The sequence below is a fragment of the Deinococcus planocerae genome (assembly GCF_002869765.1).
In the GTDB taxonomy this organism is placed as follows: Bacteria; Deinococcota; Deinococci; order Deinococcales; family Deinococcaceae; genus Deinococcus; species Deinococcus planocerae.
Map to the genome: position 1 here is coordinate 1 of NZ_PNOR01000019.1, position 57,671 is coordinate 57,671.

The window sequence follows — 57,671 nt, forward strand, 5'->3', positions numbered from 1 at the left end:
GCTCTGGCACTGATGACGGTCATGCCAGACGTTCATTTGAACCGCCTGCTCCTGACGTTCAGCAGAAACTCGGAATTTCTCCGCCAGCACGGCTATTCACTGCGCTATGCGAGGTGCAACTCCTGAGATCAGGGGAGCTATACGTCGTTATCAACGATGTTGATGAGGCGCGTTGGGATAACGCAGGACTCTTCTTTCTCAGACTGACTCGCCATCAATGGCTTTGATCAGGAAGCAACACGTCTCGCCGATACTCATGGAATGCAATCTCACCGTGCGGCGGGTCGCTGCGTTCCGGGAGGAGCGACACGACCAGCGCGAAATCGTACGCTTGGCCCTTCGCTCTGCGTGAAGTCGTGGCCGTCTTCCTCGGCGAGGCTCCCGTACAGCTCCTGGGAGGGCCGGATGGGCCGCCCGCCGGGCAGACGCGTGGAAACGTCCGGGTGGCCCGGATGCCCGGGAACCTTGTAAGAATCCTGTGAGGAAGCGCCGCTATTCTAAAAAAATGAAGGGCTTTCCCGGCACCTTCCGCTCTCCCAGGGAGCACTCCCGAAGGGTCGCACGGTTTTCGCTGCGGCTCAAGGTGCTGCTGGCGCTGGCGCTGGCGGGACTGTGCCTGATGGGGACGCTGGGGGCGCTGCTGCCCACGCTGGTGGTCACGCGTTTCAACCGTCAGGAGGAGCGGCGCATGCACGCCGACACCCTGCGGGTCGCTGAGGCGCTGGGCACCGAGCTGGAGACCCTGAGCACCTACGTCCTGAACTGGTCGGCGTGGGACGACACCTACGCGTACGTGGGGCGCCCGACCCGCGCCTTCGAGGCCTCCAACCTCATTCCGGGGAGCTTCGAGGCCGGGCGGCTCAACCTGATCCTGTTCCTCAACCGGCGCGGCGACCTCGTGACCGCGCGGGCCTACGACCTCGTGGGGCACCGGCTGGTGCCCGCCGGGGGACTCGGGCAGGAGGTGTTGCGGCGGGCCGGGAGCTTCCTGCGCCCCCGGGGGGAGGCGGACACCCGCCAGGGCATTGTGACGCTGCCTTCCGGGTCGTGGCTGCTTGCCGCGCGGCCCATCCTGACGAGCACGGGACAGGGGCCGTCGGCGGGCACGCTGGTGATGGGGCGGCGGCTGACCCCCACGCTGCTGCGCGACCTCAAGCGCGACGCCGGGCTGAGCCTGAGCCTCACGCCCGCGCCCGCCTCCCTCGCCGAGCGGGTGGCGCGGGCGCCGGGGGGCGTGCTCGTGCAGGCGCGCGACGAGCGGCGGCTGGAGGGCTTCACCGTCGTCCGGGACCTCGCCGGGCGCCCCTCCCTGGCGCTCGTGGTGGGGGCCGCGCGCGAGGACCACGCCAACGGGCTCGTCACCGCCCGCACGATCATGGTGGCGGTGTTCGCGGTCGTCTTGCTCTTCACGGTGCTCACGATGCAGCTTGTGGAACGGCTCGTCCTGAGGCGGCTGGGCCACTACCGGCAACAGGTCCGGACGATCATGCACCAGGGGCTGCCGCAGACCCGCTTCCCGGTTCGGGGCCGCGACGAGCTCAGCGACCTGGGGCAGGCGCTCAACGCCCTGCTCGACCAAACCGAGCACAGTCGGCGGCGGCTGGAACATCAGGCGACCCACGACGAGCTGACGGGCCTGCCCAACCGGCTGGCCTTCAAGCGGACGCTGGCGGCCCTGATCGGGGACGGACGGCCCTTCGCGGTGGTGTTGATCGACCTCGACAACTTCAAGGGGATCAACGACACCCTGGGCCACGAGGTCGGGGACGAGGTGCTGCGGGGGGCTGCCGCGCGGCTGACCGGGGCGCTACCCGCGGGGGCCTTGCTCGCGCGGCTGGGCGGCGACGAGTTCGCGGTGCTGCTCCCGGAGGTGGACGCCGAGGACGCCGGCGTCCGGACCCGCGCCCTGCTGGACACCCTGGCGCCTCCCCTCCCCACGAGCGCGGTGGAGTTGCGGGTGCAGGCGAGCGCGGGGATCAGCCTCTGGCCCGACGACGACGTGCACGAGTCGGCCCTGCTCAAGTACGCCGACCTCGCCATGTACGGGGCCAAGGCCGTCGGGAGCGGCGTACAGCGGTACCACGCCGGACTCTCACAGGACGCGCAGCGCCGCAGCGAACTCGAGCGCAGCCTTCAGGACGTCCTCGGGCGGGGCGAGCTGTGGCTGGCCTATCAACCGGTGGTCGAACTCGCCACGGGGCGGGCGGTGAGCTGCGAGGCGCTGCTGAGGTGGCAGAGCCCGGTGCACGGGGCCGTGTCGCCCGCCCAGTTCATCCCCATCGCCGAGGAGCGCGGGCTGATCCACGAGATCGGCGGGTGGGTACTGCGCGAGGCCTGCACGCTCGCGGCCCGCTGGCAGCAGGGGGGTCAGCCTCTCAGGGTCGCGGTGAACGTCAGCGCCGTGCAACTGCGCCACCCCGGCTTCGCGCGGGACGTGGCGGCCACCCTCTGCGCCACCGGGCTTTCGCCCACGCAACTCGAACTCGAGGTCACCGAAACCGCCGTCATGGCCGACCTCGCCGGGGCCACCCGGCAGCTCTCGCAGGTGCGGGCGCTGGGGGTGTCGGTGGCGCTGGACGACTTCGGGACCGGATACGCGAGCCTCGAACTCGTGCGGGAGTTGCCCCTCGACAAGCTCAAGCTCGACCGTTCCTTCGTGACGGGCGCCGAGCGCGACACCCGGCGGCAGGTCATCGTCGCCTCGATCATCCACATGGCGGGCGACCTCGGCCTCACGGTCGTCGCCGAGGGTCTGGAGACGCCGGGGCAGCGTGACATGCTCGTCGCGCTGGGCTGCCCGCTCGCCCAGGGCTACCTCTACGCCCGCCCCCTGGGTGAGGGGGACCTGCGCCGGTACCTCAGCGAGGAGACCCTGCGGGTGGGCGCCTAGCGTTCGTGGGACACCGCACGGAGGTCAGGCCCAACGCTCCAGGCCGCCCGAGGCGACGGGACCGGGCCTCCTGAACGGCCCGACTGCGAGTCCAAGGAACTGTCCTGGAACGCGGCGCGGGGCCTGGCCGTGGGATTCTTGCGCCCGCGTCCCCGTCCGGGCGAGGCGTGTCGTTCCGTGACCGGGAAATTCTCAACGGCACGGCCTCCGGGAAAGCCGTATCCTCTGGCCCGTCCCGATGGAACATCCCCTGCGTCTCCTCCCCTCCGCCACGCTCGGCGCCCTGGCACCCGGCATCCTCGCCGTGGCGCTGTGGAGCAGCTCGACCGTGGTGGAGAAGGTGCTGCTGGGCCGGATGCCGCCGGTCACCCTGCTTGCGTGGCAGCTCGGGGTGAGCGTGGCCCTGCTGTGGGGCGCCCTGCTGCTGAGGGGTGGGCGGGTGCCGCGCGGCGCGTGGGCGCGGCTGGGCTGGCCGGGCCTGCTGCAACCGGGGGTCGCCAACCTGTTGCTGCTCCTCGGCCTCGTCCTGACGAGCGCGAACACCTTCTCCTTGCTCAACTCGTGCGAGACGGTGTTCGGGCTGCTCTTCGCGCGGGCGCTGCTCGGTGAGCGGGTGGGCCGGGTCACGGCGGTGCTCGCCGGGCTCGCCACCCTGGGCGTGATGCTCGTGGCGCTGGGCGCCCCGCAGGAGGGAGGGGCGAACACCTGGGCCGGAGTGGGGCTGGTGCTGGGCGGCACGGTGTTCGCCGCGCTGTACGGGGTCGTGAGCCGCCCCGCCGCCGCCGCGCCGGAAACGCCCCCGCTGCTTCTCACGGCGCTGCATCAGACGCTCGGGCTCGCGGTCGTGCTCGCCGTCTGGGGGCTGGCGCTGACTCGTGGGGAGGGGGCGGCCCTGGGGAAGATCAGCCCCGCCACCTGGGCGTGGGCGGGGCTGGCGGGGGTCTTCCAGTACGCGGTGCCGTTCTGGCTCTTCCTGACCGCGCTGCGGCGCCTGAGCGCGAGCACCGTGTCGCTGCTCTTCACGCTGGGGCCGGTCTTCGTGATCGTCTTCGCCTTCGTGGTGCTCGGCGAGTGGCTCTCCCCCCTCCAGTGGTGGGGGGCCGCCCTCACCCTGACGTCCCTGGCCCTTATCGCGGCGTGGACGGGCCGGGAGAGCGCCTGACGCCCCAGGGCGATGGGGGGCGGCTCAGGCGGGCGGCGCGGCCTGAATGGAGGGCCCGCCGTCGGAACGGTCCGGGTGGGGCAGTTCGAGAGCGCGCCCGGCGGGCAGGGGCAGGTGCTGCGCCCCGGTCTCCTCCAGCGCCCCGAAGCGCACATGCCGCTGGCTGATGAACCAGATCTCGTCGCGGTCGTTGGGCAGGATGAAGTAGGCCTCGGCGGTTTCCGACGGCGAGTAGATGCCCAGCACCCGGTACAGGCGGTTCCTGGAAAACCCGCTCTCCAGCGGACGGGGCATGGGCGCGCGCGGCCCACCGAACTCCTCGATGCGGACGAACATATCCTTGTTGTAGGCGAGCATAGGGCAGGATGAAAAAAGGCACCCGCCCGCGTCAAGGCAAAAGTTAACATTTCATCAGAAACTGGTGAGTGTCCTGAAATGGTGAATGACGAAAATGGGCGGCAGGGACGCGGACAGTCCTACAAACCCCGGTACCCATTCTCACGTGTGGCCTAAGGTTTCGCGTCCTCGCCGCGCTGGGTGAGGAGAGGCGAGGTCAGCCCTAGAGCAGGGCCGGAGCGCGGCGTCCCACGCACACCACACGGGGAACGCGCCTAGCCCGCCTTCGCGCCCCGGCCCAGGGCGGCGAGGACCTCCGCCGCCGCACGCTCACCGCTCGCGCACGCACCCTCCATGAAGCCCTGGAAGGTGCCGCCGGTGTGTTCGCCCGCAAAGTGCACCCCGCCGACGGGCTCGGCCTCGGCCCCGCCGATGGTGGTCCACTGGCCCACCCGGTAGGCGGAGTAGGAACCCAGGGAGAGGGCATGGCCCGGCCAGTGGGCGCGGATGGCGGGAGAAGCGTCGCGCGCCCCCCGGATGCCCGGGAACACCCGCTCCATCTCGGCGAGCCAGGCCGACACGTGGGCCTCGGCGTCCCCCGTGCCGACCTCCACGCCGCGGCGCCCGCCCACGAAGTTCGTCAGGGCGCCCGCGGGTCCCGCCGCGTTCGGCGTGCGGCTGCTCTCCCAGGTCGTCTGGAAGGCCCGGTCGGAGTAGGTGTAGCCGTTCGAGCCGTGGCGGGTGCGCCACACGCGCTCGGAGAAGCCCGCGATGAGCTTGGCGTTCGTGCCGTACCCGATGGTCTCGATGGAACGCCGCTTGACCTCGGGAAGGGGCAGACGCAGCTCCACCCCGCGCAGCACGCTGAAGGGCAGCGCCAGGATGACGCGGGAGGCACGCACCTCCTGCGAGCTCCCGCCGCGGGCGAAGGTGAGGGTGTAGCGCCCGTCACTCGCCTGCGTCAGCGCCTCCAGGCGGGCGCCGAGGTCGAGGTCGGAGGCCAGCAGTTGCCCCAGCCGCCTGGGAATCGCGCCGTTGCCCTCCTCGGCGGTGTAGCGCATGTCGCTGACCCCGAAGATCTCGAAGCGCTCGGGCCGGGTGCCGATGAGGTAGATCAGGTTCAGGCTCGACTGCTCGGTCGCCTCCAGGCCGTACTCGGTGACGTAGGCCACCTCGATCAGGTCGCGCAGGAAGCGGGGCACGTCGGGGCGGTCGAGGTAGTCGCGCAGGGAGGTGCGGTCGAGGCCCGCCGCGTTGCCGGGGGTCTGGTAGCTCACGGACTCCACGTTCAGCGAGGCGAGGTCCGCCTCGATCCGCCGCGCGAGGGGCCCGAAGGCTTCGAGCACCTGGGGGTCGGTGTATTGCCGCCCGCCGAACTCGAAGACCTCGGGCAGCAGCCTGTCCCCCGCGTCGCCCGCGAGCAGGTCGCGCAGCCCCACCCCGAGTTCGCCCGCGAGGCGGCGGATGGACGTGTGCCCCGTGTCGATGAACTCGCCCCCGAGTTCGACGTGCCGCCCCCCGAAAACGCCGTACTGGGTGAACACGCGTCCGCCCACCCGCTGCCCCGCCTCGTACCCCCGCACGGGCACCCCGGCCCGCCGCAGCCGGTACGCCGCCGTGAGCCCCGCGAGACCCGCCCCCACGACGACCACCGGACCAGCGCCTGCGGCCTTCCCCCGCACCCCCGGCAGGGTGGGCGTCTGCGCCGAGACGCGGGAGCCCAGCGCCAGCCCCGCCGCGCCCGCCGCCCCGGCCCGCAGCAGGGCCCGGCGCCGCGCGTCGTGGGCGAGTTCGAGCGCCTGCGCCTCCCGCCACCCCCGGGTCTGCACGAGCCGGGCCAGCGCGAAGAGGGCCCGCAACCGGGCGAGCAGAGCGGACCGGCTCAAGTTCTTCCCCTCAGGCTGTTCATGATTCCTCCATTTTATCAGCGTGGCCTCATCCCTCTTGTCCGGAAGTTCACAAGTGCCAGTGGAGATGTGGCCTGGCCCACGCGGCGGCCCATCCCTGCGCGCACAGGGAGGCCCTGCCGTCTACACCACACATGGACAACCCCACCCGAGTATTTATGCAGTCTTCGTATGCTTTGAGGTCAAAGGACGAGGCCGCGCAAGAGGCCGAAGAGAGGAGTGCCTCATGGACCACGACGACCAGCACCCGCCCTCCCCCCGAGAGATCGGGGCACTCACCGAACACGGCCTGTACCGCCGCGAGCACGAACACGACGCGTGCGGCGTCGGCTTCATCGCCCACATGCGGGGCCAGAAGTCCCACGAGATCGTCAGCCAGGGGCTGAGGATCTTGGAAAACCTCGACCACCGGGGGGCCGTCGGCGCCGACGAGCTGATGGGCGACGGGGCCGGAATTCTTATTCAGATTCCCGACGAGTTCTACCGCGCCGAGATGAGCAAACAGGGCGTGACGCTGCCCAGGCCCGGCGAGTACGGCGTCGGCATGATCTTCTTGCCCAAGGAACACGCCTCGCGCCTCGCCTGCGAGCAGGAGCTGGAGCGGGCGATCAAGGCCGAGGGACAGGTCCTCCTCGGCTGGCGCGACGTGCCGGTAGACCGCGAGATGCCGATGTCCCCGACGGTGCGCGCCAAGGAACCCGTCATCCGGCAGGTCTTCATCGGCCACGGGACGGACATCCTGGTGCCGGACGCGCTGGAGCGCAAGCTGTACGTGATCCGCAAGCGGGCCTCGCTCGCCATCCTGCGGCTCAAGCTCACCCACGGGCGCGAGTATTACGTGCCCTCCATGTCGTGCCGCACGGTTATTTATAAGGGCCTGCTGCTCGCCGGGCAGGTCGGCCAGTATTACCTCGACTTGCAAGACGAGCGGGTGGTGTCGGCCCTCGCGCTCGTGCACCAGCGGTTCTCGACGAACACCTTTCCCGAGTGGTATCTGGCCCACCCCTACCGCATGGTCGCGCACAACGGTGAGATCAACACGGTGAAGGGCAACTTCAACTGGATGCGGGCGCGGGAAGGCGTGATGAAGTCCCCCGTCCTCAACGGCGACCTCCGCAAGCTCTACCCCATCAGCCTGCGGGGGCAGTCGGACACGGCCACCTTCGACAACGCGCTCGAACTCCTGACGATGGCGGGCTACCCCCTCGCCCACGCGATGATGATGCTGATTCCCGAGGCGTGGGAGCAGCACACCGGGATGGACGAGCGCCGCCGCGCCTTCTACGAGTACCACGCGGCGATGATGGAGCCCTGGGACGGCCCCGCCGCGATTGCGTTCACCGACGGGCGGCAGATCGGCGCGACCCTCGACCGCAACGGGTTGCGTCCGGCCCGCTACATCGTCACCAAGGACGACCTCGTGGTGCTGGCGTCCGAGGCGGGCGTGCTGCCCATCCCCGAGCACCGGATCGTGAAGAAGTGGCGTCTCCAGCCCGGGCGGATGTTCCTCCTCGATCTGGACGAGGGGCGAATCATCGAGGACGAGGAGCTGAAGTCCCGGTACGCCTCTGCCAAGCCGTACCGGCAGTGGATCGAGAACGTCCGCGTCAAGCTCGACGACATGGCGACCCGGGTGGACGCCCCGGCCCCGCGCGAGGCCCTGCTCGACCGTCAGCAGGCGTTCGGGTACACGCAAGAAGACCTCAAGTTCCTGCTCAACCCCCTCGCCGCCGCCGGGGAGGAGGGCGTCGGCTCGATGGGCAACGACTCGCCGCTCGCGGTGCTGTCCAGCCGGAACAAGCCGCTCTACAACTACTTCCGGCAGCTTTTCGCGCAGGTGACGAACCCGCCCATCGACCCCATCCGCGAGTCTATCGTCATGTCATTGGTGTCCTTCATCGGGCCCAGGCCCAACCTGCTCGACATCAATGCGGTCAACCCGCCGCTGCGGCTGGAGGTCACGCAGCCCATCCTCGACCCCGAGGACATGGCGCGGCTGCGCGGGATCGCGGAGCAGACGAACGGGAAGTTCAGGCCCTACGAGCTGAACATCTGTTACCCGGCCCTCTGGGGCAACGAGGGCATCGAGGCCAAGCTCGCCTCCCTGCGCGCCGAGGCGGTGGACGCGCTGGAGACCGGGCACAACATCCTGATCCTGACGGATAGGGGCATGGACCGCGATCACGTCGCCATTCCCGCCGCGCTCGCCCTCTCCGCCATCCACCAGCACCTCGTCAGGGAGGGCCTGCGGACGACCACCGGCCTCGTCGTGGAGACGGGCTCGGCGCGGGAGGTGCACCACTTCGCCGTTCTGGCCGGGTACGGGGCGGAGGCGATTCACCCCTACCTCGCGCTGGAGACGATCTCGGACCTGCACCCGGAGACGCCGGGAAAGGCCGTCCACAACTACATCAAGGGCGTGGGCAAGGGGCTGTCCAAGGTCATGTCGAAGATGGGCATCAGCACTTATATGTCGTACTGCGGCGCCCAGATTTTCGAGGCGGTCGGGCTGAGCGAGGACCTCGTGCAGAAGTACTTCCGGGGCACGGCGACGCAGGTGGGCGGCATCGGCGTGTTCGAGGTAGCGGAAGAGGCATTGCGGGTCCACCGCGCGGCCTTCGGGGAGGACCCCTTCCTGGCGAACATGCTCGACGTGGGCGGCGAGTACGCCTGGCGGGCGAAGGGCGAGGAGCACATGTGGACGCCCGACGCCATCGCCAAGCTCCAGCACGCGACGCGCTCGGGCCGCTTCGAGACGTACCGCGAGTACGCCCGGATCATCAACGACCAGTCCCGGCGGCACATGACCCTGCGCGGCCTATTTGAACTGAAAGCCGACCCGGAGAAGGCGATCCCGCTGGATGAAGTGGAGCCCGCCGCCGAGATCGTCAAGCGGTTCGCTACGGGCGCGATGTCCCTCGGCTCGATCAGCACCGAGGCGCACACCACCCTCGCCGTTGCCATGAACCGCATCGGCGGCAAGTCGAACACGGGCGAGGGCGGAGAGGACCCGGCGCGGTATCGCGGGGAAATGAGTGGTGAGACGATCACGGCGGGCACCCGGCTCGCGGACATCCTCGGCGAGGGCCGCGTCGAGTCTGCCGCCGACTACGAACTTCAGGACGGCGACTCGCTGCGGTCGAAGATCAAGCAGGTGGCGTCGGGCCGCTTCGGGGTGACGACGGAATACCTCGTCTCCGCCGACCAGATTCAGATCAAGATGGCGCAGGGGGCCAAGCCGGGCGAGGGCGGGCAGCTCCCCGGCGGCAAGGTGAGCGAGTACATCGGGATGCTGCGGCACTCCGTTCCCGGCGTGGGTCTGATCTCCCCTCCCCCACACCACGACATTTACTCCATCGAGGACCTCGCGCAGCTTATCCACGACCTCAAGAACGCCAACCCGCGCGCCGACGTGTCGGTCAAGCTGGTGTCGGAGGTCGGCGTGGGCACCATCGCGGCGGGCGTGGCGAAGGCGAAGGCCGACCACGTGGTGATCGCCGGGCACGACGGCGGGACGGGTGCCTCGCCGTGGTCCTCCATCAAGCACGCGGGCTCGCCGTGGGAACTGGGGCTGGCGGAGACGCAGCAGACGCTGGTGCTCAACCGCCTGCGGAGCCGAATCCGCGTTCAGGCCGACGGGCAGATGAAGACCGGGCGCGACGTGGTGATCGGGGCGCTTCTGGGCGCGGACGAATTCGGCTTCGCCACCGCGCCGCTCGTCGCCGAGGGCTGCATCATGATGCGCAAGTGTCACCTCAACACCTGTCCGGTGGGGGTGGCGACCCAGGACCCGGTGCTGCGGCAGAAGTTCACGGGCAAGCCCGAGCACGTCATCAACTACTTCTTCTTCGTGGCGGAGGAGGTGCGCGAGTTGATGGCCTCCCTGGGCATCCGCAAGTTCGACGACCTCATTGGCCGCGCGGACCTGCTCGACACCAAGCAGGGCATCGAACACTGGAAGGCGCAGGGCCTCGACTTCTCCCGCCTCTTCCACGTGCCCGCCGTGCCAAGCGAAGTGGCCCGTCGCCATGTGGAGACGCAGGACCACGGCCTGGAGCGGGCGCTCGACGTGACCCTGATCGAGAAGTGCCGTCCTGCCCTGGAGCGCGGCGAGAAGGTCCAGCTCCTCGAGGACGCGCGCAACGTGAACCGCACGGTCGGCGCGATGCTCTCGGGCGAGGTGATCCGCCGCCACCCGGACGGCCTGCCCGACATGACCATCTTCATCCAGATGGAGGGGCACGGCGGGCAGAGCTTCGGGGCGTTCCTGGCGCCTGGGGTGACGCTGTACCTGATCGGCGACGCGAACGACTACACCGGCAAGGGCCTGTCGGGCGGGCGGGTCGCGGTGCGTCCCAGCATCGACTTCCGGGGAGACGCGACGAAGAACATCATCGTGGGCAACACGGTGCTGTACGGCGCGACCTCGGGCGAGGCGTTCTTCCGGGGCGTGGCGGGCGAGCGGTTCGCGGTCCGGCTCTCGGGCGCGACGGCGGTCGTGGAGGGCACGGGTGACCACGGCTGCGAGTACATGACGGGCGGCACGGTGGTCGTGCTGGGCCGGACGGGGCGCAACTTCGCGGCGGGCATGTCGGGCGGCATCGCCTACGTGTACGACGAGGACGGCTCCTTCGCCTCGCGCTGCAACACGGCGATGGTGAGCCTGGACCGAGTGGTCCCCGCGGGCGAGCAGGAGGCGACCATCGAGCGCCGCTTCTGGCACCGGGGGCAGACGGACGAGGCACAACTGCGCCAGCTTCTCGAAGACCACCACACCTGGACGGGTTCGCTGCGGGCGCGCGACCTCCTCGACAACTGGGAACGGGAGATGCCGAGGTTCGTCAAGGTCTTCCCGCGCGAGTACGAGCGGGCGCTGGGCGAACTGCACTCGGACGCGGGGCACGGACCGGCGGAGGTCGGCGAGGCCACCGGGCAGGGCGTCCTGACGAAGTGAGCGACCTGGGGCGGCGAGGGCCAGTCTCCCGCCGCCCCTGCATCAAGGAGCGAGGATGGGAAAAATCACGGGCTTTCTGGAGTACCGGCGCGTCAAAGAGGCGTACGAGCCCATCGACGAGCGCCTGAAGAACCACAACGAATTCGTCCACGAACTCAACGTCGAGCAGTCGCAGGTGCAGGCGGCCCGCTGTATGGACTGCGGCGTCCCTTTTTGCAACAACGGCTGCCCGGTCAACAACCTGATTCCCGACTGGAACGACCTCGTGTACGGGAACAACTGGCGCGCGGCCATCGACGCCCTGCACGCCACGAATAACTTCCCCGAGTTCACGGGCCGCATCTGCCCCGCCCCCTGCGAGGCCGCCTGCACCCTGAACCTGACGAGCGACGAGCCGGTGGGTATCAAGTCCATCGAGCGCGCGATCATCGACCGCGCATGGCAGGAGGGGTGGGTCTCTCCCCAGCCGCCGCCCTACAAGACGGGCAAGCGGGTCGCGGTCGTCGGCTCGGGCCCGGCGGGGCTCGCGGCGGCGCAGCAATTGGCGCGGGCTGGGCACGACGTGACCGTCTTCGAGAAGAACGACCGCATCGGCGGCCTGCTCAGGTACGGCATCCCCGACTTCAAGCTCGACAAGGGCCTGATCGACCGCCGCACCCGGCAGATGGAGGCGGAGGGGGTGACCTTCCGCACGGGGGTGCTCGTCGGGACGATGCCGGAGGGCTCGACGGTCCCGAACCTCGCGCGGGAGACGGTCTCGCCCGAGGAGCTGACCCGCACCTTCGACGCCGTGCTCCTGGCGGGCGGGGCCGAGCAGCCGCGCGACCTGCCCGTTCCCGGACGGGACCTGCAAGGCGTCCACTTCGCGATGGAGTTCCTGCCGCAGCAGAACCGGGTGAACGCGGGCGACACCCTTCCCGGGCAGATTCGCGCCGAGGGCAAGCACGTCGTCGTGATCGGCGGCGGCGACACGGGATCGGACTGCATGGGCACCTCGCACCGCCACGGGGCGGCGAAGGTCACCCAGTTCGAGCTGCTCCCCATGCCGCCCGAGCACGAGAACAAGCCGCTGACGTGGCCGTACTGGCCGCAAAAGCTCCGCACCTCCTCCAGCCACGAGGAAGGCGGCGAGCGCGAGTTCGCCATCGCCACCAAGGAATTCATCGGGGAAGGCGGGCGCGTGACGGCCCTCAAGACCGTGCGGCTGGAGTGGCAGGGCGGCAAGATGAGCGAGGTCCCCGGCAGCGAGGAGGTCATGCCCGCCGACCTCGTGCTGCTGGCGATGGGCTTCGTGAGCCCGGTGGGGAGCATCCTCGACGTGTTCGGGGTGAAGAAGGACCAGCGCGGCAACGCCCAGGCCACGACGGACGAGGTGGGGGGCTACGTCACCAACGCCCCGGGGGTCTTCGCGGCGGGCGACATGCGCCGGGGCCAGTCCCTCGTCGTGTGGGCCATCCGCGAGGGGCGGCAGGCGGCGCGGGCGGTGGACGAGTTCCTGATGGGGACGAGCGAGCTGCCGCGCTGAGGCTTCCAAGGGCAAAGGGTGCCGCTCGGGGTCGGGTGGCGCCCTCCCTTTTCGACCCACCTTTCCTCCGGCGAAGGGCCTCTGCTCCGGGCAGCCCTCCGGCTCCACCCGGTCGAAGATCATGGGATGGGCGAGGGCCGTCCGGCGAGAAAGGCGTGAGTCCCCTTGACGCAATGGCCGTGGGGGGTGCTGCCGACTCGCGTCTGGCCTGGTCGCGGTCCTCCGTGACGTCGAAGGGACAAGCTGCGGCCCATCAACTCCACGGAGGAGGCTCTGATCACGGTCGCTCGCTCTGCTCGGGCCGGACAAATTGAGGGGAAGACCCTCACCTTGTCCGGCCACCGCTGTGAGGAAGCTGGCCCCGGGCCGAACATCGGGGGGCCCCCACCGGGCGGCGAGCCGCTCAACGCTAGAATCCCCGCATGGACTTTTCCCAGGGGCGCGTGGAGGACCGCCCGGCGCCCGCCTCTGCCCCCCACCCCTACGACGCGCTGCCGACCCCCGCGTGGACGTGCACCGCGCAGGGCGAGCTGACCTTCGTCAACCGCGCGTGGCAGACGGTGACGGGGCAGAGCGCAGCGCAGGTGCTGGGCACGCTCTTCACGGAGGTCCTCCATCCCGAGGAGCGGGCGGGGGCGCTGGAGCGCTGGAACGCGGCCCGGGCCCAGGGAACCCCCTTCGAGGGCGAGTACCGCCTGCGTGCCGCGGACGGCACGTTCCACCCCGTCTCCCTGCGCGCCCAGCCCGCCGGGGGGGACCCGGGGGACTCCTGGGTGGGGACGGCGAGCGAGGTGGGTGGGGACGGCTTGCTCGCCCGCCACCTGGAGGCCCGGGTGGGCGAGGTGCAAGGGGCGCGGCGGGACGCCGAACTCATCGCGGCGCTCTCGGGGGCCCTGCAACGGGCGGGGACTCCGGAGGAGGTGTCGCAGTTCGCGCTCGACCTGATCGGCCCGGCGCTGGGGGCGCAGAGCATGTTGGTGGTGCGGCTGGGCGGCGACCAGATTCGCCTCCCGACGATCTGGGGCGACACGCCGGGGCCCATCGCCGAGTACATGACCCGCCCCGAACTCAGGCTGGACGACACCCCGCTGCTGCGGCAGGTCGCGCGGGAGGGACGCGGCGTGTACGTGGACGACTACCGGGCGGCGCCGGGGGCGATCTCCTCCTTCCCGGCGCTCGCGGGCGGCTTCGAGCCCATCCGCACGCCGGACGGCACGCTGGAGGGCTTTCTGGTGGTGTGGCGGCCCGTGGGCCCGGCGGTGTGGCGGGCGGAGGAACGGCGGCTGCTGGAGCGGGCGGCGGACACCCTGGGGCTCGCGCTGGAGCGGGCGGCGGCGGCGCAGCGGCTGGCGGAGTCGGCGGCGGCGCTCGACGCCTTCGTGGCCTTTACGGAGGCGGTCGGCAGCGAGACGGACGTGTTCGCCCTGGCGCGGCGGGCGGGCGAGGTGCTGCGGGCGAACCTCGGGAACGTGAGCGTGGCGTACTACAAGCCGGGCGGCGGCCTGTGGCGGGCGCGGGTGTGGACCGACGACCTCTCCCCCGAGGTGGCCGCCACCATCGCGGCGGGTGTGAGCCAGGACACGCCGAGCTTCAAGCGGGCGGTGGAGGAGCACAGGCCGCTGTTCGTGTCGGGCTGGAACCCCGAGCGCGAGGAGGTGGCCCACACCGAGGCGTACGGGGCGGTCGCCTTCTACCCCTTCTTCCGGGAGGGGCAGCCGCGCAGCGTCCTCGTGGCGGGCACCCAGGACGCCCGTGCCTGGTCCGAGCGCGAGCGGGCGGTCTTCCAGGCGGTCGGGCGCGGCCTGGGCCTCGCGCTGGAGCGCTCGGACGCGGCGGCGTGGCAGGCGGTCCAAAACCGCGAACTCGAAGCCCGCACGGCGGCGCTGGAGGGCTTTGCCGACCTCACCCGCGACCTCAGCCTGCGCGCCGATCCCCACGCGCTCGTGCGGCGGGCGCAGGAGGTCGTGCTCTCGCTCCTCACGCCCGGTTACGCGCTGTACTACGAACGCGAGGGGGAGCGCTGGCGCAACCGGGTGCAGACCGGGGAGGTGGGGCACCCGGACCTCCAGGCCTTCATCGACGCGGGGCCGCCCGTGGGCGAGACGCCCAGCGTGGACGTGCCCTGGACCACCCGGCAGCCCCTCTACCAGGACAGCTACGCCCGCGGCAGCGACACCCCGGCGGAGATGGTGCAGCACGTGAGTACGGTCGCCTCGCTGCCCGTCTTGCGGCACGGGGAGGTGGTCGGGGTTTTCATCACGGTGCTGTTCGACGCGCGGGCCTGGACCGGGACCGACCGGGTGGTGCTGGAGACGGTGGTGCGCAGCCTCGGGATCGCCCTGGAGCGCGCGCAGGAGGTCTCGGACCTCGCACGGCGCACCGGGGAGGTCGCCGAGTGGCGCGAACGCTACGAGGTCGCGGTGCAGGGCTCGGGGCACGTGCTGTACGACTGGAACGCCTCGACGGGCCAGATCGTGTACGGCGGCCCGGTCGAGGCGGTGACCGGCTACACCCCGGGGGAGCTGAGCGGCGGGCCGGCCCCCTGGACCGAGCGCCTGATCCACCCCGACGACCGCCCCGCCTTCCGCGCCGAGGTCGCGCAGGTGGTCCGGGAGGGCGGCACCCTCCACCTGGGCTTCCGGGTGATCCGCAAGGACGGCAGCGTGCGCGAGGTCGAGACCGACGGGCACTTCATGTGGGGGCCGGGGGGGGTGACCCGGCTCGTCGGATTGATCAAGGACGTGACCGAGCGCCGCGAGGCGGAGGAGCGGCTGCGCCGGTCGAACGAGGAGTTGCGCCGCTCGAACGCCGAACTCGAACAGTTCGCCTACGTCGCCTCCCACGACCTCCAGGCCCCGCTGCGCGCGGTGACGAGCTTTTCCGAGCTGATCTTGCGCCGCTACGGGGAGGGACTCGACGAGCGCGGGCGGCTCTACCTCGGGCAGATCGTGGAGAACGGCCAGCATATGAAGCGGCTGGTGGACGACCTGCTGGGCTTCTCGCGCCTGAACACCCGCCCCCGCCGCGAGGAGGTCTCGGACGCCGCCGCCATCTTCGACGCGGTGGCCGCGCGCTTCGCCGGGGAGGTCGAATCGCTCGGCGGCGAGCTGACCCGGGGCCCCCTGTCCCAGGTGCGCGCCGACGCGGGGCAGCTCGACCAACTGCTGCAAAACCTGATCTCGAACGCCCTGAAGTACCGCCGCGAGGGCGCGGCGCCCAGGGTCCACGTCCGCGCCGAGCGTGAGGGCGCCTTCTGGCGGTTTCAGGTTGCCGACAACGGCATCGGCATCGAGGGGCAGTACTTCGAGCGCATCTTCGTGATCTTCCAGCGCCTGCATGGCCGCGAGGAGTTCGAGGGCACGGGGATCGGCCTCGCCGTGTGCAAAAAGATCGTCGAGGCCCACGGCGGGCGGCTGTGGCTCGAATCGCGTCCCGGCGAGGGCACCACGTTCTTCTTCACCCTCCCGGCGGTCTAGGCCCGGCGTGGGTGGGGCCCCCCTCTATGAGCCTCACGTGAAGCCTTCTTCACCCCTCTCTCGTAAGGCCGCCAGAATGGGGGAAGCTCGGCTTTAGCCAGCTTTGCGGGGCGGGGCACTCCCACCTCCCAGAATGGGAACTCGGTCAGGACGACGAACCCGGCTGAGGAGGAACGACCATGACGAGAACGAGCACGACGGGCAGCACGGCGCGGCGCGGCTTCGCGGCGATGGACCCGGGGCGGCAGCGCGAGATCGCCAGCCTGGGCGGACGGGCGGCCCACCAGAGCGGCAACGCCCACCGCTTCACCTCGGAAGAGGCGCGCGAGGCGGGCCGCAAAGGCGGCCAGTCCTCCCGGAGCGGCAAGGCCCCCGAGCGCAAGCCGTCCGGGGACTGACCTGCACGCGGGGGCTCCGGTCACGCGCACGGCCCCTTCGACGCCACACCGACTTCCAGTTTCTTTCGGGCGGCTCCGCGGTGGGCCGCCCTGTTCGTGGCCGCCCCACAGGAGCCCGGAGTCGTCGGCCCTCCGGCCCCTGTACGTGACAAGACCCCAGGCGGGAGGCAGCGAGTCATCCGCCCTCTTGGTGAGGACAGGGCCTGAAGGGCACGCCCGCATCGGAACAGGTCCTTTTCTCCTGCTCGCCGACACGGGCGTTTTCCCGGCTGGGGGTGGACCGGCCTAGGCTTCCTCGCGGTCCTTGGTGGGGTCGGCGCGCTGGCCGGGTTTGAGGCGTCCGGCCTCGCGCACGCTCTGGGTGAGGAGGTACTCGATCTGGGCGTTCACGCTGCGGAGTTCGTCGGCGGCCCAGCGCTCCAGGGCGGCGTAGAGTTCGGGGCTGATGCGCAGGGGGTAGTTCTTGCGGGGCATGGGCGCTTACCCTCCCGCTCGCGGGGCGCTCAATACAGGCTCCCGGCGTTGACGACGGGCTGGGTGCCGCGCTCGCTCGTGAGGACCACGAGGAGGTTGCTCACCATCTGCGCCTTGCGTTCCTCGTCGAGCTGCACGATGCCCTGCTCCGAGAGTTCGCGCAGGGCCATCTCGACCATGCCGACCGCCCCCTGCACGATCTGCTGCCGGGCGGCGATGATCGCACTCGCCTGCTGGCGCTGGAGCATCGCCCCGGCGATCTCGGGCGAGTAGGCGAGGTGGGAGAGCCGCGCTTCGAGCACCTCCACCCCCGCGTGGCGCAGCCGGGTCGCGAGCTCGCGCCCGAGGGCCTCGGCCACCTCGTCGGGGTTGCCGCGCAGCGAGAAGGCCAGGCCGTCGTGGTCGTCGTAGGGGTACTGGGCGGCGAGGTGGCGCAGCGCCGTCTCCGACTGGATCGCCACGAAGCCCGCGTAGTCCTCCACGTCGAACACGGCCCGCGCGGTGTCCACCACCCGCCACACGATCACCGCCGCGATTTCGATGGGGTTGCCCATCTGGTCGTTCACCTTCAGCCGCTCGGAGTTGAAGTTGCGGATGCGCAGCGACACCCGCCTGCGCACCGTGAAGGGGTTCGTCCAGTAAAAGCCGTTGCGCCGCTCGCTGCCGACGTAGCGCCCGAAAAGGGTGAGCACGCTCGCCTGGTTGGGCTGCACAATGAAAAACCCGAAGAGCGCGACCAGCGCCAGCGCGGCGACAACGGCGGCGGCGACGATCAGGCCCGACCAGAAGAGCGCCGCGGCCCCGCCCGCCAGCCCCAGCCACAGGAGCACGGCGGGCACCCCCGGCAGCCCGAACGCGCGCCGCTCCACGCTCGCCACCCCCGGCTCCGGCGAGACGCCCCCCTGCGGACCCGTGGTGACCGGAAGCTGCTGCAACTTGTCCATGTCTTCCTCCTATCAAAGTGATATCACATTGAGGGCAGGACTTCCAGGGGCGGCGGGCAGGCTTTCTCTTGACCGGGTGGCCTGCGGCTGTTGGCTTTGGTTGGGCGGTGTCGTGGGTCACACGCCCCCTCACCCGTTGCTTCGCAACGCCCTCTCCCGCAGGGGGAGAGGGTCAAAAGCTTTCTGCCAGCGACAACCTCTATCTTCCTTTGCTGACCCGATATGTTGAATCTGGTCAGCATGAGAGCCAGGGGTTGAGAGACCGGAGGCGTATCCTGCCAGGCATCAAGGAGGCAGGCATGACGACTTCCCCCCCGTATTCCACGCATCCCCCCGTGGCCTCGGCGCCCTGGCGCGCGACGCCCGCGCAGAACCTCGTCACGCTGGTCACGGGCTTCTGGCTGATGACGGGCATCTTCGTGGACGGCTGGGCGCACAACCACCTCGGGGAGGCGCTGGAGACCTTCTTCACCCCCTGGCACGGGGTCTTCTACAGCGGTTTCCTGGCGACCGCGCTGTGGATCGGGTGGCTGGGGCGCCGGGGGCTCGCGCAGGGGCGGCGGGGACTGGCGGCCTTTCCGGTGGGGTACGGGCTCGGCGCGCTCGGCATCGTGACGTTCGCGCTCGGCGGGCTGGGAGACATGACGTGGCACACCCTCTTCGGGATCGAGGTCGGCCTCGACGCGCTGCTCTCGCCCACGCACCTGCTGCTCTTCCTGGGGGCCGAGCTGATCGTGCTCTCGCCGCTCGTGGCGACGTGGAAGGAAGCGACCGGGCGGCGGTCTCCGGCGGGGGTGGTGTGGCCGGGCGTGCTGGCAATGACGGCGGCGCTGTGTTTCGCCTCCTTCATGCACATGTACGCCTGGGTGCTCGCGGCGGACGGCCTGGGGGACGGGCTGAGCTACTCCGGCGCGCGCACCCTGCTGACCTCCACCCTGCTCACGGCGCTGATGCTCGCCGCGCCCGTCTTGCTGTTGCTGCGGCGCTGGCACCTGCCCTTCGGGGCGGTGACGGTGATGTACCTTCTCAACACCGGGCTGATGCGGGCGATGACGGGCGGCCTGGATCAGTTCCCGGTGGTCCTCGCGCTCGCGGGGGTGGCCGGGCTCGTCGCCGACGGGCTGATCCAGTGGTTGAGGCCTTCTCCGGCGCGGCCCTGGGCCTACCGCGCCTTTGCCGTGCTGCTGCCCCTGCTCGTGTGGTTGCCCTTCTTCGCGGGAGCAGCGGGGCTCGGGCAATTGAATGCCAGCCTCGAACTGTGGACGGGCGTGTGCGTGATGGCGGCGCTCGGCGGGCTGGCCCTGAGTGCCCTGATCGTGCCGCCCGCCGTGCCGCAGGAGGCGGAGGCGTCCTAGCGCGACCTCACCACAGCGCCTGGACCTGGGGGCGGATCAGCCCATCGTACACGGCCCGGACGCCCTCCATCTGCTCGGGGGTGAGGGGCGGGAGGTCCGCCGCCGCCGCGTTGCCCTCGACCTGGGCGGGGTTGCGGGCGCCGGGGATCGCGCAACTCACCTCGGGGAACATCAGAATCCAGCGCAGGGCGAACTGGGCGAGCGTCATGCCTTCGGGGACGAGGGGACGCAGGCGCTCCACGGCCTCCAGGCCGGTCTCGTAGTCCACGCCGGAGAAGGTCTCGCCCCGGTCGAAGGCCTCGCCGTGACGGTTGAAGGTGCGGTGGTCGTCCTCGGCGAAGCGGCTGTCGCGGCGGAGTTTGCCCGTCAGGAGGCCGCTCGCCAGAGGCACGCGGGCGAGGATACCCACGTCCCGCTCCCGCGCCGCCGCGAAGAATTCCTCGGCGGGCTTGAAGCGGAAGGCGTTGAAGATGATCTGGATGGAGGCGACGCCCGGGTGCTCGGTCGCCTTCAAGGCCTCCCCCACCGTCTCGACGCTGACGCCGTAGGCCCGCAGCAGCCCTTCCTGCTTGAAGTCGTCGAGGAGGCCGAATACCTCGCCCCGCTCGATCACCTCGGGCGGCGGGCAGTGCAACTGGAGGAGGTCGAGCGCGTCCTGCTCCAGATTCCGTAGGCTGCGTTCGATGAAGCCCCGCAGGTTCTCGCGGGTGTAGCCGGAGGCGACGTGAGGATTCAGCCGCCGCCCCGCCTTCGTGGCGACGTAGAAGGGCTCGGATCGCTCGCGGCGCAACCGGGCGATGAGCCGCTCGCTGTGGCCGTCGCCGTACACGTCGGCGGTATCGAAGAGGTTGATGCCGAGGTCGAGGGCGCGGTGCAGGGCGGCGAGGCTCTCCTCGTCGTCCACCGCCCCCCAGGTGCCGCCGATGGCCCAGGCCCCGAAGCTGATGGCGGACACGTCGTATCCGGTCTTGCCGAGTCTGCGGTCGTGCATGGATTGTTCCTCCGGGCCCCACTGTACGGGGCGGGAGGCGAGCGCCGGGGAGAGGGAACCTTTACTCCCCCGCCCCGAGCCGTTCCTGCGTCCGGCGGAGCACCTCGTCCGCCCGCGCCCCGCCCCGCGTTTCGAGGTCCTCCCGCTCGGCCCGCAGCCCCGCCCGCTCCCCCTCCGGCCAGCCCGGCACGTTGATGTCCACGGTGAGGAGGCTGGCCTGGAGGGCACCGCGCAGCAAGGCGGCCCCCGCCCCCACGTCGCTCACCACCTCCTTGTGGGCGAGTTCGGCGGCGCGGGGGGCGAGGTCGAGAACTTCCACGACGGCCCGGGCCGTTTCCAGCGGGGCCGCCGTCGCCGCTCGCGTGGCCTCCCGCAGGGCCGCCCGCCGCCCACGGCGTTCCTCCTCGCTGCCTCTGGGGAGGGCCAGCGCGTCCATGTACCCGCCGAACGCCGCCACGTCCTCGTCGGCGAGGGCTTGCAGGCGTTCGCGGTGGCGGGCCAGCTCGGCGAGCAGGTCCCGCATAGCCTGCCCCTCGGCCTCGCCGGGCTGCTTACCGAGGCTGATTTCGAGGGCCATCGTCACCAGGGCGGCCCCGAACGCTCCGCTCAGCGCGGCGACGGACCCGCCTCCAGGGGTGGGGGCGGGGCTGGCGGTCTCTTGCAGGAGTACCCGCACGGGTCGGTCCCAGAGGGAGGACATGGCGCCCACTCTGCCACGTCTCCCCCGTTCAGTCCCAGGAGCGACCGGGCCTGACCTCGATCTGCCCGTCCCGCACCCGCGTCACGAAGCAGGGCTGCGCGTGGGCCGACGGACTTTCGAGCACGTAGCCGTCCGAGAGGCGGAAGAGGCTGCCGTGCCACGGGCAGCGGATGGCGTCGCCCTCGATCCGGCCCTCACTCAGCGGGCCGCCCAGGTGCGAGCACGTCTCGGCGAGGGCGTAGACGGTCTCCCCCTGGCGCACGAGCAAGACGGGCACCTCGCCCGCCTCCGCGCGGGTGGGCGTGTTCTCGGGAAGGTCGGCCTCGGCCAGCACGGGCACGAAGCCGTCCGGGGGCCGCAGGTCGGCGGTGTGGGAGACGCCCAGGCCCTCCTTGTAGACGAGGGTGCCGCCGAGGTGCGCGCTCATGCCGGAGACCATGTACGCGAGCCAGCCGATCCCGCGCGCCGTGGCCCGCGCCTTCCCGCCCCGCAGCAGGTACGAGCCCGCGTACAGGAGGAAAGCCGTCTCGTTCAGGCTGCCGTGGACGAAGCCCACCCGCCGCTTGACGGGCGAGTCGCCGCCCCGCGCCCAGTCGGTCCAGCCCGTCGCGATGGCGGCCATCCCGCCCACCAGGCCGACCGCCACCGCGAGGTCCGATCCCGCCCGCACGTCCTTGCGGCCCCGCAGCTCCAGGAAATCGAGCACGGCGGCCACCGACCACGCGCCGATGGGGATGGTCACCAGGATGGGGTGCAGGGGCGTGCCGACGTACTTGCCGTGCAGGAAGTCTTCCAGGCGGCGGGTGACCTTGCCCCCGCCCTCGTAGAAACCGACGATGGCCTTCTGGAGCGGCACGGCGGCCTTGTCGAGCCACGCCTGCGAGGCGATGACCTGTTCGGTGGGGTCCACGGTGCGGTCGTAGCGTGGCGTCTGTTCTGGCGCTTGCGTCATGCGGCCTCCTTGAGGGTGTGTTCTCACAAGGTACGGGTGGGCCGCGTGAGGACGGGTAGGCGGGGCTTCACTCTTGGTTGGGAGGCGGGTGGTTGGGAGGCGGGCGTCCCACACCCGAAAGAGCCCCTCCGAGTCGCCTCGGGAAGGCCACGCGCGGCGGCGCCCCGCTCTGCGAGACGTGGCGGTGACCCGGGGACGAACGGACTCAGAAAGTACCCCTGGCCTCACCGTTGCCCGCAACTCGTGCAGGAGCGGGGGACGCTGACGGCACGCGACCGCTCGGAGAGGGCGGAGCTTAGGCCTCGCTTTTCCTCCGTTCCTGCCCTCAACCCATCCGGGGCGCGGGCCCCGGCGCGGCGGCCAGCCGGGCCGTGACCTCCGCGGCGGGCACCGGGCGGGCGAGGAGGTAGCCCTGGGCGGCCACGCAGCCCGAGGCGAGCAGCTCGGCGACCTGCCCCGGCGTCTCGACCCCCTCGGCGACGACGTGCAGGTCGAGCGCCCGGGCGAGGGCGATGATGGTGTGGGCGACGGTGCGTGCGCCGGAGCCGTCCCCCGCGTCGAGGGCCTGGGTAAAGGAGCGGTCGATCTTCAGGCCGCTGATGGGCAGCTCGTGGAGGCGGGCGAGCGAGGAATACTCGATGCCGAAGTCGTCGAGCGCGATCCCCAGGCCGCGCCCCCGCAGGGTCGCCAGCGGCGCGTGCGCCCCCGGGTGCAGGATGCCGCGCTCGGTGAGTTCGAGGCACAGGGCCGCAGGGCACAGGCCGTGCGTCTCCAGCGCCGCGAGCACCTGGGCCGCGAAGTCGGGCCGCTCGAACTGGGCGGGCGAGACGTTGACCGACACCGGCGGGGGGGTGAGCCCCGCGTCCCGCCACGCCCGGCTCTGGGCGCAGGCCGTCCTCACCACCCACGCGCCGATGGGCACGATCATTCCGCTCTCCTCGGCGATGGGCACGAACTCGGCGGGCGAGACGGGGCCCAGGGCCGGGGGGTGCCAGCGCAGCAAGGCCTCCAGCCCGACAAGCTCGCGGGTCCGCAGGTCGAAGATAGGCTGGTAGTGCAGCGTGAGTTCCTCGCGGTCGAGGGCGCCGCCGAGATGCTGCTCCAGGACGCGGCGCCGTTCGCGCCTCGCCGCCATCGCGGGCTCGAAGAGGCACACGCCGCTCCTTGCGGCCTTCGCCTGGTACATGGCGAGGTCGGCGCGCGAGAGCAGTTCGCTCGCCACCCGCCCGTGCCCGGGAAAGAGGCTGACCCCCACGCTCGCCGTGACGAGGTGGGGCTGGCCGTTCAGGGACAGGGGGCGCCGGGCCGCCGCGCCCAGCCGCTCGGCGACCCCGAGCACGTCCTCCACGTCCTCCGGGGCGCGCACGAGCATGGCGAACTCGTCGCCGCTGATGCGGGCGAGCACGTCTCCCTCCCGCACCACCGCCCGCCAGCGCCCGGCGAGGTCGCGCAGGAAGTCGTCGCCCGCCGCGTGCCCGAGCACGTCGTTGACCGTCTTGAAGTGGTCGAGGTCGACGAAGAGCAGGGCGAGGCCCTCCTCCCGCCGCTTCGCCCCCTCCAGGGCCGCGTCCAGCGCCTCGCCGAAGTGCAGGCGGTTGGGCAACCCGGTCAGGGGGTCGGTGCGCGCCTGACGGGTGACGGCCCCCAGCCGCGCCGCCGTCTGCGCGTCGAGCAGGGCCGCCGACCCGTACGTGAAGCCGATGAAAAGCGGGCTCAGGACGTAGTACTGGAGGTGCAGCGGCCAGTTCAGGTCCGGGTTGACGGGAAAGGACGAGAGCCGGGGCAGCAGCGCGGCGACCATCCCCAGCGCCAGCGAGACGAGGTAGAACACGGCGGCGACGACGGTTCCGGCGCGGGTGCCCAGCGTCATGAAGGCCCAGATGTAGACCAGCGGCGCGATCATGCAAAACAGGTCCGACCCCGAGTACAGGCTCGGCACGAACAGCACGCAGGCCTGAAGCGACAAAAAGCAGCACGCCCCGTTGAGCACCACGAACTGTTCGAGCCGCCGCAGCCCCACCTGCCCGGCGAGAAACCCCAGGTAGGTCAGCGCCCAGACGAGCACCGTCCACAGGCAGATCGTGCGCTCCGGGCTCGCCAGCGGAAAGGCGAGGACCGTGATCACCGACCCGAGAACGACGATCTGGGGCAGCAGGATCAGGTACAGCCGCCTCTTGAGCGCCAGGATGGGAGAGGCGTCAGGCTCCGTGTGGGCGAGCGCGAGAGGCATCCACATAACGACGACGCCAGTCTAGGAACGCCGCCCCACACATTCCTGACATGGGGAGGGCCGTGGTGGTCCCCCGCGGGAACAGGGCGTCTTTCCCCTCAGGGCCGCGCCGCCGCGCTCGCCTCGGCGGGCAGCGTCTCCCCGCAGCGCCGACAGTAGCGGGCGTCGGCCTCGTGGCGCTCCAGGCCGCAACGGGGGCAGGGCCGCGTGCCCCGCCGCCCCGCCTGCGCCTGGGCGATCCCCACGGTCACGATACCGGTGGGCACGGCGATGATGCCGTAGCCCAGGATCATGGCGAGCGACGCGAGGCCCTTGCCCCAGGGCGTCTTGGGCGCGATGTCCCCGTACCCCACGGTCGTGAGGGTCACGATGGCCCAGTAGATGCTCGTGGGGATGCTCGTGAAGCCGTAGCGGGGCCCCTCGATCACGTACATCAGGGCGCCGATGACCGTGACGAGGGTGAGCACCACCGCGAGGAAGACGATGATCTTGGCGACGCTCGCCCGCAGCGCCTGGGTGAGCACGCTCGCCTCCGAGAGGTATCGCACGAGCTTGAGGATGCGGAAGATGCGCAGCAGCCGCAGCACCCGGATGATCAAGAGATACTCCGCCCCCGGCACGAGAAGCGCGAGGTACGCCGGGACGATGGAGAGCAGGTCCACGATCCCGAAAAAGGAGCGCACGTAATTCCAGGGGTGCCGCGCGGCGATCAGCCTCAGCACGTACTCCGCCGTGAAGAGCAGGGTCAGCACCCACTCCACCACGTTGAGCTGCGGCTCGAAGCGGGCGCGAAACCACGACACGCTGTCGAGCATCACCGCGAGCACGCTGACCACGATCAGGAAGATCAGAAGCAGGTCGAAGGTCCGGCCCGCACGGGTGTCGTTGTTGTAGATGACATTGCCCAACGTCACCCGCCACGCCGCCCGCCGGTCGCCCATCCCCGGAGTCTAGCCGCTGAGCGTGCGCAGAAGAATTCGTGCAAGAGGTGAACGCCCTTGACTTTATTAACGGTGTTAAGTCAAGATGGGGGCATGAGCGACGTGGGGGTGGGAGGCACCCGCCAGGAGCGGTTGCGCCGAAACAGCGCCGAGCGGCGGGCGCGGCAGCGGCTCGACCTGCGGCGCGCGATCCTGGGCGCGGCGACGGACCTCTTCGCCCGTGAGGGATACGAGGGCTTCTCGCTGCGGCAGGTGGCCGAGGCCATCGGCTACTCGCCCACCGCGATCTACCTGCACTTCACCGACAAGGACGACCTGTTGCACCACGTCGCGCTGGAGGGCTTCCGCTCCTTCGGGGACGAGTTGCAGCGGGCCTTCGACGGCGCGGGGGATACGCTCGAGCGCCTCCGGGCCGTCGGGCTCGCCTACCTGCGCTTCGGCGTCTCGCACCCCGTCCACTACCGCCTGATGTTCATGGTGCGCGGCGAGTTTCTGGAGAGGCCCAACCCGCCGGGCTACGGGTCCGTGATCGACGCCTTCGGGGTTCTGGAGCGCACCGTCACCGAGGGACTCGCCCGGGGTGAGCTGCCCCCCCGGCCCGCCGAGGTCTACACCAGCTTCCTGTGGGCCCACGTCCACGGCCTCGTCTCCCTCCACCTGGCGACGCCCCACTTTCCCGCCGAGGGGCTCGAAGCCCTCTTCCTCGCCCACATGGAGGTGTTCGCGCGCGGCCTGCGCCCCTGATCTTTCGTCCCTCCAGGTTAACGGCGTCAACCTTATGAGAGGTGTTTTTAGAAGGGGTCGACAGTCCGCGCCTCCTTTCCGCCTCCTGAGAAAGTTTCTGACCGGGGGAATCCCATGAGCGACGAACGACGTGACGCCTACCGCCTCGCCATGCAGGCCGGGGACCCCGAGGCGGTCGCCCGGAGCCTCGCGCCCGACGTGGTGATGCACGTCGCCGTCCACGATCAGCCCGTGGTGGGCCGGGAGGCCGCACGGCTGGTCTTCACCCTGCTGCGGGAGGTCTTCTCCGACTTCCGCTTCACCCGGGAATTCGAGGCCGGGGACGAGCGGGGGCTCGTGTTCGAGACCCGGGTCGAGGGCATTCCCTCCGAGGGGGTCAACCTCCTGCGCTTTGGTGAGCACGGCCTGATCCGGGAGTTCACGGTGATGCTCCGCCCGCTGTCCGCGCTCACCAGACTCGGGCGCTTCATGGGCCCCAGGATGGCGCGGCGCCCCGGCGCAGGGTCGGAGCAATCATGAACGTCCTGGCCTTCGGTACCCTGCTGGCGACCGGCTTCACGGCCTGCGCCGAGTTCGGGTCCTACGCGTTCGTGCACCCGGTGATCCGGCACCTGCCGCCCGAACAGCACCTGCGCGTGGAAAAGGGGCTGCTGCGGACCTTCGGGCGGGTGATGCCGACGCTCATGACGGCCTGCGTGGTGCTCTCGTGGAGCTTCGCGCTCACGCCCGCCTCCCGCTCCCCCCTGGCGCAGCGCCTGCTGGTGGCGGCGGCGGTGAGCCTCGGCGCGGCGCGGCGTGGGGGTGGCCGCCCGGATGCCGTGAGGAGACCCGGGTGAGGCAGGCCGCCTCCCGCCTTGTCAGAGCCGGGTGAGTCGTGGAAGGCTAGGGTCAGACGATCTTCCCCACGACCCTATGCCGCGCCGCTTCCTCCCCTCCCCCGGACGACCCGCCTGGACGGCGGGCGGGATCGCCGTGGCGCTCGTCGCGTTCGGCCTCGCGCACCAGGGGTGGCTGCTCTGGGGAGAGCCGCGGCACCAGACCGGGTGGGGGAATGCGCTGTACCTGCCCATCATGGGGCTCGCGGCGGCGATGTGCGCCCACGCGGCGCGGCGGCGGCGCGGGGCGCGGGCGGGGTGGGCGTGGCTGGGGGTGGGGCTCGCCCTGAACGCGGCGGGGGAGGTGATCTACGCGGTGCTGGACGCGCGGGGGTTAGAGACCTTTCCCTCGGCGGCAGACGTGGCCTTCCTCCTGCTCTACCCCGCGTGGGCGCACGGGCTCTCGCTCCTGACGCGCCAGCCCGGCGAGCCCCGGCAGAGCGTCGCCCTCACGCTCGACGTGCTGATCGGCGTCAGCGCGGCCCTGGCCTTCGCGTGGTACGCCTTTCTCGCGCCCGCCCTGCTCGCGCCGGAGCACCCGGTGACGGCGCGCGTGGTGAGCGCGGCCTATCCCCTGCTCGACCTCGTGCTGCTGGGCTGGCTCCTCGCGCTGCTGCTGCGCCGGGGCCACCTCCCGCCGCGTGACGTGCTGCTCGCGGTGGGGCTGGGCCTGTGGGTGACGGTCGATTTCGCGTTCCTGACCCTGGACGCGCGGGACGCCTACTTTCCAGGCCACCCCATCGACGCCCTGTGGGCGTGGGCGAGCGTGGCCTTCGGGCTCTCGGCGTGGGTGGACGCCCGGGCCACGGCGACCACCCGGCGGCTCACGCTGCCGCGCTCCGTGCAGATGGTCGTGCCCTACCTGGCACTCGCCCTGGCGGTGGGGCTAAACCTCGCCACGCGCCCGGAGGCGACGCCCGCCGCCCGGGGCGTGACCGTCGCCACCGCCCTGGTGACGCTGCTGGTGGCCCTGCGGCAACTGCTCGCCCTGCGCGAGAACCAGCGCCTGACCGCCGCGCTGGAGGCGAGCTACGGGGCCCTGGCGCACGCCGCGCACCACGACCCGCTGACGGGCCTGCCCAACCGGGCGCTGTTCGACCTGCGCCTGGAGGAGGCCGCGGTGGGCGCCCGGCGCGAGGGCCGCGCGCTCGCCCTGCTGTTCATCGATCTCGACGGCTTCAAGGCGGTCAACGACGCGCTCGGGCACGCCGCCGGGGACACGCTGCTCGTCCACGTCTCGGGGCGGCTGCGCGCGGCGCTGCGCGAGGGGGACACGGTCGCCCGGCTCGGCGGCGACGAGTTCGCGGTGATCTTGCCGGACGTGACCGGCCCCGACGAGGCGCTCCTGACGGCCCGGCGGGCGCGCGAGGCCATCGAGACGCCCCTCGTGCTGGGGGAGCAGGTCGCCCGGGTCAGCGCCTCGACCGGGGTGAGCTTTTCCCTCGGCGGTGGGGACCTCGTCGCCCTGTACCGCGAGGCGGACGAGGCGATGTACCACGCCAAGCGGGGCGGCAAGGCCCGCGAGCATCTGTCCACCGCCCCCCTGCCCGACTCTCACCTGCCCGGCGCGCTGCCGACCTGAGACGCGCCCCGGCTGCCGTGGTCTCCGCCGCCCGGCGTGACCTGCGCGCGGCCCCGCCCTCCCGTGAGGTCACACCCCCGACACGCGCTCCCACCTAAGCTCGCCCGGAAGGAGGAATACGGGCATGAGCGACCGGGAGAGGGTGGTGGAGACGGCACGCCGGGTGGCGGGCGGCGGGATGCTCGCCAGCCTGAGCAGTGACACGCGCACGCAGCCGCTGCTGTGCGCCCAGTTCGTGCGGCAGGTGGTGGAGGGCGCCCTGGGCCTCGGGGAGGGAGGCTGGCCCGTCGCCACCCGGGCGAGGACCATCGCCGACCGGGCCGGACGCGGAACGAGGAGGTCGCTCGACTACGAGCAGGCCGCGCGGGACCTCGGCCTGACGCACACGGGACCTCCCCGCCCCGGCGACGTGCTGTACTGGCCCTACGGGGAGTTCGGCCACACCGCCCTCTTCCTCGGCGAGGTGAGCGGCGTGGCCTGCATCGTGGAGAACACCAACGCGGGCCGCGGCACGCCCGTCTGGCCGGGCAGCCCGGTGCGCCTCACGCCGCTCGACCGGACGCCCCCCCCGACCACGGTCGCGGCGGTGTCGGCGGCGGCCCTGGAGGACGCGCCCGCCCCACTGGACCCTGCCGGCCCCGAGAGTCCCTACGCCCGCGCCCTGTACGACCACCTGCCGCGCCCCCGGCGCCAGCAGTTCCGCCGCCTGCTCGGCCTGGGGGACAACGACGGCAGGCTGACGCAGACGGTCTGGATGCTCGGGCGGTTTTGCGAGCGCGGCGCCCTGCCGCTCACGGACGCGGGGGTGGCGGCCTTCAAGCGGGGCCGGGGGTTGGGCGGCCCCACGCACGGCCCGGAGGCCATCGACGAGGCCACCGCGCAGGCGTACTGGGGGGCGCTGACCCTGCTCAAGCTGCTCCTGATCACGGGGGCCTTCGAGGGCGAGCACGGCTTCACGAACGTGGCGGGGAGCTTCGACGGGCAGGGGGTGTCCTTCGGGGTGCTGCAATGGAACTTCGGGCAGGGCACCCTCGCCCCGCTGCTGCTGGGGATGGAGGCGCGCGACCCAGGGGCGTTCGCGGCGATCTTCGGGGCGGACACGGCCCAGGTCCGCGCGGCGCTGGTGGGACCCCCGGCGGCGCAGGCGGCCTTCGCGGCGGGCCTCCAGGGGTCGGGCGGGCAGCTCCAGCCGCGCTGGAAGGACCGCTTTGTGCGGCTGGGGCTGCACGCCCCCTACCAGGACGTGCAACTGGAGGCGGCGGGCACCCGGCTGGAGGCCGCCAAGGGGCTCGCCCGCGAGTACGGGCTCGTCACCGAGCGCGGCCTGGCGCTGATGTTCGACATCATCACGCAAAACGGCGGGATCGCCGCCCGGACGCGGGAAGCCATCCAGGGGGCCGAGGCCGCCGAGCGGGCCCGGCTCGGCAGGCTGCTCGGCGAGATCGAGCGGCTGGGCCTCATCGCCCGCGAGCGGGCCGCCGCCGCCTCTCCCCGCTGGCAGGGGGACGTGCTCGCGCGCAAGCTCACCATCGTGCAGGGCCGGGGCACGGTCCACGGCACCCGCTGGGACCTCGGCTCGCAGTTCGGCCTGGGGGACGCGGCGTGGGCGTGAGGTCGGGCGGACCGCGCGCCCCTCCCTCCCGCCGCCGCGTGTCACGCTGGGGCCGTCCGGCGGAGGTAAGCCGCGCCGGTCCCGCTCGACCGCCCTCCACCCTTCCCTCTCACCACACGACAGGAGCAAGACCATGCCGGGAAACGAGAACATGACGTTGGCGGAGTTGATTCGGGCGGGCCTCGGGCTGGGGAGCGGGCAGGAGCGGCGCTTTACCGCCACGCTCGACGGGGGCGAGGTCTACGAGGTGCGCCTGTTCTCGCAGGCGAGGCCGGGCACCGAGGGGGACCGGGGGGTAGGCGTCATCGAGGACCGGCAAATGGGGCCGGGAACGCGAAAGACGCTCGGGCTGGAGCTGACCCGGCGTTCCTGACCTGGGGACACGTCGGCCCGGCGGGGAGGGCCTGGACCGGGCGAGGGGGCGACCCGGGCCCGACCGCTCGGCGCCCTCAGCCCCAACGCGGCAGGGCGGGGCTCTCCTCGGGCTGGGCGACGATCTCCCGAACGGTCGCCAGGAGGCGTTCTTCGACGTCCTCGTCTTCGGCGTCCGCCCCCTCCGGCTCCCCGTCGGCGGACAGGTCGAGACCCGAGAGCGCGGCCCGGGCCTGGGCGGCGAGCCGTCCGGCGGAGGCGGGGTGCCCGATCACGAGGCGCAGCAGGAAGGCGGCCCGGGCGTCTTGGTGCTCGCGGACGCTGATCTGCGCCATGCCCTCCAGGTCTTGCAGCAGCAGGGGCCACTCCCGGGTCGGCCACGCCGCGCTCAGGCTGCGCACGAACAGGGCCCGCGCCTCGGCGAGGTGGCCCTGGGCGAGCTTGATCCGGCCCAGGGTTTCTAACACCTCGGCCACGACCGGCCCGCGCTCGGTGGCCTGTGCGAGGGTCAGCGCCTCCCCCGCGTAGGTCTCGGCCTGGGGGAAGTGCCCGAGCTGGCCGGTCACGAGCGCCAGGTTGTTCAGGAAGTAGGTCACCTCCACCGGGGAGGCCAGTTCGCGGGCGGTGGCGAGTCCCTGCTCCAGCACCCCCCGCGCCTCCTCCAACCGCCCGCTGAGGATCAGGAGCCCCCCCAGGTTGTTGAGCACCCGCGCCGTCTCCGTCAGGTGCCCGCGCTCGCGGCTGAGGTGCAGGGCCTGTCCGTAGCAGTGCTCGGCCCGCTCGTGGTGGCCCAGCCACTGCTCGGCGATGCCCAGCAGGTTCCACAGGCGGGAGGCCTCGGGGCTTCCCTGCGCCTCGGCCAGCCTCAGGGCCCCTTCCCAGTACCCCCGGGCCTCGCCGTAGCGCCCGCGCCGCCGCTCGACCACGCCCAGGGCGCCCAGCCCGGCCATCCTCGCCCACGGGGAGGCGCCCCCCGCGAGGTCCAGGCCGCGCCCGGCGAGCGCGCCCGCCTCCGCCACGGCGCCCAGGTTCAGGGCGAGTTCGGCCTGGTGGATGAGGAGTTCGCCCAGCGTCGCCGGGTCGCCGCCCGGGCGGGCCTCCAGGTCCCGGACCGCCGCCGCCAGGAACTCGATGCCCTCGCGGTAGCGGCCCGTGCGGGCGAAGAAGACCCTCAGCGCGTGGGCGGCCCCCCGCAGGGAGGCGAACTCGCCCTGAGCGGCGGCCCACTCCCAGGCGGCGCGCAGGTTCTCGAAGTCCGCCTCCAGTTCCCGCAGGGCCGCGCGCTGCCCCGGCCCGGCGAGGGCCCCCTCCGACCCGGCGAGCAGCCGCAGGAAATAACGGGCGTGCGCCTCCTGCACCTCGGCCTGCTCGGCGGGGTGCCCCGCGAGCTTCTCGGCGGTGTAGTCGTAGAGCAGGGGATGGCGACCGTAGCGGGCTCCGGGGACCGGAAGCAGCAGCGACTTGTCGATCAGCGCGGCGAGGAGCGGCAGGGAGGCCCCGGCCACCTCGGCGGCGGCCCCCCGCCGGAAGGGGCTGCGGAAAACCGAGAGCCGCGCGAGCACCGCCTGTTCGCGCTCGCCCAGCAGCCGCCACGAGTGCTCGAACACCACCCGCAGGCTGGCGTGCCGCGCGGGGCCGCGCCCATTCGCGTCGGTCAGGAAGTCGAGCCCGCGCCGCAACTCCGCGAGCAGTTCATTCACCGGCAGCACCCGCGTCCAGGTCGCCGCGAGTTCGATGGCGAGCGGCGAGCCGTGGACGAGACGGCACAGCTCCAGCACGTCGGGCAGGGTCTGGGGCGTGAGGGCAAACCCCTGCCCGCTGCGCCGGGCGCGCACGGCGAAAAGCCGCACCCCGGGGTGGTCCTCCCCGGACGCGTGGCGGTCTGTGGGAGAGAGCCCCTCCAGCGGCAGCACCCACTCCTCCTGCACGTTGAGCCGCTCGCGCGACGTGACGAGGAGCTTGAGGTGCGGGCAGGCTTCGAGGAGGGTGACGAGCCCCCCCGTCATCCCGACGAGGTGCTCGAAGTTGTCGAGCACGAGCAGCAGCCGCAGCGGCGCGAGGAGGCGGGCCACCTGCCGCAGGGGGTCTTCCGGGCCCCCCAGGAAAAGCCCCAGCGCCTCCGCGACGGCGGAGATCAGGTTCGCCGGGCTCGTCACCGGGGCGAGGTTCACGCACACCACCCCGTCGGGGAAGGCGCCGCTCTCCCGCAGGGTGCCCGCCGCCTGCACCGCGAGGCGCGTCTTGCCCATGCCGCCCAGGCCCACCACCGTCAGGAGGCGGCACGCGGGGTCGAGCATCAGGCGCTCTATCTCCCGCACCTCGTCCTCGCGGCCCACGAACGAGGTGCCGAAGGTCGGAAGCTGCGAGCGCACTGGGGGCAGCGCGGGCGGGGGCGAAGGGGCCGCCTCCGGACGCCGCGCCTCCTCCGTGACGAGGGGCAGGGTGACGCCGTAGCGCTCGGCCTCGCGCCGCACCTCCGCCGCGTAGGGGCTGTGACCGGGCCGCAGCAGGAGGTACAGCCGCCGCAGCTCCTCGGCCTCGGGCTCGGGGGCGCCGGGCAGCAGGTAGGCGGTCTCGGCGTGGCGCACGGCGAGGCCCCCCTGCCCGCGTGAGGCCGCCGCCTCCCCCAGCGCGAGGAGGGCGACCCGCACCCGCGCGGCCAGCACCTCGCGCGTGCGGTAGACCCACTCCTCCAGCTCGGCGCTCGGGTCCTCGAGGTCGAGGCCCTCCAGAAAGCGGCCCCGGTACAGCTCGACCACCCGCCCCGGCTCCCCCGCCTCGGAGGCCGCGAGCAGCTCGTGGGCGTCGGTGGGCACGCAGGCGGCGACCCGCGCCCCCTGGGCCGTGAAGCTGCCCGGCGCCCCCGCCCGCAGGCGCCTGAGGGCCACCCGCAGGCTGTTGGCGGCGTCGGCGGCGTTCGGCCAGAAGAGGTGGTGGAGGTGCGCCCGCTCCTTGGGGCCTTCGAGGGACAGGTAGGCCAGCAACAACAGGAGTTTGGGCTGTTGCCGGGGGCTGTCTTGCAGCCTGAGTCCGCCCAGGGTGCACAACATGCCCCCATCGTAGTCCTTTGTAGCCGATGTGCCATCCGCCAAAGTGACAGCCGCCAATGTGACCACCCAGGTCACGCCCGGGACACGGGGGGGCGGGCAACGTGGGCACACGGAGATTCGCCCCCACGGAAAGGGCGCGGCACGGAACGACCGACGTGCCCCGCCCCTCCCGTGCCGTGCCCGCCCCCCGCCCCCGGAGGAGACCCCATGACTGCCCTGACCCGGTTCAAGCTCGCCCAGCTCGACACCACCCTCGCCGTCTCCGCGCTGCTGGGGCAGGTCGCCGACCTCACCCCGCGTGCTCCATCCGCCCGGGGTCGGCCCCGCGCCGAGCTGCCCGTCCCCGTGACGCTGGGGACGGACGTAGCCGACACGGTGCTCTTCGAGGACCCGGCGAACCGGGAGGCGCGCCTCTGGCTGCCCCGCTACGCGCTGGCGACCGAGGAGACCTCGGGGGGCACGCACTACCGGGCGCGGCTGGCGGCGCAGGGCGGCGGGTGGCGGCTCGACCTCACGCTGCGGCGGTACGCCGCCCCCGAGCTGGGCGCCCTCCCGGCGGACGCCCGGGTGCTCGACCACCGTGTGGAAGCCCGGCTGCGCTGGGAGAGGGGCGGCGTGCTGCGTGAGCGGCCCCTGACCGAGCGGAGCGAGAATCCCGACGGGACCCTGGGCCTCGCCCTCACCGTGGGCACCCTGCCCGAGCGCGACGAGCTGTACACGGCGCTGACGACCCCCGAGGGCAAGGCCACGTTGATCGTCACGCGCGCGGTGCGGGTGGCCGTGCGGGTGCCCGACGAGCCCGCGCCCGTGGTCCGCCCGCACAAGTGGAAGGGGGGAGCCTTCGACGAGGACCCAGGTCCGCGCTTCCCCTCGCGCCGGTGGAGGGGGGGACTCTTCGTGGAAGAACCGAACCCCCGCCTCCCCCCGCGCCGGTGGCCGGGAGGGGCCCTCGACGAGGACTCGGCCACGCGCCCCCACCTTCCGGTCCCGGTGGTCGCGCGGCTCGCGGGGCGCGGGGTCGGCCCCGGCCTGGCCCAGGGGCGGGCGGTGACCGGGCTGATCCCGCTCCAGCCCCTCCATGTGCGGCCCAGGCCCGACCTCTCCGACCTTCTCGTCCGGCCCGACCGCATCCCGCCCCTGATCGTGAAACCCGCGCTGGCGACGCCGCAGCTCACGGTGGGCGAGCCCGAGGTCTTCGACCAGGGGGGCGAACTCTGGGCCCGCTACCCCCTGCGGGTGACGAACGCCGCCGAGTACGGGGACGACCTCTTCGCGCCCTCGCCCGACCTGCCGCCCTGCGGGGCGAACGCCAACTCGGCGCGGACCTGGGTGGACATCTTCGACGCGGGCAACACGCGGCTCTACGGCTTCTGCGCGCTGGGGCGGGCGCGGGACCTGGAGGGGCTCTGGGTGGCGGTGCGCGCGCACTCGCGGCCCGCCGGGGTCAGCGTCGAACTCGTGGACCGCCGCGCGGGGCTCTCGGCGCGCTCGGCCACGGTGGCGCTGCCGCCCCTCGACCTCTTCGAGGTGGTGGAGCGCACGCTTACGGGGGAGGAGGCGCTGCTCTTCCACCCCGGCCTGCACGCTTACGTCTTCCCCGGGCTGGGCACGCCGACCGGGGGCGGGGGCGGGGGCAGCCTGATTCCCCGGACCGTCCCTTTCGGCGGCGCCTCCCACCGCTACTACCAGGACGGGGTGCGCCCCGAGCTGTTCTACACCCTGCCCGACAGCTTCAAGCTCGCGCGGGAGGACGACCCGCCCCGGCGACCCCGGCTCACCCTCGAATGTCTCGCCCCGGACCGCTACCGCCTGACCTTCGTGGCCCGGCCCACGTTCGACCTCGACCGGCTGGAGGACGCCCGCTTGGGGCTCGCTCGCCATCTCCCGGCGGGAAAGGCGGGGCCCGTGCGGCTGGAGCCCTTCCACACCTCGCACGTGGAATTCGTGCCCGCCGAGGCGGGGCTATACGCGGGAGGCAGCGTCCAGACCACCAATCTCGGCGAACTGCGGGGAACGGTGGAGCTGGAGGGCGAGGCGTTCGCGCGGGTCTGGGACGAGCTGACGGGGGCCCTCCCGGTCAGCCTGGGCGGCAAGCTGCGCGCGGAGGTCGGCGGCCTCCCCGCCGAGGAGGTGCCCGTCGCCTTGCGGCTGGACGACACCGTGGGCGAGTGCGTCGCCGTGACGGCGGAGCCCGACCCCGACTCGGGCGGCTACCGGGTGCGGCTGATCAACGCCCTTGAAAGCCCGCTGCGCCTGGGGCAGCCCACCCCCTTCGTCGCCTCCCGGCGGGCCCCGGAGGAGGGGCTGCGCCCGGCGCGGTGGGAGAAGTTCGTCGCCCTCGCCGACCTCCTCGCGCCCGGCGACGAGGCGCGGGGGCTGCTCAAGCCCGTCGCCGACGTGCCGCTGGCGGACTTCGTGCCCGTGATCGACACCGACCGGGTGCGCGCGGTGCCCGACCTGGAGCGGATCACCCAGGGGATGCTCGTCGGCGTCGTGCGGACCTTCGGGCGGGTCATCACGGTCGAGACGCCCGCTGACCTGTTCGCGGCACCCTCCGACCCCGCGCGCCCCGAGCGGCGCCTTCTCGTCATCCACGTCCACTTCGAGGGCGGGGACACGGCGGAGTTGCTGCGCCCCGCCGACCCCGGCGTGCTGCTCGTCCGGGGCGAGGCGACCGTGATGTACCCCCTGCTCGACCTGCTGCTGGGCCGCCCCCCGGGCGAGTACCGCTACCGGGTGCTGCCCGTCTACACCGACGGCCCCGGCCAGCCGGGCGAGTGGAGGGCGGCCTCCACCGACCTCCTGAGCGTCGGGCTCGGTTGAGGACGGATGACGATGCGGCCCGACTTCCAGTTCGAGACCCAGGGGGAGGGGTGCCTCGTGTACCCGACCCACGGCGGCGCGGGGCCGCACTGGGTCACCCCGCGCGGCGTGGTCTTCGCCCCCGGCGAGGACGGCCTGCCCGACTTCCGGCTGGCCCTGCTGCGCGCCCCCGGCCCGTTCGCCCGCACCTCGACCCGGCTCGACCTGCGGCTGGAGGCCGCGTACGACCTCGCGGGAGCGGGGGAGCAGTTGGTCGTGCCGCCGTCCTTCCTCGCGCCGCTCCTGCCCATGTCCGGACACCTGCGGCTTTCCCTGCCTCTTTCCGGGGCGGGGTTGAACGAGACGCTGAGCGTCCCCCTCGCCTGGAACGGCCTGGGGCGGGCGCGGGTGACGTGGCGGCTCAGCGCGGAGGCGGGCGCGGTGCTGCGCGGGGCACTCCTGGGGGGCACCCTGGCCCTCGCGGCGAACGTCGTGCTGGCCCTGCGGGGGGTGGCGGCACGGGGCACGGGGGCCGTCACCTTCGACCCACGAGCCCTCGTGCGTGCCCTCTCCGGCGTGCGCGACGAGCGGGGCCGCACCACATATGAAGCCCTGCAAACCTTCGTCCGCGAACCCTGGGCGGGCCAGCCGTGGCGCTGGCACTCCCAGGGAGCAGGCGACCCTGCGCCGTGGGCCGCCCTCCTCGACCGCTGCCTCGCGCGCTTCGCCCGGCTGGCCCCGCCTGAGGATGGTGACCTTTCCCCTGCCCTGACGTTCGACGAGCCCCCGCCCGGGGAGATGACCTGGCCGCTTGACGACGTGGTGGAGACGTGGCGGCCCGTGGCGCTGGAGTGGCGGCCCCTCGACGGGCTGCGCGCCGGGGGAGCGGACCCGTCGCGCTTCGTCACCCTGGCGACGGCCCCGCCCGTGCCGCACGGCTTCGTGCCGCTGGAGGCGGTCGGCAACCTGCCGGGCGGGCGGGTGAACGTGCCGCAGGTCGGCGTACATGTGACGGCGGCGCCCCGGCCCCCCGCGAGGCCGCAGCCCGTCCAGGCGACGCTGGTGCTGGAACCGCCCCGCGACACGGCGACTACGACCCTGCGCCTCCTGCCCGGTGAACCCCTGACCTACACGGCCCGCCCCTACCTCCTGCTGTCGAGCCTCGTCGGGAGCAGACCCACGACCCGCGTGCTGACGGGCTCGCCTCTCACCGGGACGGGCGAGACCCTCGAACTCGGCGCGGCGGAATTGCCTGCAAAGTTCTGCCCCCTCGCCGCCGAGCCCGCGCTCCTCGAACGGGCGGTCCTGACGGGCACCGTGACCTGGACGGAGGGAGCAGGGGAACACCACGTCCCCGTCCGGCTGGACCGTGCCCGCCCGGAGGTATGCGTGGCCGTGCCAACCGGAGCGGAACCCGCCCTGCGGCTGAGGGCCGAGTCGGTGACGGGTGGCGCCGCCCTCGACCTTCCCGAGCTCGACGTGGGCGAGCGGCTCCTCACTCTCTGGCACCTGCCGGGCTTCGGGGCACAGACGGTGCGCTTCATCTGGGTGCCGACGGGCGATGCGCCGGGCTTGGACGTGGAAGTCGAGAGCGAGGCGGGCGGCCCGCACACCCGTCTGCACCTGCGCCGCGACCGACCGGGGGCCGAGTGGTCCTACGTCGTGGACGATCCCTTCCGCCCCCGTTACCGCTTCCGGGTGCTGCCGGACGGCGCGTGGTCGCCGCTGCTCTCGCCCCTGGACACGCGCGAGGTGACGCTCGCCCTCCCCTACCCCGACCCCAGCGAGGAGGTTTCCAGATGATCCGAGCCGACCCGACCGAAGTCGCCGTCTACCCCGACCCGAACGACCCGCAGCGCTTCTTCTACGTGCCCGGCGAGCCCGTGCCCGAACTCGGCCCGAACGGCGCCCCAGCCCTCACGCTGCTCCTCGCGGACGCGGCCTCCCGCTTACAACTCGGCGCACGGTGGACGGTGGACGGGGCGACGCTCGACCGCCTGCGCCGCCGGGTGGCCTCCGAGCACCCGGAGCTGGACCCGGCGAGGATCGACCTTCAGCCTGCCCCCGCCCGCGTCCGGGAGGTCGCGCTCCTGCTCCGGGACGCAGGGGGCACCCGGCGCGACCTCGCCCACGCCACCTCCTCCGGCTTCACCCCGCACACGGCCCTCTTCGCTGTACCGCTCGCCTCCGAGGAAGAACGCCTCACGGCCCTGCGCGCCGTCCACGGCACCGAGGACGTGCTGGGCGTGCGCTACACGGCGGACGTGCTCGGCGAGGGCGGTCAGTGGCAGACCGTCACGCGCGAGGGCGACGTGGGGCGCTGGTTCCGGGGTCTGTCTGCCGACGGACACCTGCTCTTCGCCCCCGGCGTGAGTCCGACCAAGCCCGTCTCCCCTCCCCCGGACCTCCCCAGCAGCGTGACCTTCCAGGTCCAGGCGCGCGCCCGCGACATGCCGGTCGCCTTCGTGACGGTCACTTGGGGCACGGAGACGGCCACCCTGCGCCCGCCCGACTTCGCGCCCGGCTCGCTCGGCACGTCGAAGGGTCCGGTGGAGGTCACCACCCGCTACATGGTAGGCGGCGGGCCGTACACGACCCGGCTCACGCCGACTGGCGACACCTGCGACCTGGGCCCCACCGACCTCGGTCTGTGCGAGGTGGTGCTCGACGCCGAGAGGTGCCCCTCCCAGGGCGTGCGCGAGGTGCGCGCCCAGATGACCTACCGCCCCGACGGGGACGGCCCCGGCGACGAACGCACGGTCTATTTGCGCGGCGGGACATGGACGGATCGCTGGTGGCTCGTGACCCGCGCGCCGGACCTCGCCGGAACGCTGGAGGTGAAGCTCAAGATCACGCGCACAGACGGCACCACCCTCGACCCTCCCCGCTTCAGCCGGAAGGACCCCTTCATCACCATCCCGCTCCCCGACGACGGGGAAGTCCAGGAGGACAACCATGATTCGGATTGACCAGCAGCTCATGCTCAAGGAAGTGCCCGACGTGACGATCTGGCGCGACGACGCCCTCGAACACGTCTACTACGTCCTGCCGACCACACCGCGCTTCCGGCTCCAGGGCGGCAAGCCCGTGTTCAAGTTCATCAAGTACCGGATGCCGAAAGACCGCGCGGACGGCAAGAAGGGCGGCGGCTTCGTCTTCTTCGATACGGAAATCGCGGTGCCCGACGACCAGCTCGCCAAGGTGACCGAACTGCTCCAGGCCGACCTGGAGAAGAAGCACAAGGAGGCGCACCGCCCCGGCCCGGCCCCCAAGGTGCAGTTCGGCACGATGACGTACACGCGCGGCACCGTCAGGTTGCTGCTGGAGGAAAACGGCGTCCTCGTCGAGAAGGTGCGCGGGGCGGGCAAGCCCTCGCTGTACGGCAACAACGTGGCGGCCTTCATGGTCGAACTCTCGCCCGAGGGCGCCACGGTGATCGAGGCGGCGATGCAGGGGCAGGGCGCGTCCGCCGTGCAGGTGGTGTACGACCTCCACTTCTGGGTGAAGCTGCCGCCCATCCTCGCCGTGGTGGACTTCGACGCCTCCAAGTTCTACGACTACGCGAAGTCGGTGGACCTGGAGGTCAGCATGTGGACGGAAGACCACTACCGTGAGGAACTGCGCGAGGTGCTGCGCGAGAGCCAGTCGGGCACCGCGCGCGTGGAGGCCAACTTCACCCTCAACGACCCCGAGGCCGACCGCAAGCTCAAGGACAAGCTGCGCGACTGGGCCCAGCGGATGCTCGAGGACACCCTGACCCGCGTGGCCCAGCAGGCGGCGGCCCCGGCGGGACCCGGCGGCCCCATCGACTCGCAAAAGCTTTTCGACAAGACGCTCGATGACCTCGGCGGCGACGACCTCGACAACTTCGATCAGGTCATCAAGCAGCGCAAGTTCGTCAACTTCCACTACGAGTTCCGCGAGGACTCCGCGACCGAGTGGAACCTCGCCCCACAGGGCACGCTGCCGACCCTCACCACCCTCAAGGACGACCGGGGCCAACCGATCAAGTGGGCGGACTACTCGCTGCTCATCGACGCCGACGACCCCTTCTTCAGGCAGCTCAACATCAACGCGCAGGTCAACGCCGACTTCACGGGGTTGCCGCTGCACAGCGTCGAGCTGCACGTCGAGTACCCCAAGGCGAACGGCGGCAAGGAAATGTACGACTACCGCTTCACGACGCCGAACGAGACCGCCAAGTTCAACCCCTTCCTGGAGGGCAACTCCCAGAAGTACACCTACGACTACGAGGTGAACTACAAGGGCCAGAGCCGCAGTTTCCGCTCCAAACCCGTGACCACGGAAGACCAGTACCTCACGATCAACCTCGACGACACCGGCATCTTCAACATCGACACGGTGAGCGGCGACATCGACTACGAGCAGGTCAAGTTCGCCCAGGTGGACCTGCGCTACCCCGCCGGGGCCGCGACGCCGCTCGTGCAGGAGAAGTTCACCCTCGACAAGACGACCCGCACCCACCGCACCCAGAAGGTCGTCTTCGAGACGGTGGACCGGCCCTACGAGTACCGGGTGAAGTACGTGCTCGACGGCGGCAAGGAGATCGAGACGGGCCCGGTCACCGACGCCGCGCGGCCCCTCATGCTCAACGACCCCTTCGTGGAGACGCGCTCGGTGACGGTGCGGGCGACGGGCAACCTCAAGGAGAAGGTGCAGACCATCTTCGTGGATCTCGTGTACGAGGACACGGCGAACGGGTACCGCCAGGCCAAGTCCATCGCGCTCGACACGAACACGCCCGCCGAGGAGTGGCTGATCCCGATCCTCGCCGGGTCCACGGGAACCCTGAAGTACACGGGCACCATCCGCTACTTCGACGGCACGGAAGAGCCCATCCCCGAGACGATGGACACCCGCCCCACCATCCTGGTGGGCCCCAGCGTGCGCGACCGCCTCGCCGTGACCGTGCTGCCCGACTTCATGTTCGACAGCGCCGACGTGCGCCTCGTGAAGGTGGCCCTGAACTACGACGACGGGAACGGCGTCAAGGAACGCAAGGACTTCACCTTCCGCCCCGGCGACCACGACCCTATGGAATGGACGGTGGACCTCAAGGACCAGACGAAGACCGAGTACGACTGGGAGGCGATGTTCTTCCTCAAGCCCAGCGGCCAGAAGAAGGCGGGCGGGCGGACGAGCGAGCTGACCTTGATTCCGGAGCTGCCTGCTTGAGGGAAGGGGGGGGGGCGGGGGAATTGGCTTTCCTCGCCGCGTACTCCCCCCCTCCCAACCTCCCCCACGAGGGGGGAGGAGGAAAAGAGCATAAGCCTGAGCGTTCTTCTCCCTCCCTCCTTGTGGGGGAGGGGGGGAACCGTCCACGCCCCCCGACCCCCTTCGGTCCCACTTTTCGGAGGCCCCATGCTCTACCTCAAACCCCCCTACCACCTCATCCACGGCGTCACCGTCTTCCGCGACCACGAGGACCCGCTCCAGTTCTACTTCCTGCCCGCCGCGCCGCGCCTGACGATGCTGAAGGACGAGGGCGGCCAGCGCATCCCGCAGTTTCAGCTCATCAAGTTCCGGGGGCTGGCCGGGAACGGCGGCTTCCTGAACTTCGACGTGAACCTCGGCGTGCCGGGGGAGACGCTGGAGGAGGTGCGGCGCGAGTTACGGAGCCAGGAGCGGCTGACCCAGGACCCCCGTCTCTCGCCCGTCCTCCTCGAAGACGGCAGCGTGAAAATGATGCTGTTCGGCAAGCAGTCTCCCGCGCCGACGCCGCCGAATCCCACTCCCGGCCCGACTCCGGCCAACCCGGCCACGCCGACCGGACCCCAGTTCGTCCTCAAGATCGACCACCACGCCAAGCCCTCGCTGTACGGGGACAACCAGGCGGCGTTCTCGGTGCAGCTCGACAAGGAGGGCGTGACCGTCCTCGAACAGGCGATGAAGGGTGAGATGTCGCCCATCGGGATCGTGTACTCGCTCGACTACCTCGCGCTGCGGCCCGCGTACAACGTGCGGCTCTCGGTGGACTGGGAGCGGACCCAGCACCACTTCGAGGAACACTTCGGGGTGGACGCCCTCTTCTTCCAGGCCGACATCGACAAGGTGGTGGACGAGCTGATCGACAAGCGGGTGATCGTGCTGGAGGCCGATACCTTTATCCCGGAGGGCGACGAGGACGGCGTGTCGGGCCGCCGCGACCAGGCACTCGATCAGGTGCGGGACATGATCACCGACGCCTTCTTCACGCCCTCGCTCAACCCCTACGAGGAGAAGCGCGACGGCTGGGACAGGGCGTCGGACTTCCTCGACCGCCTCTCGCAGGGTCCGGCGGGCGGGCAGGACGCCCTCTTCAGCTACAGCCGCCTCGACTACACCCGCATCGACCGCAAATCGCTGAACATCTCCATCAGCGAGCGCACCACCGTCAAGCGCTCGATCTCCCCGCAGGGGCACCTCAGCGGCCTCTTCCGCACCCTCACGCGCGAGGGGCTGGACCCCGAGAAGTTCATCCTCGGGGTGGACCTCGACGACCCGTGGTTCGAGCGGCGGCGCGTGAAGATCGTCGGGCGCTCGGACTTCGCGGCGGACGGGATCAACTCGGTGAACGTGCGGCTGCGCTACGGCGGCCAGCTCAAGAACGTGCTGCTGGACGCCAACAAGCCCACCGCCGAACTCGACTGGGCGAGCGTCGTGCGTCGGGACGGCTCCATGACCCGCGAGGTGGAGGCCGAGTACACCGTCAACTTCAAATCCACGGACGGCGGCGAGCGGCCCGCCCAGTTGACCTCCAAGCCCTTCACCCTGGAAGGAGACCGCCTGGAGATCGACCCCCGCGCGGACGGGCTCTACACCCTGGACACCGTGCCCATCGTCGCGCTCAACTTCCCCTGGGAGCGTTACCCGGTGGTCGAGGTCCACCTGCGCTACACCGACGCGCCGAACGGCATCCGCCAGTCCGATACCTTCCTGCTGCGCCAGGACAAGACGGAGGACCGCTGGCAACGCTTCATCCGCGACCCGGAGAAGGCGGGCTTCCTCTCCCAGATCATCTGCCGGGCGGCGGACGGGCGCGACGAGACCGGCGAGTGGACCTCCTCCACCGACGACCAGATCATCATCCGCGACCCCAACCCGCGCAAGCACGTTCTGGCCGTCGTGCCCAACTTCCGCTGGTCGGAGGTGGACCGCGCCTTCGTGGACCTGCGGTACGAGGACCGGGCGAACGGCGTGCAGCAGGCTGAGTCCTTCGAGTTCTCCGAGACGCAGGCCGCCACCCGCTCCTTCGTGGTGGACCTGGAGGACCCGGAGCGGCGCGAGGTGAGCTACACGGTCACGGTGCTGTTCAAGGACGGGCGCACGCTGGAGATTCCGCGCTCGGTGACGCGCGCCCCCCGCGTGATCGTGTCGTCGCAGATGCGCGGCCACCGCGTGATCCAGGTGCGCCCGCCCGCCTCCGCCGCCTTCGGGCAAAAGCGCCTGAAGTCCGTCCTCGTCTCGCTGCGCTACAGCGATGCCGACCACCGCCTGAGCTACCGCGACGAGTTCACCTTCACGCCGAACACGCCCGAACCCCAGTTCTTCGAGTTCGACTACGTGGACCCCAACAAACAGCGCTACGCCTTCGACCTCAAGTACACCTTCGTCAACAACCTCAACCGCACCGTGCCCGACCAGATGAGCGGAGACGGGCTGTTGCAGGTGCCGGTGCCCGCCTGAATCTTTTTGCTCCTCCCCCCTGGTGGGGGAGGCTGGGAGGGGGGGTGAACGCAAGCGACCTGCGGCGCGGCCCGTGTGAGAGGCAAGGCATCTCGCCCGCGTTGGCGCTCGCTCCGTCGCCCCCCCTCCCCGGCCCTCCCCCACGAGGGGGGAGGGAGAAAAAACCACACCCTCTCCCCTCCCCCGAGGTCCCCTATGCTCCTCCTGAACAGTCCGCGTTCCATCGTCGTCGACGGCCTGACGGTCTTTCCCGACCACGCCGACGAAAACCAGTTCTGGGTGCTGCCCGGCCCGGTGCAGCTCGGTCGCAGGCGGGCCGACGGTCGCGCCTCCTTCACCTTCATCAAATTCAAGCCTGCCGCCGTGCAGGCGGGCGTGAAGGGCGGCGGCTTCCTGATGTTCGAGGTGGGGATGCCGCTCGACGACCGGGCGCAGCGGCGCATCCTCTCGCGGCTGCGGTCGCTCGCGCCGGACCCCCGCCTGAGCCTCGTGCAGTTCGACAAGGGGACGGTGCGCTGCATCTCGCTCGACTTGGAGGGGGCGGGGGGAACGACCACCAACACGCCGCCCGGCGCCTTCCGCGCCACCGAGCAGATTCTGGGGGCGACCACGCCGTCCCTCCAGGGGGACAACACCGCCGCCTTCAGCCTGACGCTGAGCCAGGAGGGGGCGATCATCCTCGAACAGGCCTTCCACAAGGGGACGACGCCGGTGGGCGTGCTGTACGACCTGACCTTCACGGGGATGCGCCCGGCGCTCGACGTGGAGATCACCGCCGACCTGGAGCGGGTCTACCGCCAGTTCAGCGCCGACCTCAGCGGTCAGATTTACTGGTTCAAGGCGAGCATCGAGGCGGGGTTCGAGAAGCTCGTGCAGGATCAGGCCATCGTGATCAAGGTGATCAACGCCACGACCGACGGCGACCGCGAGCAGAAGGAGAAGTGGGCGCTCGACTTCTTCAAAGATCACCTCCTGACCCAGTGGTTCACGCCGACGCTGACGCCGGGCACGCTGGCGGGAAGCACGCCCAGGCCGAATCCGACGGGAGGCACGACCCAGCCGGGAACGGGCGGGACGACCCCGCCGACCGGGGGTGGCACGACGAACCCGCCGGGCACCAACTCGCCCACGACCAATCCTCCGACCACCACGAACCCCCCCGGCGGCGGCACGACGACCCCGACTCCGCCGACGGGCCCGACCAATCCGCCCTCCACCGGGACGACCAGCCCGGCGAGCGCTACCGCCACTGCCGTGCGCCAGACCGCCACCCTCACCATGACGGGCTCGGACCCCTCCCCCGCGCCCGACGGCTTCCGCATCGAGCACACGCCGTCGGCGAGCGGCAACATGGAGACGCTGCGGCTCGTCGGAGGGGACCCGAATTTCGCGCCGACGCTGAAGGTGGACGGCGTGGAGGTGCCCGTCGCCGCCGACCGGACGGCGGGCGTGGAGGTCGCGCCGGGGGCGAGCCGTGAGCTGGAGGTCACGCACGCCCCGGTCAGCGCCATCGAGTGGCTGCGCTTCAAGTACGACGAGCCCGTGGAGGGCGGCTGGAGCGCCGCCGACCCGCCGACGGGAGCGTTTGCCCGCTACGTCGAGGGCACGCCATCCGACCCCCAGGACTCCTGCTTCACCGGGTCGAAGGCCGACTTCCTCGCCTTCCTGGGCCGCCTCGCCGAGCCGAAGACGGTGCGGCTGGAGGGGCAGGCGAGTTACGAGGTCAAGGCCCGCAACACCGCACAGGAGACGGCGTACACGGCGCTCAACCAGCGGCTCTCGCAACGGCGGCTCGACGTGGGGCTCGCGCTCGCCCGCAAGCGGGGGGTGCAGATCGACCCGACCTCGCGCGCCTCGGGCCACTCCAACTCGGAGGCGCTGTTCAAGGACGGCGACCCCGGTAACGACCCGGGCACCAACCGCGACGAGTGCAACGACTTCCGAACGGTGATGGCGAGCGGCACGACCCAGCGCCGCACGGTCCTGCGCGCCACCCTCGCCCGCGCGGCGGACGCGGTGGACCCCGGCCCGGGACCGCAGCCGAATCCGAACCCCAATCCTCAGCCCAACCCGAACCCGACGCCCGACCCCCAGCCGAACCCGAATCCCAATCCCTCGCCGGACGGGGGCACGGGCAACTTCGCGGTCGCGCTCAAGCTCAAGTTCATCTCGCAGACGGAGCGGCGGACGATCAAGTTCAAGTACACCCGCTCGGACGCGGTGCAGCGGACGTACGCGCCGCAAGGCTTCATCGGGCTGTTGCTCGACCAGCTTCAGGACAAGCACACGTACTTCCTGGAGGTGGACCTCGACGACCCCTTCTTCCGCGTGTTCACGGTGACGGTGGAGGCCCCCCTCGACTTCGAGCGGATCGGGCTGAAGTCCGCCCAGGTGGCGCTCGACTACGGCGACCCCGCCGACCCCACGAACCACCGCCACACCGACCTCGTGTTCGACCGCGAGCATCAGGGGGCGCAGACCTTCCAGGTCTTCATGAACCGCACGCGCGACACGGCCTACCGCTACTCGGTGCAGTACCACTTCGACCCGCAGAGCGCGTGGGCCGGGCAGCGTTTCAGCTACGACCTGCCCGCGCGGCGCACGGAGGACCGGACCCTCTTCCTCAACCCGTACGAGGACCTGGGCTTCCTGGAGGTGGACGTGGTGCCGGGCCGCATCGACTGGGGCGTGGTGAGGAGCGTGGACGTGGGGCTCCAGTACGCGGACGCGGGGCAGGGCTTCACCCACGAGACGCACCTCGTCTTCACCCAGGCCACGCCCGCGCAGAAGTGGGCGCTGCGGCTGAGCGATCCCAACCAGCGTGAGATCACCTCCACCCTCACCTTTCACCTGGAGGACGGCACCACGCGCACGCTGCCGCCGCAGACCACGAAGGCGACCGCCGTACCCATCGACGATCCCTTCGAGGGGGCGCTCGACCTGCTCTTCTTCCCCGCCTTTGACCCGGCGACCACCCGCGCCGCCTTCGTGGACGTGGTGTACGACGACCCGGCGAACAGGTACCACCGCGAGGAACGCCTGCGGCTGGAGGGCGAGGACCGCAAGGAGGCCACCCTGCGCCTCGCCCTGCTCGACCCGAAAAGACGCGCCTACAGCTACCGCCTGACCCTCGTCGGCATGGACGGCAGCGTGAATCAGGGCCCGCTCCAGACGACCGAGGCGAGCATCGTGTCGGTGGGGTGAAGGCCAGCGAGAACCAAGGGGCGGCGCCGAAGACGCTTGCAGTCTGGCCGCCCCACCCCTTTCGAGAGGTCGCATCGACCGAGGGAGGAACGCCGTGATCGTCTACCGGATCGAGTTGCCGAAGGAACAGGACACAGAAGCTTTCGTGACGTTCATGCGGGAGGACTACCTCCCGGCCATCCACACGGGCTCCACCCGCGTCGGTCAGGTGCTCGGCCTCGCGGTGTGGCAGGAGGAGCCGGACTCGGAGCGGGAGGGACACACCTTCCTTCTCCATGTCGAGTGGAGCGGTCTGGGTGGAGATTATGCCCAGCTCCGCCTGGACGACGAGGCGGTGGAGGGCCGGCTCGCCACGTTCGGGGCCCGCCTCCAGCGCCTCGGCTTTTACCGGGAAGTCGTCACCAAGCGGCAGGAGGAAGGGAAGCCGACCGGGTAAGGGCCGCTCAATCTATGCCCGAGGCGGGCGGAGGTCCCCAGCCGGGACGCCTCCGCCCGTCCGTCAGTAGGCGTCGATCTCGCCCGTCACCGTGGTCTGCACCGGGTAGCCCTCGATCTGGGCGGGCACGCGGCCCCGCGCCGAGGCGTCGCGCAGGTACACGACGATGGCGTCGTCGCCGATGGGGGAGCGGCCCAGGGCCACGCCCGTCACGCCGGGGAGGGCGAGCAGGGCGGCCTCGTGGCGCCGCCGCACGCCCTCGACCGCCGACCCTCCAGGGCCCCCCGCGTCCGGGTCGTAGGGCATGGCGGCCTCCTCGTGGAAGTCGGCGAAGGGGGACTTCTTGGAATCGGACATCGTGACCCTCTCTCCTTCCGGACTCATTCCGGGGACAAGGCTGCCGGGCAGGACGAGCAGCGCCGCTCCCGCCAGGAGCACCAACGGCTTCGGGGAACGCGGCCTGTCCACCCTCCACCCCGCCTGAAAACGTTGCCCGGATTATTGGCCCGCTTCCCAGCCGACAACGTGAGCAGCCTGCACAGGGAGGGCGGGGCCACCCCCGAGGGAGAGGCGGCCCCGCCGGAACTTTGGTCAGGTGTAGAGGTTGATGTCGAGCGCCGCGATCACCCGCGTCATGCGGTTGGCGAAGGTGACGCCGCCGCCGCCCGCGAAGAGCAGGCCAACCGGGCTGCGCTGGGCGTTCCAGGTCCAGATGGACGAGCCCGAGTCGCCGGGCGCGCTGAAGAGGCCGCCCGTGCCCTGAATGGCGATCTGGTCGCGGAACTGGGCGATCCGCCCGCCGCCGTAGTTGACGTTGATGGTCGCCCCCAGGCCGGTGATGCGGCCCTGGGTGAGCTGGGTCGTCCGCCCGGACTTGCCGACGAGCATCCCGAGGGCCGGGAGCACCGGGGCGCTGCCGATGCGGAAGAAGGCGGGGCTCCCGCCGCTGAGGTACACGAGTTCCCGGCGCACCCGGTCGGGCCAGGCCCAGCCCGTCGCGCAGTCCACGTAGTTGATGCCGCCCGAGAAGTTGATCGGGACGAAGCGTTCCAGGATAGCGATCTGGTCCTGGGGGCAGCGTCCGCCGTCGGCGGGGCCGGGCTGGCAGATGCAGTCGCCGAACATGGCGCCGTTGCTGTTGGCGAGCACGTGGTTGTTGCTCAGCACCATCAGCCGGGCGTTGCGCGGGGCGCTGCGGCCCACCGCGAGGCAGCCGATGGTGCCCGCCGTGACCCTAAAGTGCGCGACCGACACGCCCCCCGGCGTGGGCCGCAGGCGGAAGCGGTGGGGCTGGGCGTCGATCAGCCCGGTGACGACCACCTGCACGGGCACCCGGTCGCTCGACGCCGCGCGAATCCCCATCGAGTCCACGAGCGCCGCCTTGATCCCGTCCACCGAGGTCGGCTCGGCCACGTAGACCGTGAGGGCGGGCAGGCCGGGTTCGGCGGAGGACACGTCGGCGGAGTCGCCCCCCGCGCCGATCGCCACCCCCTGAATGTTGCCCGCCGCGCTGAAGGCCTCGACCGACCGCGTTCCCGCCGTCTGGGTCAGGGTCTGCAACATCCCGTCCTCGACGGCGCGCTTGAGGTCGAGCAGCTCCATGCCGACCGAGGCGAGTGCGTCCGGCGAGTCGCTCAGCGCGGCGGCCTCGGCGTTGCGGTCGAGGGCGTCGGGAGCCGCGAACTGGTCCACCGCCTCCTCATTGCCGCCGGTGTTGCCGCCGGTGTTGCCGCCGGGCGAGGTGTCGCCGCCCTGCCCCCCGCCCGTGGGCGGGTCCTGAAAGTTCCTGCCGTCGTTGTCGTTCATGTGCCCTCTCCCTGGCCTCCGCGAAATTGAGCCCGTTTCCGCCGCGTCCGTCCGCACGTGATGACTCCCCGCCTTCCACAGCAGGGCCCGCCCCTCCTTCCTGATCCCCGGGCCACCGTGGGCAGCGGCTCGGGGGGGATGGGGGGATGGTGCGCTTCCCCCCGTGTCCCCCCCGTGACCGGCCCGTGACCGTGACGGAGCGCGGAAAAACGACGCTGAGCCTTGGCTTAGGGCTCCTCTCATTCCCCCCTGAGCCCCCCGGGATAGACCGTGGGCACCACCGGGGACACGGCTTACGGGGCGTGCCGGGAAGGAGAGAGCGTATGAGCGAGCAGCGAGACGGCCAGGCCATCTACAACGAGCACGGCACCGCCGTGGAGGGCGTCGGCGGCACGGGGGACCCCCGCATGGGCCAGGGCGAGGGCGAGCGCACGCTCACCACCCGGCAGGGCCACCCGGTGCGCAACAACCAGAACCAGCGCACGGTGGGCACGCGCGGCCCCGCCACCCTGGAGAACTACCAGTTCCTGGAAAAGATCAGCCACTTCGACCGCGAGCGCATCCCCGAGCGGGTGGTCCACGCACGCGGCGCCGGGGCGCACGGCTATTTCGAGGCCTACGGCAAGGTCGGCGACGAGCCGGTGAGCAAGTACACCCGCGCGAAGCTCTTCCAGGAGGCGGGCAAGCGCACGCCCGTCTTCGTCCGCTTCTCCACGGTGATCCACTCCAGCCACTCGCCGGAGACGATGCGTGACCCGCGCGGCTTCGCGGTCAAGTTCTACACGGAAGACGGCAACTGGGACCTCGTGGGCAACAACCTCAAGGTCTTTTTCATCCGCGACGCGATCAAGTTCCCGGACGTGATCCACTCGCTCAAACCCGATCCGGTGACGAACCGGCAAGACGGCGGGCGCATCTTCGACTTCATGAGCAACACGCCGGAAGCGGTGCATATGCTGACCCTGCTGTTCTCGCCGCACGGCATCCCGGCGAACTACCGCCACATGCAGGGCTCGGGCGTGAACACCTACAAGTGGGTGAACGACCGGGGCGAGGCCGTCCTCGTCAAGTACCACTGGGAGCCCGTGCAGGGCATCAAGAACCTCACCCAGCCCGAGGCCGAGGCGATCCAGGGCAAGAACATCAACCACGCCACCCAGGACCTCTACGAGGCCATCGAGCGCGGCGACTACCCGCAGTGGGAACTCCTCGTCCAGATCATGTCGGACGACGACCACCCCGAACTCGACTTCGATCCGCTCGACGACACCAAGATCTGGCCGCGCGACCAGTTCCCCTGGCTGCCGGTGGGCAAGATGACCCTCGACCGCAACCCCGCGAACTACTTCGCGGAAGTCGAGCAGGTCGCCTTCGGCACGGGCGTCCTCGTGGACGGGCTGGACTTCTCCGACGACAAGATGCTGGTGGGCCGCACCTTCTCCTACTCGGACACGCAGCGCTACCGGGTGGGGTCGAACTACCTCCAGCTCCCGATCAACGCGGCGAAAAAGCACGTCGCCACCAACCAGCGCGACGGACAGATGACGTACCGGGTGGACACCGCGCCGGGGCAAAACCCGCACGTCAACTACGAGCCCAGCTCCATGAACGGGCTCGTCGAGGCGCCGCGTGACGTCGTGGAGTACACCCCCTGGGTCGAGGGCAACCTCCAGCGCGCGAACATCGACCGCACGAACAATTTCAAGCAGGCGGGCGAGCAGTACCGCGCCTTCGAGGACTGGGAGCGCGACGACCTGATAGGCAACCTCGTCGAGAACATCTCGGCGGCCACCCCCGAGGTGCAGGCCCGGATGGTCGAACTCTTCACCCAGTGCGACGAGGACTACGGGCGCCGGGTGGCCGAGGGTCTGGCCGCGCGCCGCGTGCCGAGCCGCACCGAGAAGGAAGAGGGCGCCGTTCAGCAGGCAGAGGAGCGGGCGAAGGAAGCCCAGCCTTACTGAGGCTCAGCCCAACAGCGTGAAAAGAGTGTCCGGCCCTGGGAATGGGGCCGGATGCTTTTTGGAGGGAGAGTTGTTGATTTCTGGTGGAGGAGCAAAAACGCCAGAACCTGAGCTTTTTTCTCCCTCCCTCCTTGTGGGGGAGGGTCGGGGAGGGGGGTACGACGCTCGACCGCGACCTCCCCCCACCCCCCTTCACTTCTTCCGCGCCGCACTCCAGACCGCCGCCGCCACCCCCGCCCCCAGCAGCGCGAGCCCGATGTTCCGCGACTGCATCGAGCCCTCGGTGTACGCGCTCGTCCCCCGGACCATCCCGGGGTAGTCGCCGCGCTCGGCGAGGTAGCCGGAGGGCTTGTACAGGCTGTCGGCCTCGGGCGGGAGGGGCGGGCGGTCGCTCTTCGTGCCGGGGATGACGCCCGCCTCCATCGCCTTGTCGGTGAGGCGGGGGGCGACGTTGCCGAGGACGGCCATGTTCCGGCCCCCGCCGCCCACGAAGAGGTCGCGCGTGGGGGTGGTCGCCGCGTGCAGGATGGCGCGGGCCACCGTCTCGGGCGCGTACACGGGCGGCACGTGCTTGGGCTCGACCTCCAGGTAGTTGCGCGCGTGCATGGGAAAGGGCGTGTCGATGGGGCCGGGCTTGATCAGCGTGACGGAGACGGGGGCCTCCTCGTCCTCCAGCTCCATGCGCAGCGCGTCGGTGAAGCCCTTGACCGCGTGTTTGGAGGAGGCGTAGATGCCCTGGAGCGGGAGCGAGCGGTCGGAGACCACGCTGCCCACGTTGATCAGCGCCCCGCCGCGCGTCTTGAGGGTCTTCAGCGCCTCGCGCGAGCCGTAGACCAGCCCCCAGAAGTTCACGTCGAAGAGGCGGCGCATGTCCTCGACCGAGAATTCCTCCAGCCGTCCGTACATGCCCACGCCCGCGTTGTTCACCCAGGTGTCGAAGCCGCCGAAGCGTTCGCGGGCGAGTTCGGCGACCCGCGCCACGTCCTCCTCGCGGCTCACGTCCGCCACGACGTAGGCCGCCTGCCCACCGTCGTCGGTAATCTGCCAGACGAGCTTTTGCAGGGCCTCCTCGCTGCGGGCGGCGAGCACCAGCCGGGCGCCCTGCTGCGCGGCCATACGCGCCGTCGAGAGCCCGATGCCGCTCGACGCGCCCGTGATCACGATGACCTGCTCGCTGAGGGGTTTGAGCTTGATCTTCATGGAAAGCCTCCCGGTGGTGAACACCTACTCCCCGCAGCAAAGCAGACCTGGGGGTAAGAGACCTCCGGGGCGCCTAAAGACCCCCATCATGATTCGAGGGTGAAGGCGTAGGGCGCGGCGGGATTCGGCACGATGAACCTCTCTTTAGACGGCGGGGGGCAAGGGCTGAGGAGGCCCTAAAGCGGCTTCAGCCGCCGTTGAGCGAATGTCCAGAGGGTAAGGCGGGGAAGGTTTGCCCGCTTACAAAGTCAGCCAAATATCCCCATGAGCGAAGACCAGCAGAAGACGTTACCCGCCCAGCAGCAGGACGAACAGCCCGGTATCGAAGCCGAGATGGACCCGCCGCCCGTCTACATCAAGCTCGACTACAAGGCCGCCGGGAAGCTCCAGGGCAAGGCCGCCATCATCACGGGCGGGGACAGCGGCATCGGGCGCGCGGTCGCCGTGCATTTCGCGCGGGAGGGGGCCGACGTCGCCATCGTGTACCTCGACGAGACGGAGGACGCCCAGAAGACCAAGCGGCTCGTCGAGGAGGCCGGGCAAAAGTGCCTGACCATCGCGGGCGACGTGGGCGACCCGCAGTTTTGCCAGCAGGCCGTGCGGCAGGCGGTGGACACCTTCGGGCGGCTCGACATCCTGGTGAACAACGCCGCCGAGCAGCACCCCAAGGAGGACGTGTCCGAGATCACGCCCGAGCAGCTCGAAAAGACCTTCCGCACGAACATCTTCGGGTACTTCTACATGGCGCAGGCCGCGCTGGAGCACCTGAAGGAGGGCGCGACGATCATCAACACTTCTTCGGTGACGAATTACAAGGGCAGCCCGTCCCTGGTGGACTACGCCTCCACCAAGGGCGCGATCACGTCCTTCACCCGCTCGCTCTCCATGCAGCTCGTCGAGAAGGGCATCCGGGTGAACGGCGTGGCGCCGGGACCGATCTGGACCCCCTTGATCCCCTCCACCTTCCCGCCCGAGAAGGTCGAGACCTTCGGCGCCGACGTGCCGATGGCCCGCCCCGGCCAGCCCGCTGAGGTGGCGACGTGCTTCGTCTTCCTCGCGTCCGACGATTCGAGCTACATCAGCGGCCAGATGCTCCACCCCAACGGCGGCGAGGTCGTCAACGGCTGAGCCGACGAGCATGACCGGGGGCGACGGGGAAAGTTTCTCGTCGCCCTTTTCCTTGGCCCCTCGGGAGAGGCGGCTGTTCCTGGGCGGGGGTCATCTCACGGACGCAGCGAGGTCGAGTCTGTGCGGGTGAACGGGCGGGCTGACCCGATGAAGGACGTACAGAACAAACGCCCAGCGCGGATTCAGCCCGAAACCCCCTCCCCCCGTAGGCGAGCGGCCAGCCACTCCGCCGAGTCCTCCACGACCGCCTGCGGGACGCTGTGCCCGCCGTTCCACCAGCGCAGTTCCTTGGGCTGACTCGCCGCCTGGAAGAGCCGCTCGGCCTGGTCGGGGCGGATCACCGGGTCGTGGCGACCGTTCACCATCAACAGGGGGCGCCCCGCGAGCGAGCGCACGGCACGGGGGGGGTCCACGATGGCGCGGGCGACGGCGGTAAGGGGCGTCCCCAGCGGCAGGTCGCCCCCCGCCGCGAGGACGAGGGCCCGGACCTCCCGGCTCTGGGCGGCGACGGTCACCCCCAGGAACGTGCCCAGCGAGTAGCCCACCAGGGCCACCCCGTCCGGCCTGACCGCGGGGTGCGAGCGCAAGAACTCCACCCCGGCGGCCCCCTCACGCAGGGCGAGGCGCCACAGCCGGGCGACCTCCAGCGGGTTACGCAGCGACTGCAACTCCAGCGGGTTGCCGCGTGTGCCGTGCAGCGGCAGGTCGGGGGCGAGCGAGGCCACCCCGCGCCGCAGCAGCGCCGTCCCCACCGAGTCGGCCATCACGTCCGCGCGCGACGAGTAGCCGTGGAGCAGCAGGGCGGCGGGCACCCTCACCCCCGGCGAGACGGTGGGCAGTTGCAAGACGGCGGGCACAGAGGCCCCGGCGACCCGCAGATCGAGGCGCAGGCGCGTGCCGCCGGGCACCGAGGTCTCTTCGCGCAGGGCGTGCGTGGGGGCGGACGACATGGGCCAGAGGGTAGGGCGGGCAGGCGCCGCCTTCCGTGACGGGATTGCCGAAGGTCGGCGGGGAATACAGTTTGTTCGAGGAGGGGGCTGGGCCGGGAATGGCAGCCTGGCCCCCTCTCCCTTGCGGGTGACCCGGAGAGCTGCGGAGCAGAGGGGTGGGGTGAGGGGACGTGTGACCAGCTCCGCCCTGTAAACAAAGTCCGAGAGTTTCGAAGTGAACTAGGTTGCCCTGCCCGCCCACCCCCCTCCTGCGGAGCTGTACCAGTCCCAGCCTCCCCCCTCCGACCCTACCTGTGCCACCCTGAGTGGGATGCCCTCCCCCAGCGACACGGCAGCGGACTCCTCGGAGACGTGGCACGTCTACACCGACGGCAGCAGCAAGCATGAGCGGCGACAGACCTTCAGCGGGTGGGCGGCGCGGGCTGTGCAGCCGCAGACACGGCAGGTGCGCCAGGCCAGCGGGGCGGGGCCCGGCGGCGATTCCCTGGGCGCGGAGACGACGGCGATCCTGGAGGGCCTGCGGCTCGTCCCGGCGGGCGCGGCGGTGCTGCTCCACAGTGACCTCGACCCGGCGCTCCTGATGGCGGTGCTGGACACGGGCCCTGGCGAGGCGGCCCGCGCCCACCTGCGGAGGGTGGACGTTCGCCCCATCCTGCGGCACACGGCGGCCCACCACCGGGACATGCACGACGCCGCCCGGGCCGCCGAGGGGGAGGCCCGGGCAGGCTCCCCGGCGGGGGCCGCTTCCCTTTCCAACGCTGTGCAGGACGCGCAGTTGCAGGCCCGCACGGGTCAGACGGACGCTGCCGGAACGCGGGGGACCGTGCGGCGCCTGTCCGGAACCACGGGGCCGCTGCGGCTGCGGATCCTCGGGCTCGCCCCGGGCCGCGTGGGCGGGCGCACGCTCGTCACGCTGACGCTCGGCCTTCCAGACCTCCGGGGCAGCGGCCCGAACGAGGTGGCGGCCCTCCAGGACGCGCTGGAGGAAACCCTGGCCTCCCTCACACGCGGCACGCTGGTCTCCCTCCAGGTGCCGGAGCGGTGGCGGGAGACGGTGACGGCGGCCACGGCAGGGCACGGGGCGGTGCGGGTCGTGGCGGAGGTGGAAGAGCCCGCCCCGTAGCGCATTGGACACACGAACAAGGTCACGCCGAGCCCTCCGCTTCGCTCAGGGGGAACTCCGCGACGCATCTCCAACGGACCGGGCGCAACCCTTCTTTCGTCAAAAGCTCCGGGACCGGCGCCGGGGCGACGCCGGACTCGCCCCGGCGCCGCGCGAGCGTTGCAACCGGGTGCCCGAAGGGTTCCAATGGAACCATGCCCCACAACCCATCCCGAACGGTGAAACCTCCCGAAGACGCCCCGCACCCCCGGTGGTTCGCATGACCCGCCGCCTGCGGATGGGCATGGTCGGCGGCGGCAAGGACGCCTTCATCGGGGCCGTGCACCGCCACGCCGCCGCGCTCGACGGGCAGATTGACTTTGTGGCCGGGGCGCTGTCGAGCACGCCGGAGAAGGCCCGCGCCTCCGGGCTCGCCCTCGGGCTCTCTGACGACCGCAACTACGGTTCGTGGGAAGAGATGCTGGAGCGGGAGCTGGGGCGCGAGGACCGGATCGATTTCGTCTCTGTCGTCACGCCCAACCACCTGCACTATCCGGTCGCCAGGGCGTTCGCGGAGGCTGGAATCCACGTCGTCAGCGACAAACCTCTGGTCGTCAGCAGCGAGCAGGCGGACGACCTGATCCGGGTGGTGGAGGCGTCGGGCGTGGTCTTCGCCGTCACCTACAACTACACCGGCTACCCGATGGTGCGGCAGGCCCGCCAGATGGTCCGCTCGGGGCAACTGGGTGAGTTGCGCAAGGTCACCGTCGAGTACCACCAGGGCTGGCTCGCCCAGGAGCAGGACGAGGAGACCAACAAGCAGGCGGGCTGGCGCACCGACCCGGCCCGCAGCGGCATGGGCGGCGCCATCGGCGACATCGGCTCCCACGCGGAGAACCTCGTCTCCACCGTCACCGGGCTGGAATTGGAGGCGATCTGCGCCGACCTCACCGCCTTCGTGCCGGGGCGGCGGCTGGACGACGACGCCAGCGTCCTGCTGCGTTTCCGGGGTGGGGCCAGGGGCCTGCTCACCGTCTCCCAGGTCGAGATAGGCCGGGAGAACGACCTGCGGCTGAGCGTCTTCGGCACGAGGGGCAGCCTGCACTGGCGGCAGGAGGAGCCCAATCACCTCCTCCACGACACGCTCGACGGTCCCAGGCAGGTGCTCACGCGCGGGAGCCCGTACCTGAGCGAGGAGGCCAGGCGGGCGACCCGTCTTCCCCCCGGCCACCCCGAGGCGTTCCTGGAAGCCTTCGCCAACATCTACCTCGGCGCCGCCGCCCACATCCGCGCGAAGGCGCAGGGCCGGGAGCACGTGCCCGACTACCCCACCCCCGACTACCCCACCGTGGAGGACGGGGCGCGGGGCGTCCACTTCATCGAGCGCGCGGTGGAAAGCAGCCGGGGCGAGGGAAAGTGGACGGACGCGGCGTGGCGGGCGAGCCGTTGAGGTCGGGGGGGCGCACGGCAAAAGTTTGAAGTCTATAACAAATCGGCCAATCTCTCCGCCGCCCACGTTGTTATGCTCGGGGCTAAATGAGCTCATCCGGAGGACCTATGAACCGCAGACTGACCCTGACCGCCCTGCTGCTCGCCGCGCCCGCCCTGGCCTCGACGGCGGGAGCCGCGCCCGGCTCGTGGCGGGGCACGATCAACATGGCGGCAGCCGACTACACGCCCAACTTCCCCGGTGTGAAAAAGGAAAACCAACTCAAGGTGTTTCAGCAGATCGCCGACGAGTACGAGAAGAGGTATCCCGGGATCAAGATCCGGTTCTACACCCAGCCCATCCCCGACACGAACACCATGATCCGGGTAAAGGCGGCGGCGGGCGAGCTGTTCGACGTGTACTGGGCCCAGGCCTACAGCCTGAACTCCACCCTGCCCAGGGGGGTGGCGGCGGACCTCGCGCCCGCCTTCAAGCAG

General features: G+C 71.2%; 39 protein-coding genes (1 of these 39 running past the window's edge). 25 read left to right on the plus strand and 14 right to left on the minus strand.

The genetic code is table 11. The features are described from left to right. Positions 1–505 precede the first annotated feature (505 nt). Entirely contained in the window at positions 506–2,890 is a 2,385-nt protein-coding gene (locus A7B18_RS22885) for a putative bifunctional diguanylate cyclase/phosphodiesterase (protein ID WP_102126960.1), read from the plus strand. Positions 2,891–3,128: 238 nt separating this feature from the next. After that, the gene (locus tag A7B18_RS12115; RefSeq protein WP_102126961.1) at positions 3,129–4,052 is read left to right on the plus strand and encodes a DMT family transporter; all 924 of its coding nucleotides are present in this window, start codon (positions 3,129–3,131) and stop codon (positions 4,050–4,052) included. Positions 4,053–4,076: 24 nt separating this feature from the next. On the opposite strand, the gene A7B18_RS12120 is transcribed toward A7B18_RS12115, so the two are convergent. Continuing rightward, complete coding sequence (locus A7B18_RS12120; protein WP_245872854.1) at positions 4,077–4,409, minus strand: hypothetical protein; 333 nt, start codon at positions 4,407–4,409, stop codon at positions 4,077–4,079. Between the two features lie 254 nt (positions 4,410–4,663). Next, positions 4,664–6,274 (minus strand): flavin monoamine oxidase family protein, encoded by a 1,611-nt coding sequence (locus tag A7B18_RS12125; RefSeq protein WP_180970135.1) that lies wholly within the window; start codon positions 6,272–6,274, stop codon positions 4,664–4,666. A gap of 247 nt (positions 6,275–6,521) precedes the next feature. On the opposite strand from A7B18_RS12125, the gene A7B18_RS12130 reads away from it, so the two are divergent. The 4 genes from A7B18_RS12130 (at position 6,522) to A7B18_RS12155 (ending at position 16,648) form a co-directional block, all read left to right on the plus strand. After that, positions 6,522–11,249 carry a glutamate synthase-related protein gene (locus tag A7B18_RS12130; protein WP_102126963.1) on the plus strand — a complete coding sequence of 1,576 codons (4,728 nt, stop codon included), beginning with the start codon at positions 6,522–6,524 and terminating at the stop codon, positions 11,247–11,249. A 55-nt stretch (positions 11,250–11,304) separates the two neighbouring features. Next, positions 11,305–12,774, plus strand: coding sequence for a glutamate synthase subunit beta (locus tag A7B18_RS12135; protein ID WP_102126964.1), 1,470 nt, complete (start codon positions 11,305–11,307; stop codon positions 12,772–12,774). A gap of 422 nt (positions 12,775–13,196) precedes the next feature. Continuing rightward, entirely contained in the window at positions 13,197–16,250 is a 3,054-nt protein-coding gene (locus tag A7B18_RS21995) for an ATP-binding protein (protein ID WP_180970136.1), read from the plus strand. Positions 16,251–16,429: 179 nt separating this feature from the next. Continuing rightward, the gene (locus A7B18_RS12155) at positions 16,430–16,648 is read left to right on the plus strand and encodes a KGG domain-containing protein (protein WP_102126965.1); all 219 of its coding nucleotides are present in this window, start codon (positions 16,430–16,432) and stop codon (positions 16,646–16,648) included. Positions 16,649–16,933: 285 nt separating this feature from the next. On the opposite strand, the gene A7B18_RS12160 is transcribed toward A7B18_RS12155, so the two are convergent. Continuing rightward, positions 16,934–17,122 carry a type II toxin-antitoxin system antitoxin gene (locus A7B18_RS12160; protein WP_102126966.1) on the minus strand — a complete coding sequence of 63 codons (189 nt, stop codon included), beginning with the start codon at positions 17,120–17,122 and terminating at the stop codon, positions 16,934–16,936. Positions 17,123–17,151: 29 nt separating this feature from the next. Further along, positions 17,152–18,066 carry an SPFH domain-containing protein gene (locus A7B18_RS12165; protein WP_102126967.1) on the minus strand — a complete coding sequence of 305 codons (915 nt, stop codon included), beginning with the start codon at positions 18,064–18,066 and terminating at the stop codon, positions 17,152–17,154. A gap of 299 nt (positions 18,067–18,365) precedes the next feature. On the opposite strand from A7B18_RS12165, the gene A7B18_RS12170 reads away from it, so the two are divergent. Then, positions 18,366–19,421: a hypothetical protein gene (locus A7B18_RS12170; protein WP_102126968.1), complete on the plus strand. Its 1,056-nt coding sequence runs from the start codon at positions 18,366–18,368 to the stop codon at positions 19,419–19,421. Between the two features lie 7 nt (positions 19,422–19,428). Here the strand turns inward: A7B18_RS12170 and A7B18_RS12175 are convergent, their stop codons facing one another. The 5 genes from A7B18_RS12175 to A7B18_RS12195 all read right to left on the minus strand — a co-directional run bounded on the left by A7B18_RS12175 (position 19,429) and on the right by A7B18_RS12195 (position 25,235). Then, complete coding sequence (locus tag A7B18_RS12175) at positions 19,429–20,412, minus strand: aldo/keto reductase (protein ID WP_102126969.1); 984 nt, start codon at positions 20,410–20,412, stop codon at positions 19,429–19,431. 61 nt (positions 20,413–20,473) lie between these two features. Beyond that, positions 20,474–21,112, minus strand: coding sequence for a cyclodeaminase/cyclohydrolase family protein (locus A7B18_RS12180; RefSeq protein ID WP_102126970.1), 639 nt, complete (start codon positions 21,110–21,112; stop codon positions 20,474–20,476). Positions 21,113–21,140: 28 nt separating this feature from the next. Beyond that, entirely contained in the window at positions 21,141–22,064 is a 924-nt protein-coding gene (locus tag A7B18_RS12185) for a Rieske (2Fe-2S) protein (RefSeq protein ID WP_102126971.1), read from the minus strand. 325 nt (positions 22,065–22,389) lie between these two features. Next, positions 22,390–24,300, minus strand: a complete 1,911-nt coding sequence (locus tag A7B18_RS12190) for a putative bifunctional diguanylate cyclase/phosphodiesterase (RefSeq protein ID WP_102126972.1) — start codon at positions 24,298–24,300, stop codon at positions 22,390–22,392. 92 nt (positions 24,301–24,392) lie between these two features. Further along, on the minus strand, positions 24,393–25,235 hold the full coding sequence (locus tag A7B18_RS12195) for an ion transporter (protein WP_102126973.1): 843 nt from the start codon (positions 25,233–25,235) through the stop codon (positions 24,393–24,395). 93 nt (positions 25,236–25,328) lie between these two features. On the opposite strand from A7B18_RS12195, the gene A7B18_RS12200 reads away from it, so the two are divergent. The 6 genes from A7B18_RS12200 (at position 25,329) to A7B18_RS12220 (ending at position 30,421) form a co-directional block, all read left to right on the plus strand. Next, positions 25,329–25,979, plus strand: coding sequence for a TetR/AcrR family transcriptional regulator (locus A7B18_RS12200; protein WP_102126974.1), 651 nt, complete (start codon positions 25,329–25,331; stop codon positions 25,977–25,979). A gap of 114 nt (positions 25,980–26,093) precedes the next feature. After that, on the plus strand, positions 26,094–26,498 hold the full coding sequence (locus tag A7B18_RS12205; RefSeq protein ID WP_102126975.1) for a nuclear transport factor 2 family protein: 405 nt from the start codon (positions 26,094–26,096) through the stop codon (positions 26,496–26,498). Further along, positions 26,495–26,815: a hypothetical protein gene (locus tag A7B18_RS22000; RefSeq protein WP_180970137.1), complete on the plus strand. Its 321-nt coding sequence runs from the start codon at positions 26,495–26,497 to the stop codon at positions 26,813–26,815. The genes A7B18_RS12205 and A7B18_RS22000 overlap by 4 nt, the downstream gene beginning before the upstream one ends. A gap of 76 nt (positions 26,816–26,891) precedes the next feature. Then, positions 26,892–28,436, plus strand: a complete 1,545-nt coding sequence (locus tag A7B18_RS22890) for a diguanylate cyclase domain-containing protein (RefSeq protein ID WP_102126976.1) — start codon at positions 26,892–26,894, stop codon at positions 28,434–28,436. A 124-nt stretch (positions 28,437–28,560) separates the two neighbouring features. Continuing rightward, entirely contained in the window at positions 28,561–30,048 is a 1,488-nt protein-coding gene (locus A7B18_RS12215) for a hypothetical protein (RefSeq protein WP_102126977.1), read from the plus strand. A gap of 133 nt (positions 30,049–30,181) precedes the next feature. After that, on the plus strand, positions 30,182–30,421 hold the full coding sequence (locus A7B18_RS12220) for a hypothetical protein (RefSeq protein ID WP_102126978.1): 240 nt from the start codon (positions 30,182–30,184) through the stop codon (positions 30,419–30,421). Between the two features lie 76 nt (positions 30,422–30,497). Here A7B18_RS12220 and A7B18_RS12225 read toward each other — a convergent pair whose 3' ends face one another. After that, on the minus strand, positions 30,498–33,470 hold the full coding sequence (locus A7B18_RS12225) for an ATP-binding protein (protein WP_102126979.1): 2,973 nt from the start codon (positions 33,468–33,470) through the stop codon (positions 30,498–30,500). A 207-nt stretch (positions 33,471–33,677) separates the two neighbouring features. On the opposite strand from A7B18_RS12225, the gene A7B18_RS12230 reads away from it, so the two are divergent. From A7B18_RS12230 to A7B18_RS12260, 7 genes are all read left to right on the plus strand, one after another. Continuing rightward, positions 33,678–36,293 carry a hypothetical protein gene (locus A7B18_RS12230; protein WP_102126980.1) on the plus strand — a complete coding sequence of 872 codons (2,616 nt, stop codon included), beginning with the start codon at positions 33,678–33,680 and terminating at the stop codon, positions 36,291–36,293. A 6-nt stretch (positions 36,294–36,299) separates the two neighbouring features. Next, entirely contained in the window at positions 36,300–38,075 is a 1,776-nt protein-coding gene (locus A7B18_RS12235) for a hypothetical protein (RefSeq protein WP_102126981.1), read from the plus strand. Further along, on the plus strand, positions 38,072–39,241 hold the full coding sequence (locus A7B18_RS12240; RefSeq protein ID WP_102126982.1) for a hypothetical protein: 1,170 nt from the start codon (positions 38,072–38,074) through the stop codon (positions 39,239–39,241). Before A7B18_RS12235 ends, A7B18_RS12240 begins: the two co-directional genes overlap by 4 nt. Then, positions 39,228–41,468 (plus strand): hypothetical protein, encoded by a 2,241-nt coding sequence (locus A7B18_RS12245; protein ID WP_102126983.1) that lies wholly within the window; start codon positions 39,228–39,230, stop codon positions 41,466–41,468. Before A7B18_RS12240 ends, A7B18_RS12245 begins: the two co-directional genes overlap by 14 nt. A gap of 186 nt (positions 41,469–41,654) precedes the next feature. Continuing rightward, complete coding sequence (locus A7B18_RS12250) at positions 41,655–43,958, plus strand: hypothetical protein (protein ID WP_102126984.1); 2,304 nt, start codon at positions 41,655–41,657, stop codon at positions 43,956–43,958. A gap of 195 nt (positions 43,959–44,153) precedes the next feature. Next, positions 44,154–47,162 (plus strand): hypothetical protein, encoded by a 3,009-nt coding sequence (locus A7B18_RS22010; protein WP_102126985.1) that lies wholly within the window; start codon positions 44,154–44,156, stop codon positions 47,160–47,162. A gap of 94 nt (positions 47,163–47,256) precedes the next feature. After that, a complete protein-coding gene (locus A7B18_RS12260; RefSeq protein ID WP_102126986.1) occupies positions 47,257–47,598 on the plus strand; it encodes a hypothetical protein in 342 nt (113 codons plus the stop codon). A gap of 63 nt (positions 47,599–47,661) precedes the next feature. Here the strand turns inward: A7B18_RS12260 and A7B18_RS12265 are convergent, their stop codons facing one another. Both A7B18_RS12265 and A7B18_RS12270 read right to left on the minus strand, forming a co-directional pair. After that, entirely contained in the window at positions 47,662–47,955 is a 294-nt protein-coding gene (locus A7B18_RS12265) for a hypothetical protein (protein ID WP_102126987.1), read from the minus strand. A 234-nt stretch (positions 47,956–48,189) separates the two neighbouring features. Beyond that, positions 48,190–49,404 carry a chymotrypsin family serine protease gene (locus A7B18_RS12270; RefSeq protein WP_180970138.1) on the minus strand — a complete coding sequence of 405 codons (1,215 nt, stop codon included), beginning with the start codon at positions 49,402–49,404 and terminating at the stop codon, positions 48,190–48,192. Between the two features lie 323 nt (positions 49,405–49,727). Between A7B18_RS12270 and A7B18_RS12275 the strand changes: the two genes are divergently transcribed. Further along, positions 49,728–51,365, plus strand: a complete 1,638-nt coding sequence (locus A7B18_RS12275) for a catalase (protein ID WP_102126988.1) — start codon at positions 49,728–49,730, stop codon at positions 51,363–51,365. 192 nt (positions 51,366–51,557) lie between these two features. Here the strand turns inward: A7B18_RS12275 and A7B18_RS12280 are convergent, their stop codons facing one another. Beyond that, positions 51,558–52,565 (minus strand): SDR family oxidoreductase, encoded by a 1,008-nt coding sequence (locus tag A7B18_RS12280; RefSeq protein ID WP_102126989.1) that lies wholly within the window; start codon positions 52,563–52,565, stop codon positions 51,558–51,560. Positions 52,566–52,829: 264 nt separating this feature from the next. On the opposite strand from A7B18_RS12280, the gene A7B18_RS12285 reads away from it, so the two are divergent. After that, positions 52,830–53,693 carry an SDR family oxidoreductase gene (locus tag A7B18_RS12285; protein ID WP_102126990.1) on the plus strand — a complete coding sequence of 288 codons (864 nt, stop codon included), beginning with the start codon at positions 52,830–52,832 and terminating at the stop codon, positions 53,691–53,693. Positions 53,694–53,875: 182 nt separating this feature from the next. Here A7B18_RS12285 and A7B18_RS12290 read toward each other — a convergent pair whose 3' ends face one another. Beyond that, the gene (locus A7B18_RS12290) at positions 53,876–54,643 is read right to left on the minus strand and encodes an alpha/beta hydrolase family protein (protein ID WP_102126991.1); all 768 of its coding nucleotides are present in this window, start codon (positions 54,641–54,643) and stop codon (positions 53,876–53,878) included. Between the two features lie 310 nt (positions 54,644–54,953). Here A7B18_RS12290 and A7B18_RS22015 point away from each other — a divergent pair, with 310 nt between their 5' ends. The 3 genes from A7B18_RS22015 to A7B18_RS12305 all read left to right on the plus strand — a co-directional run. Next, positions 54,954–55,766 carry a ribonuclease H family protein gene (locus tag A7B18_RS22015; RefSeq protein WP_102126992.1) on the plus strand — a complete coding sequence of 271 codons (813 nt, stop codon included), beginning with the start codon at positions 54,954–54,956 and terminating at the stop codon, positions 55,764–55,766. 259 nt (positions 55,767–56,025) lie between these two features. Then, on the plus strand, positions 56,026–57,195 hold the full coding sequence (locus A7B18_RS12300; protein WP_102126993.1) for a Gfo/Idh/MocA family protein: 1,170 nt from the start codon (positions 56,026–56,028) through the stop codon (positions 57,193–57,195). 107 nt (positions 57,196–57,302) lie between these two features. Further along, positions 57,303–57,671 carry the 5' portion of an ABC transporter substrate-binding protein gene (locus A7B18_RS12305; protein ID WP_102126994.1) on the plus strand. 1,080 nt of this gene lie beyond the right edge of the window, so the window shows 369 of its 1,449 coding nt (coding positions 1–369); it begins with the start codon at positions 57,303–57,305; its stop codon lies off the right edge, out of view.

Bases quoted from the DNA above. Each gene is read 5' to 3' on its own strand.
- A7B18_RS12160 (WP_102126966.1), bottom strand. From the start codon at position 17,122: ATGCCCCGCAAGAACTACCCCCTGCGCATCAGCCCCGAACTCTACGCC.
- A7B18_RS12265 (WP_102126987.1), bottom strand. From the start codon at position 47,955: ATGTCCGATTCCAAGAAGTCCCCCTTCGCCGACTTCCACGAGGAGGCC.
- A7B18_RS12115 (WP_102126961.1), top strand. From the start codon at position 3,129: ATGGAACATCCCCTGCGTCTCCTCCCCTCCGCCACGCTCGGCGCCCTG.
- A7B18_RS21995 (WP_180970136.1), top strand. From the start codon at position 13,197: ATGGACTTTTCCCAGGGGCGCGTGGAGGACCGCCCGGCGCCCGCCTCT.
- A7B18_RS12120 (WP_245872854.1), bottom strand. From the start codon at position 4,409: ATGCTCGCCTACAACAAGGATATGTTCGTCCGCATCGAGGAGTTCGGT.
- A7B18_RS12190 (WP_102126972.1), bottom strand. From the start codon at position 24,300: ATGTGGATGCCTCTCGCGCTCGCCCACACGGAGCCTGACGCCTCTCCC.
- A7B18_RS12285 (WP_102126990.1), top strand. From the start codon at position 52,830: ATGAGCGAAGACCAGCAGAAGACGTTACCCGCCCAGCAGCAGGACGAA.
- A7B18_RS22000 (WP_180970137.1), top strand. From the start codon at position 26,495: ATGAACGTCCTGGCCTTCGGTACCCTGCTGGCGACCGGCTTCACGGCC.
- A7B18_RS12250 (WP_102126984.1), top strand. From the start codon at position 41,655: ATGCTCTACCTCAAACCCCCCTACCACCTCATCCACGGCGTCACCGTC.
- A7B18_RS12170 (WP_102126968.1), top strand. From the start codon at position 18,366: ATGACGACTTCCCCCCCGTATTCCACGCATCCCCCCGTGGCCTCGGCG.
- A7B18_RS12275 (WP_102126988.1), top strand. From the start codon at position 49,728: ATGAGCGAGCAGCGAGACGGCCAGGCCATCTACAACGAGCACGGCACC.
- A7B18_RS22010 (WP_102126985.1), top strand. From the start codon at position 44,154: ATGCTCCTCCTGAACAGTCCGCGTTCCATCGTCGTCGACGGCCTGACG.
- A7B18_RS12245 (WP_102126983.1), top strand. From the start codon at position 39,228: ATGATTCGGATTGACCAGCAGCTCATGCTCAAGGAAGTGCCCGACGTG.
- A7B18_RS12200 (WP_102126974.1), top strand. From the start codon at position 25,329: ATGAGCGACGTGGGGGTGGGAGGCACCCGCCAGGAGCGGTTGCGCCGA.
- A7B18_RS22015 (WP_102126992.1), top strand. From the start codon at position 54,954: ATGCCCTCCCCCAGCGACACGGCAGCGGACTCCTCGGAGACGTGGCAC.
- A7B18_RS12195 (WP_102126973.1), bottom strand. From the start codon at position 25,235: ATGGGCGACCGGCGGGCGGCGTGGCGGGTGACGTTGGGCAATGTCATC.
- A7B18_RS12300 (WP_102126993.1), top strand. From the start codon at position 56,026: ATGACCCGCCGCCTGCGGATGGGCATGGTCGGCGGCGGCAAGGACGCC.
- A7B18_RS12165 (WP_102126967.1), bottom strand. From the start codon at position 18,066: ATGGACAAGTTGCAGCAGCTTCCGGTCACCACGGGTCCGCAGGGGGGC.
- A7B18_RS12205 (WP_102126975.1), top strand. From the start codon at position 26,094: ATGAGCGACGAACGACGTGACGCCTACCGCCTCGCCATGCAGGCCGGG.
- A7B18_RS12240 (WP_102126982.1), top strand. From the start codon at position 38,072: ATGATCCGAGCCGACCCGACCGAAGTCGCCGTCTACCCCGACCCGAAC.
- A7B18_RS12130 (WP_102126963.1), top strand. From the start codon at position 6,522: ATGGACCACGACGACCAGCACCCGCCCTCCCCCCGAGAGATCGGGGCA.
- A7B18_RS22890 (WP_102126976.1), top strand. From the start codon at position 26,892: ATGCCGCGCCGCTTCCTCCCCTCCCCCGGACGACCCGCCTGGACGGCG.
- A7B18_RS12290 (WP_102126991.1), bottom strand. From the start codon at position 54,643: ATGTCGTCCGCCCCCACGCACGCCCTGCGCGAAGAGACCTCGGTGCCC.
- A7B18_RS12180 (WP_102126970.1), bottom strand. From the start codon at position 21,112: ATGTCCTCCCTCTGGGACCGACCCGTGCGGGTACTCCTGCAAGAGACC.
- A7B18_RS12235 (WP_102126981.1), top strand. From the start codon at position 36,300: ATGACGATGCGGCCCGACTTCCAGTTCGAGACCCAGGGGGAGGGGTGC.
- A7B18_RS12230 (WP_102126980.1), top strand. From the start codon at position 33,678: ATGACTGCCCTGACCCGGTTCAAGCTCGCCCAGCTCGACACCACCCTC.
- A7B18_RS12280 (WP_102126989.1), bottom strand. From the start codon at position 52,565: ATGAAGATCAAGCTCAAACCCCTCAGCGAGCAGGTCATCGTGATCACG.
- A7B18_RS12185 (WP_102126971.1), bottom strand. From the start codon at position 22,064: ATGACGCAAGCGCCAGAACAGACGCCACGCTACGACCGCACCGTGGAC.
- A7B18_RS12135 (WP_102126964.1), top strand. From the start codon at position 11,305: ATGGGAAAAATCACGGGCTTTCTGGAGTACCGGCGCGTCAAAGAGGCG.
- A7B18_RS12220 (WP_102126978.1), top strand. From the start codon at position 30,182: ATGCCGGGAAACGAGAACATGACGTTGGCGGAGTTGATTCGGGCGGGC.
- A7B18_RS12215 (WP_102126977.1), top strand. From the start codon at position 28,561: ATGAGCGACCGGGAGAGGGTGGTGGAGACGGCACGCCGGGTGGCGGGC.
- A7B18_RS12225 (WP_102126979.1), bottom strand. From the start codon at position 33,470: ATGTTGTGCACCCTGGGCGGACTCAGGCTGCAAGACAGCCCCCGGCAA.
- A7B18_RS12270 (WP_180970138.1), bottom strand. From the start codon at position 49,404: ATGAACGACAACGACGGCAGGAACTTTCAGGACCCGCCCACGGGCGGG.
- A7B18_RS12155 (WP_102126965.1), top strand. From the start codon at position 16,430: ATGACGAGAACGAGCACGACGGGCAGCACGGCGCGGCGCGGCTTCGCG.
- A7B18_RS12175 (WP_102126969.1), bottom strand. From the start codon at position 20,412: ATGCACGACCGCAGACTCGGCAAGACCGGATACGACGTGTCCGCCATC.
- A7B18_RS22885 (WP_102126960.1), top strand. From the start codon at position 506: ATGAAGGGCTTTCCCGGCACCTTCCGCTCTCCCAGGGAGCACTCCCGA.